Genomic DNA, 55,105 nt, shown 5'->3' on the forward strand with positions numbered 1-55,105 from the left:
GCAGGGCGGCCGCGCACGGGGGTGGCCGCCGGGTGCGGACCGGCTTCGACCGGCTCGCGGCCGACGGGTACGCGGCGCTGGCCGGGCAGCGGGTGGGCGTGGTGACCAACCCGACGGGGGTGACCGCCGAGGCGCGGCACATCGTGGACGTCATGCACGCCGACGACAGGGTGGACCTGGTGGCGGTGTTCGGCCCCGAGCACGGTTTCCGGGGCACCGCCCAGGCGGGCGGTTCGGAGGGGCGGTACGACGATCCGGCGACGGGGCTGCCGGTGTACGACACGTATCTGAAGAGCGGGCAGGCGCTGGCGGACGTCTTCACCGCCTCGGGGGTGGACACGGTCGTCTTCGACATCCAGGACGTGGGGGCGCGGTTCTACACCTACATCTGGACGCTGTACGACTGCATGGTGGCGGCGGCGCTGGCGGGGAAACGTTTCATGGTGCTGGACCGGCCGAACCCGGTGACCGGGCGGGCCGCCCTCGGGCCCGTACTGGACAAGGCGTTCGCGACCTTCGTGGGGCGTGAGCCGATCTCCCAGGCGCACGGGATGACGGTGGTGGAGCTGGCGCGGCTGTTCAACGCCGAGTTCCTGGCGAAGCCGGTGGAACTGGCGACGGTACGGATGTCGGGGTGGCGGCGGGCGGACTTCTTCGACGGGACCGGCCTGCCGTGGGTGCCGCCCAGCCCCAACATGCCGACGCCGGACACCGCCCTGGTGTACGCGGGGACCTGCCTGTTCGAGGGCACGAACCTGTCGGAGGGGCGCGGTACGACCCGGCCGTTCGAGCTGCTGGGCGCGGAGGGTGTCGACCGGCGGTGGGCTGAGGCGGCGAACGCGCTGGAGCTGCCCGGCGTGCGCTTCCGGGAGGCGTACTTCGCCCCGGTGTTCTCCAAGTTCCAGGGGAAGACGGTGGGCGGGGTGCAGGTCCACGTGCACGACCGGGAGGCGTTCGACCCGGTGCGCACCGGGATCGGGCTGCTGGTGACGGCGAAGCGGAGCTGGAGCGGCTTCGCCTGGCGGGCGGACAACTGGATCGACAAGCTGACCGGTTCGACGAAGGTCCGGACGCTGATCGACGCGGGCGCGGGCACGGACGACGTCGTCGACGCCTGGGAGACGGAGCTGGCGGCCTTCCGGGCGGTGCGGCGGCGGTATCTGGTGTACCGCTGAGGCGGCACGGGTACGGGGGCGCCGGTGCGGGGCGAGGGCGCCGACCCACGGGCTCCCCGGCCGACACCCCGGCCCACGGACGCCGGTACCGGACGGACGCCGGTGCCGATGCCGGGCGGGTGCCAGTGCCCGGGCGGATGCCGGTGCCGGGCGGGCGGCGGTACCGGTGCCGGACGGACGGGTGGCCGTTGGCCGAACCCGCACCTGTCCGCCGGGCTGACGGCTCCTCAGCCCCACCGCCCGCACCGGTGGTATCCCGCCGATGCCTGCGATCGCCGCGATACGGTCGGTGAGGGCGCATTTGCCGGCCCCCGACGGACCGGCACCCCCCGTGTGGTGAGGGAGCGTCACTTCGCCCGGATCGCCACAGGGGGCGCCGTGGGGGCATTTCACGTCAGATGTCCCGCTGATGGGCTCCATTCGTTTTTCGATGGAGCCGAACTGGGAACCCGTACGTCCATTCATCGACGCCGAAGTACGAGTGACGGAGGTGGCAGTGCGATGGCCGGTTTCCGGAGCCTTGCGAGACAGGTACGTGATCCGGGATGTGATCTGGCGCTGCGGCGGTACTCGCTGCGCAAGTGCCTTGAGCGGTTCGCCCCTTATGGACACCGGGCGACCTGGGACCATCTGTGCACCAGGCACAGGTTCGGGCCCGAGGACCGGGAGCCCGATCCGGCGCGGCTGGTGGCCGCGCTCGACGAGTTGGAAGAGGCGCGGGCGGTATGGCTCGCGTACGAGGAGCAGTTCGCCGAGCGCCGGAAGCGCGAGAAGCACGACGGTCTGCGGCGGCCCGGCTGGATCGACGACTGGCACCGGCGCACCTGGGGCGGCAACGGGATAGCCCGGTGCGACGACCCGTCGGTGCACCCGAGGGTGCCGCTGGCCGAGGCGCTGCGCCGGCTGATCACCGCTCTGGAGGCGGGACCCGGGGAGCACTGCCCGGTGTGCGCGGGGGACGCGATCGTCTGGCGGCCGGACCTGTCGAACGAGCCGTGGTTCGGGCCGGTGTGCACGAGCTGCGGTGTGGTGGTGCCACAGGCGGTGCTGACGCCTCAGGCGCTGGCGACGGCCAAACGGGGGCGGCGCAAGGAGCTCGTGTCGGTGGCGTGAGCGCGGGGGCGCGCGCCGGCGTCGGCACGCCCCCGTTGCCTGAGGGGCGGGTTGTCAGTGCCGGGTGTCACCATCGAGGCATGATCCAGGTGTGTCTGAACGGGCGCCGCGGTACGGGGGATTCCGCGGCGGTGCCCGTGTCGCCCGGCGCGATGGCCGAGTCGGCCGCCCGGGCGGTCGCGGCCGGGGCCGCCGAGGTGCACGTCCACCCCAGGGCGCCGTGCGGGGACGACACGCTGTCGCCGCGCGTGGTGGCCGCGGTGCTCGGGGCGATGCGCGAGGCGGTGGACGTCCCGGTCGGGGTGACCACGGGCGCGTGGGCCGAGCCGGATCCGCGGCGGCGGGTGGAGCGGGTGCGCTCCTGGACGGTGCTCCCCGACCACGCCTCGGTCAACTGGCACGAGCCGGGTGCCGAGGAGGTCGCCGCCGCGCTGCTGGAGCGTGGCGTGGGCGTGGAGGCGGGCGTCTGGTCGGGGACGGACGGGGCGCGGCGGTTCCTGGCGTCGCCCCTGGCGCCCCGGGTGTCGCGCGTGCTGGCCGAGGTGACGGACGGGGACCCCGTGACGGCCGAGGACACGGCTCACGCCCTGCTGGCGGAGCTGGGCGGTGCGTACGGCGTGCCCGTACTGCTGCACGGCGAGGAGGGTGGCACGTGGCCGGTGCTGCGCCTGGCGATACGGCTGGGGCTGGACACCCGGGTGGGCCTGGAGGACACACTGCTCCTGCCCGACGGGCGGCCCGCGGAGTCGAACGCGGCGCTGGTCGCGGCCGCGTCGGGGGAACGTGACGGTATCAGGAGCGAAATCCGGTGGGCCAACGGATTCCCGCACGGCGACAGTGGTCGGCGATGAGAACCGCACCAGGAGGAGCCCACCCATGTCCACGCTGCGTGTCACCGCCGAGCTGCTGACCGTCCACGAGCATCCGAACGCCGACGCCCTCGAGTTGGCCCAGGTAGGGCTGTACCGCGCGGTCGTCGCCAAGGGTGCCTACCGCACCGGTGACGCCGCCGTGTACATACCCGAGCAGGCGGTGCTGCCGGCCGAGCTCGTCGAGGAGCTGGGGCTGACCGGGCGGCTGTCCGGGAAGGCGTCGAACCGGGTGAAGGCGGTCCGGCTGCGCGGCGAGCTGTCGCAGGGACTGGTGTGCCGGCCCCGCGCGCTGGCGGACGTGGATCTGGCGCGGGCGGCGGCCGAGGGAACCGACTTCGCGGACGTCCTGGGCATCACCAAGTGGGTGCCGCCGGTGCCGACGACGATGGACGGTGACGTGGAGTCGGCGCCGGACCTGCTGCCCTGGGTCGACATCGAGAACGTCCAGCGGTACCCGGACATCTTCACACCGGGCGAGCCGGTGGTCCTGACCGAGAAGCTGCACGGCACGGCCTGCCTGATGACGTACGTCGCCGAGGACGACCGGGCGCTGGTCTCCTCCAAGGGCTTCGGCGCCAAACGCCTGGCCCTGAAGGAGGATCCGCGCAATGTGTACTGGCGGGCGATCCGTGCGTACGACGTGCCGGCGGTCACCGCACGGCTCGCCGCGAAGCTGGGCGCGACCCGGGTCGGCGTGTTCGGCGAGGTGTACGGGGCGGGAGTCCAGGACCTGACGTACGGCGCCAACGGCCGGAGCGAGGAGCTGGGTTACGCGGTCTTCGACGTGTCGGCCGAGATCGACGGCCAGGTCCGCTGGCTGGACCCGGCCGAGCTGCTGGAGGGTGAGCTGCCGCTGGTCCCCCGGCTGTACGCGGGGCCGTACGACATCGCGAAGGTGCTGGAGCTGGCCACCGGCCGGGAGACGGTCTCGGGGCGCGAGCTGCACCTGCGCGAGGGGGTGGTCGTCCGGCCGGCCACCGAGCGGTACAGCCCGGTGACGGGCGGGCGGGCGATCGCCAAGGCCGTGAGCCCGGCCTACCTGACCCGTAAGGGCGGCACCGAGTTCGAGTGAGTTTTCTTGAGTCCGGGCTTGTCAACTTTGGCCGGTGGAGTTATAAGAAATAAGGCAGACGGTCAGCAGCATCCGTGAGTACGCAGAGGAGGGACCGATGATGCTGATGCGGACCGACCCCTTCCGTGAGCTGGACCGGCTCACCGAGCGCCTGCTGGGCACCACCGCCCACCCGGCGGCCATGCCGATGGACGCCTACCGCGAAGGGGACACGTTCGTCGTCCGGCTCGACCTCCCGGGCGTGAGCCCCGAGAGCATCGACCTGGACGTCGAACGCAACGTCCTCACCGTCAAGGCCGAGCGCCGTACGGCTCCGGACGGCGAGGCCGAGATGGTGATCGCCGAGCGGCCGTCCGGCACCTTCAGCCGCCAGCTGTTCCTGGGCGAGACGCTGGACACCGACCGCATCGAGGCGTCCTACGACGTCGGCGTCCTGACCCTGCGGATCCCGGTCGCCGAGCAGGCCAAGCCGCGCAAGATCGAGATCAGCGGCGGCAGCGACCGCAGGCAGATCAGCGGCTGATCCGGCCCGCCGCGCCGCATGATGGGCGGGGACGGGTTCCTCCCGGCCCCGCCCGTGCCCATCGATCAAGGCCGAGGGAGAAAGATGCGCATGCAGTGGGACGCGTTCCTGGCCGCGGTGCAGGAACGCGGTGAATACCCCTCCCGGCGGGAGGCCGACCGGGCCGCCCGCGTCGTCCTGGCCCTGCTGGGCGCACACCTCGTCGGCAACGAGCGGGCCGAGCTGGCAGCCGGTCTGCCGGAGACGTGCGCCCTGGTGCTGCTCAACCCGCTCCCGGCCGCCGAACCCCTCGGGCCCGAGAGGTTCGTACGGGCCACGGCCGCGTGGATCGAGGGCGCCACGGAGGAGACGGCCAAGTGGGACATCGGCGCCGTCCTCAGCGTCGTGGCCGACACGGCCGACGAGAACCTGATGCGCCGTATCCTCCTCCAACTGCCACCCGGCTACGACCTGCTGTTCGGCCGCCCCGGGTTGGCCGAGCCCGGCCTGCCCCCGGGAGCCTGACGCCCCCGACGCGACGGCACCCGCTACGACGGCGTCTCCCGCGACGACGGCCAGCACCGCTCGGGCAGGAGGCGCGAGCCGGCCATGCGCTCGCCGAAGACGTCGTCCGGGTTGGACAGCACGCACGTCTCCAGCGACAGGCAGCCGCACCCGATGCAGTCGGTGAGGTGGTCGCGCAACCGGCCGAGTTGCTTGATCCGCTCGTCGAGCACCGAGCGCCACCTCTCGGACAGCCGCGCCCAGTCCTCCCGGTTGGGCGTGCGCTCCTCGGGGAGCTCCGCCAGGGCCTCCCTGATCGTGGCGAGCGGGATGCCCACGCGCTGGGCGGCACGCACGAACGCGACGCGGCGCAGCGCGTCCCTGCTGTAGCGGCGCTGGTTCCCGCTGGTGCGGCGACTGCTGATCAGGCCCTTGGACTCGTAGAAGTGCAGGGCCGAGACGGCCGCTCCGCTGCGCGCGGAGAGCTGGCCGACGGTGAGCTCATGGATCTTCTCTGGAATCTGCGGCACCCCTCGAACCCTACTGGTCGCCTCCCGGTGGTCCGTTGACAGGAGCGGGCCCACCCCAGCATGCTGAGCAAGCGCTTAGACATCGAGAGTCAGGGAGCCGGGACATGGCAGAGCCGAGGATCTTCACGTCCGCCGACGAGCTGCGCGGCGCGGTCGGCGAGCAGCTGGGGCGAAGCGAGTGGCTGGAGGTCGACCAGAAGCGGATCGACCTGTTCGCCGAGGCCACGGGCGACCACCAGTGGATCCACGTCGACCCGGAGCGGGCCGCGGCGGGGCCGTTCGGGACGACCATCGCGCACGGGTACCTCACCCTGTCGCTGCTCCCCCTCTTCGTGCCGCAGATCATGCGGGTCGAGGGCATGAAGATGGGCGTCAACTACGGGGCCAACAAGGTTCGTTTCCCGGCCCCCGTGCCGGTCGGGTCGCGGCTGCGCGCGACGGCCGTGCTGAAGGACGTCGAGGACGCGGGCGGCGGTGTGCAGGTGACGGCCGTGGTGACGGTGGAGCGGGAGGGCGGCGACAAGCCGGTGTGCGTCGCCGAGTCGGTCTCCCGCTACTACTTCTGAGTCCGCTCCCGCTCTGGGAGCCCCGCGCCGGGAGCCCTGCTCCGGGAGCCCCGCTCCTACTTCTGGGCCCCGGGACCCCCGGCGCCCACCATGCGCAGCACGAGGTCGGCGTAGAGCGCGCCGACCTCGTCGGGCGTCCGGCGTCCGTCCGTGTTGAACCAGCGGGCCACGTCGATGCAGAGCGAGAGCACGGCGAGGGTGGTGCCGGAGACGTCCGGGACGTCGAACTCGCCCGCCGTCACGCCCTCGTTGATGATGCGGCGCACGGCGGCGTCGCTCTTGCGGCGCAGCTCGAAGATCTCTTCGCGGTGCTCGTCACCGAGCGAGTCCAGTTCGTACTGGACCACACGTGCGGTGGTGCGCCGCCCGGCGTGCCAGCGGACGAAGGAGCGTACGGCGTCGGCGAGCCGCTCGGCGGCGGTTCCGGGGCCGTCGGCGGCGGCCTGGAGGATCTCCAGCGCCTTCACATGGCCGATGCGGCTGATCCGGTGGAGCAGCTCTTCCTTCGTCTTGTAGTGGATGTAGAGCGCGGCCGGGCTCATCCCCGCCCGGCCCGCGATGTCGCGGGTGGTGGTCGCGTGGTAGCCGCGCTCGGCGAAGGCCTCGACGGCGGCGACGAGCAGCCGCCTGGCCGCGTCAGGGGTCACCTCGTCCCATGGCGTGTCCTCGCCGCCGGCCGCTTCCTCCGCCGTGCTCATCATTCGCCCCTTCCGGTGGTCACAGGACGAACACCATACCCCGACAGTGAGCAAGCGCTTAGAGCTTCTGGAACGGGTCGTGCTCGGCGAGCAGCTTCTCCAGCCGGGCCTGGTCGACGCGGCTGACGATCTGCCCGGCCTCCTGCCGGTCGCGGACGACCTTGGCGAGGGTGAAGGCGGAGGTGGTGAGGTAGAGCACGGCGATGCCCAGGAAGGCGCGTACCCAGGCGTCGGTCTCCAGGTTGAAGATGCCGAGGGCGACCGCGCCGAGGGCGATCGCGAAGGAGGCGACGGCCTGGCCGTAGTAGGCGGCCGTGTTCTGCTGCTTGACCGGTGTGTCACTCATGGGGGACAGAATGCGGGCGGCGTGACGCGGCACACATCCGCCGTCGTACTCACGAACGTACTCAGAAGGCGGAGACCCCGGTCAGGGCGCGGCCGATGATGAGCTTCTGGATCTGGCTGGTGCCCTCGTAGAGGGTCATCACCCGGGCGTCCCGCAGCAGTTTGCCGACCGGGTACTCGTCGATGTAGCCGTAACCGCCGAAGACCTGGAGGGCGTTGTTGGCGGAGCGGACGGCGGCCTCGGAGGCGAACAGCTTGGCCTTGGACGCGGCCGTGGCGAAGTCCTCGCCCCGGTCGACGAGATCGGCGACCCGCCAGGTCAGCAGCCGCGCCGCGTCCACGTCGACGGAGATGTCGCTGATCAGTTCCTGGACGAGCTGGTACGAGGCGATCGGCTTGCCGAACTGCTCGCGCTCCCCCGCGTACCGCACGGCCGCGTCGAGTGCGGCCTGGGCTATGCCGACGCACCCGGCGGCGACCGACATCCGGCCTTTGGCCAGCGCGGACATGGCGATGGAGAAGCCCTTGCCCTCCGGGCCCATCAGGGCGGAGGCGGGCACCCGGACGTCCTCGAGGACCAGTTCGGCGGTGGCCTGGCCGCGCAGACCGAGCTTGCCGTGAATGGTGCGGCGGGTGAGGCCGGGGGTGTCGGTGGGAACGAGGAAGGCGGATATGCCCCGGTGGCCGGGGCGGTCGCCGGTCCGTGCGAAGAGGAGCACCACGTCGGCCCAGGTGCCGTTGGTGATGAACATCTTGGTGCCGTTGATGACGTAGTCGCCGCCGTCCCGCGCGGCCCGCGTGGTGAGGTTGCCGGCGTCGGAGCCGGTGCCGGGTTCCGTGAGACCGAAGCAGCCGATCGCGTCACCGGCGGTCAGCCGGGGCAGCCAGTGCCGCTTCTGCTCCTCGTCGGCCCAGGCGGCGATGGTCTTGGCGACCAGGCCCAGCGAGACGGACACGATGCCGCGCACGGACGAGTCGCCGCGCCCCAGTTCCTCGGTGACCAGACAGTACGCGAGGTGGTCACCGCCGCTGCCGCCGTACTCCTCGGGAATGGTGAGACCGAGGAAGCCGAGCGCGCCGAGCTTCTTGACGATCGACTTGTCGACGTTCTCGGCGCGGTCCCAGGCGACGGCGTGCGGGGCGATCTCGCGCTGGACGAAGTCCTCGGCGAGCCGCCGGACGTCCGTCTGCTCCTCGCTCAGCTCCAGGTTCATGCGCGGACACTCCACTTTAACTATCACTGCTAGTTTCCTTGGTCGGGCCTACTATGTGCCGCATGGCCCGACCGCGCAAGCCCCTCCTCAGCCGAGACCGCATCGTCGCGACGGCCGGTGCGCTCGTGGACGCGGAGGGACTGGACGCCGTCTCGACCCGGCGCCTCGCCGCCGAACTGGGCGTGAGCGGGCCGTCGCTCTACAACCACTTCCGCACGAAGGACGAGATCCTGGAGGCGGTCGCGGACGCGGTGAGCGCGAAGGTCGACCTGTCGATGTTCGACGAGGACGACGCCCGGGACTGGCGCACGGCCCTGCACGACTGGGCCGTCTCCTACCGCGCGGCCCTCACCGACCACCCCAACATCGTTCCGGTCCTCGCCCGCGGCCCCGGCCGCCGCCCGGCCGGCCTCCGCGTCGCCGACGCCGTGTTCGGCGCCATGGTCCGCGCGGGCTGGCCCCCGGCCCAGGCGACCCACATCGGCGCCCTGATGCGGTACTTCATCACCGGCTCGGCGCTCGGCTCCTTCGCCCGCGGCTTCGTCGACGACGAGACGGCGTACGACCCCGCCGACTACCCCCACCTGGGCCAGGCCCACCTGCTCGCCGAGCACCAGCAGCAGGTCGACGAGGGTGCCTTCACCACGGGCCTGCGGGCCCTGCTGGACGGGCTGGCCGTCCAGTACGAGGGCACGGGCGCCGGCCCCAAGGAGGCCCCGGCCACCACCGAACGGTAGGCGCGGCACTCCCGAGGACGACCCGCCGCCGGACCACGGGGCCTCCGGACCGGGCGTACCGACGGGGCGAACGCGTCGGGGCGAACGCGTCGGGGCGAACGCGTCGGGCGGGCGCCGCGTCGTACGCGGCGCCCGCCCTGGTGGTCCCTGCCCGGCGCGGTGGCGCGCCGGGCCTGACAGGAGCGTGGGTCAGCGGGACGCGGCCCGCGAGGCGAGGATCTTGATGGAGATCAGTGCGATGACGGCGAGGCCCATGATGTAGGCCGAGACGGCCATCGAGGTGCCGGTGGCCTCCAGCAGGAGCACCATCACGAACGGCGCCAGGCCGCCGCCGAACACCGCGGCGATCTGGTAGCCGAGCGAGGCCCCGGTGTACCGCATCTCCGCCGTGAACAGCTCGGCGAACAGCGCCGCCTGCGGCCCGTACATGATGCTGAGGAAGCAGCTCGTGACGAACGTGCCGACGGCCAGCCACAGCAGCGACGCGGTGTCGATGAGCAGGAACATCGGGACCGCCCACACCAGCAGGCCGACCGCGCCGAGGGCGTAGATGCGCAGCCGTCCGATGCGGTCCGACAGGGCCGCGGCGGCCGGTATCAGCACCAGTTGGGTGAGGCTGACGCAGAGTGAGACGGTGAGGACGGCGTCGCGCTTCATGTCGAGTTCCCGGGTCGCGTAGTCCAGGACGCCGGTGATGATGATGTAGAAGGTCGCGGTGTTGACGGCGAACGACCCTCCGGCGAGGAAGACCGTGCCCAGGTGGCTGCGCAGGATGGTCCGCAGCGGTGAGCGGGCGGCGCTCTTCTCCTGCTCCGCCAGGGCGCGTTCGGCTTCCTTGAACGCCGGCGTCTCCTCCACGCGCGCGTGGATGTACCAGGCGAGGGCGAGGACCAGGAAGCCCACGAAGAACGGCACCCGCCATCCCCAGGCGGCGAACGCCGCGTCGCTGGTGAACGCCCCGGCGATGAGGAACACGGTGTTGGCGGTCACCACACCGATGGGGACGCCGAGCTGGACGAGGCTGCCGTACAGCCCCCGCTTGCCCTCCGGGGCGTACTCGGTGGCCATGAGCATCGCGCCGCCCCACTGGGCGCCGACGGCGATGCCCTGCAGGACGCGGAACAGGACGAGCAGCAGGGGTGCGGCGATGCCGATCGTCTCGTACGTGGGGAGGAGCCCGATTCCGGTGGTGGCGAGCCCCATCAGGGTGAGCGCCATGACGAGCATGGGCTTGCGGCCGCGCTTGTCGCCGAGATGACCGGCGATGACGCCGCCGATGGGGCGGGCGAGGAAGCCGACGGCGAAGGTCGCGAAGGCGGCGAGGACTCCGGCGGAGGTACTGCCGGACGGGAAGTAGAGGTCGCCGAGTACGAGGGCGGCGGCGATGCCGAAGACGAAGTAGTCGTACCACTCGACGGCGGAGGCCAGCGCGGCAGCGGTGGCCACCCTGCGCCGGTTCTGGCTGCTGGGGGCGGAGGCGGGCGAAGCGGGAGGGGGTGCCGTGTCCATGCGGAGCACACTCCGGGGGTGCGGGGGACGGGACGGGGGCGCGCCTTGAGTTGTCGGGGACCGTACCGACCGGCTGGTATGGCGGTCAACGGCTTGTACGGTCACAGTTCGGCCAGTGGCCGGAACCCCCTCCCGGACAGCACGAGCACCCCGGCCGCGCGGTGCGGCCAGGGTGCTCTCGGGTGGTGCGGGGAGGGCTAGAAGACGACCAGGGCCCGCCCGCCCTTGCCCGCGATCATGTTGTCGAACGCAGCCGGGATGCCCTCCAGCGCGATCCGTTCGGTGACCAGCGCGCCCAGGTCGAGCCGGCCGGCCCGGATGTGGGCGGCGAGGACGGGCAGGTCCCTGGCGGGGTCGGAGTTGCCGTACACACAGCCGGAGAGGGTGCGGCCCCAGTGGAAGATCTCCAGGGCGTTGAACGTCACCTGCTGGTCCTTGCCGCCGATGCCGACGACCGTGGTACGGCCGCCGCGCCGGGTGGAGTCCCAGGCGGTACGGATGGTGGCGGCGCGGCCGACGCACTCGACGGCCACGTCGGCGCCGTGGCCACCGGTGAGCTTGCGGACCTCCTTGGCGGTGGTGTCGGAGGCGACGAGGTACTCGGTGGCGCCGGCCTGCCGGGCGAGCGCCTCCTTCTCGGGCGACACGTCGACGGCGATGATCGTCCCCGCGCCCGCGATCCGGGCGCCCTGGAGGGTGGCGAGGCCCACCCCGCCGACGCCGAACACGACGACCGACTCGCCCTCGCGCACCTGGGCGGAGTGGTGGATCGCCCCGTACCCGGTGAGGACGGCGCAGCCCAGCAGGGCGGCGTCGGTGAGCGGTACGCCGTCGGGCACGGGCAGTACGCAGTTGGCGGCGACGACGGTCTCCTCGGCGAACGCGGCGACGTTCAGGCCCGGGTGGAGTTCCGTGCCGTCCTCGGTGACGGCGTGGACGCTGCCCGCACCGGTGAGGGCCTCGGCGCACAGCCACACCTCGCCGAGCGTGCAGGGGTGGCAGGAGCCGCAGGAAGGGGCCCAGTTGAGGACCACGCCGTCGCCGGGCGCGACATGGCTGACGCCCTCGCCGACGGCGAGCACGGTTCCCGCGCCCTCGTGGCCGAGGACGGCGGGGACGGGCACCCGCATGGTGCCGTTGGACAGGGACAGGTCGGAGTGGCAGACACCGGCGGCGGCGAGCCGGACCCTCACCTGGCCGGGGCCGGGCGGCGGGAGCTCGATGCCGGTGATCTCCAGAGGAGCACCTATGGCGGGCAGGACGGCGGCGCGGACCACGATCGTTTCTCTCTCTCCCGTTTCGTCGACCGGCTCAGAACTGGAGGGACTTGGTCTGGAGGTACTCGGCGAGACCGTGCTCGCCCAGCTCACGGCCGACGCCCGACTCCTTGTAACCGCCGAACGGGGCGAGCGGGTTGAACCTGCCGCCGTTGATGTCGATCTGCCCCGCCTCCATACGGCGCGCGAAGGCGAGAGCCTCCGCCTCGTCGCCGGCCCACACCGCGCCGGCGAGGCCGTACACCGTGCCATTGGCGATGCGCAGGGCCTCTTCCTCGTCCTCGTACTTCAGGAAGGCGACGACCGGGCCGAAGATCTCCTCCTGGGCGATGGTCATCCCGGGAGTGACGTCGGCGAAGATCGTGGGGCTGACGTAGTAGCCCCGGTCGAGGGGGGCCTTGGTGCCGCCCGTGACGATGCGGGCACCCTCCTCGACGCCCTTGTCGATGTACCCGCGCACGCGCTCGAGCTGCTTGGCGTTGACCATGGGGCCGATCCGGTCGCCCGGGGTGTACTTGGCGACGGCCTCGGCGGCGATCGCCACGGCCTCGTCGTACTGGTCCTTGTGCACCAGCACCCGGGTCAGGGCGCTGCACCGCTGGCCGGAGTTGGACAGCGCGTTGGCGAGGCCCACCTCGACCGCCTTGGCCAGGTCGGCGGAGGGCAGGATGACGTTGGCGGACTTGCCGCCGAGCTCCAGGGCGACGCGCTTGACCGCCCCGCCCGCGAGCGCGCCGATCCGCTTGCCGACGGCGGTGGAGCCGGTGAAGGAGACCAGGTCCACCCCCTCGTGCTCGGCCAGCGCCTGTCCCGCGACCGGGCCGAGGCCCGTGACCAGGTTGAAGACACCGGCGGGCAGCCCGGCCGCGTCCACGGCCTCCGCGAAGAGCTGGGCGGTCAGGGGGGTGTCCTCGGCGGGCTTGAGAACGACGGTGCAGCCGGCGGCCAGGGCGGGCGCCACCTTGGCGACGACCTGGTGCAGCGGGTAGTTCCAGGGGGTGATCGCGGCCACCACGCCGACCGGTTCGAGCAGGACCGTGGAGTTGCCCACCTTCTCCTCGAACGGGTACGACGCGGCCATGTCCGCGTACGTGCCGGTGACCAGGACGGGCAGTCCGGTGTGCACCTGCTGGGCGAGCTGCCGCGGCGCGCCGAGCTCCGCCGTCACCGTCTCGGCGATCTCCTCCTGGCGGGCGGCGAGCGCGTCGCGCAGGGCGGCGAGCCGGGTGGCCCGCTCGGCGGGCGGGGTGGCGGCCCACGCCGGGAAGGCCGCGCGGGCGGCCCGGACCGCCGCGTCGACGTCCTCGGCCGTGCCGGCCGGGACATGGGCGATGACCTGCTCGTCCGCCGGGTTCACCACCGCGATGGTGTCGGTGCCGGCGGCGGGCCGCCAGGCGCCGTCGATGTACATCCCGTCGTGGGCCTTCATCCGCTTCTCCTCCGGGCCTTCGGGTCTGTGTCTCCGTGGTCGTCCGAGCCCAAACTAGCGGTGGTAGTTTTCTGGCGCCAGGGGCTGCGGGGCCGAGCACATCACATCAGAGGTCCGCCGTGGTCCGTTCGTCGAGGCGGGCCACCGACTCCTGGCCGAATGCGCGCTCATAGGCGCCGCGGATCCGCTCGATCCGCGGGTCGCGGGCCTTCGCCTCCGACGCCGGGTACAGGAGGATCAGTTCGTACGAACGCTCCCGCTCGATCCTGCCGCTCGCGTCCCGCCACTGCCCCCGGCCGTCCTGCACCGTCAGCCCCTCCGGGAAGGCGGGTGTGACCTCCCGGTCCACGAACGCCATGAACTGCGCGTCCGTCACGTCCGGGCCCCCGTCGGGCCGCTCGGTACCGAAGAACAGCCGGGTCTCCAGGTACGCCGCGCCCCGGGCGGTCGTGGTCCCGGCCGCGGGCGCCGCCGTGTCCCCGAAGGTCGCGTACGCGGCGGGGGTACCGGCGGCGAGCAGGACGGTCGCCGTGGTGACGGCCGGACGGGAGCGGATGGTGGTCAGGATCGGCATGGCGGGCGGGCCCTTTCCGCGTGGGGGTGTCGAGCGCCGAACACTCTGGCAGTCCGCCGCCGCCCGGACCGGCCGCCACACGGATTCGGCCGGATCCCGGCGGCGGCGCGCCCCCGCCGGTCACGCCCGCTGACGTGCCTCACGGCCCACCGTCCCCGCGGGAACCGCTCCCGGCCCCCGCCCCGGCCGCGCCCCCGTGCCCGCCGCCACGAGCAGCAGGGCACCCAGCATCGCGAACGGGGCGGCCGTACCGGCGAGTCCGGCGAGCAGCCCGGCGGACGCGGGTACCGCGACCTGACCGAGCCGGTTGCCCGTCAGGCGCAGGGCGAGGGCCGTGGAGCGGGCCTCCCGCGGGGCCGCCTGGACCACGGTCGTCATCGACAGCGGCTGGCCGGCCCCGAGGCAGAAGCCGAACACGGCCAGCATCACGGCGAGCGCCCACACCGGGACGGGCAGCGCGATGCCCGCGCACAGCACTCCGGCGAGCAGGCACGTCACGGTCAGCAGCGCCGTACGGCCGAGCACCCGGATCATCGGGGTCATGACCAGCCGGCAGGCGATGGTGGCGGCGGCGCGCAGGCTCAGCAGCAGGCCGATGGTGGCGGGGTCGATGGAGCGGTGCTCGCCGATCACCGGCAGGTACGCGGTCAGGATGTCGGTCGCGGAGAGCACGGCGAGGCTGATGAAGATACCGGCGGGCACTCCGCGCGTGCGGAGGATACGGCGGACGGGCACCTTGTCCCCTGCCACGCGCGTGTGCCCACGGTCCGCGTCGCGGTGCTCGACGCGCCAGAGGGAGGTGAGGGCCACGGCGGCGACGGCGGCCGAGGCGATCAGGGCGAGGGCGCTGGTGCGACCCGTGTCCCCGCCGATGAGGAGCCCCGCCCCGACCGGCCCGACGAGCTGCCCGAGCGAGGCGCCGATGGTGAAGTGGCCGAAGTTGCGGTCCTGTTCGGCCGGGGCGGACTGGCGGGCCACGAGGGACTGGGCGCCGATCACGAAGCAGAGGTGGCCGAACCCCATGACCCCGCTCCACGCCGCCATCCACCCCAGGGAGCCCGCCGCCCCGCTCAGCGCGCACCCGCCCGCGATCAGCAGGACGCCGACGGGCAGCAGGGGCGCGCACCGCCCCCGGTCGGTCCTGCGCCCCAGCGGTACGGCGGCGAACAGCGGCAGCAGCGCGTACACGCCCGCGATGACACCGATCGCGCGCTCGTCCGCGCCCAGCGAGAGGGCGCGGTACGAAACGGCCGGCCGCGCCATCGACACCGCCCCCTGCGCGAAGCCGAAGGCGATGACGAGGCGCAGCAGCCAGTACCGGCGTTCCATCAGACGATGCCGAAGAGTATTCCGGCTCCGAGCACCACCAGTGAGGTGAGCGCCGCCCACTTCACGGTGAACCGGGTGTGGTCGCCGAACTCGACCTTGGCCATGCCGACCAGGACGTACACCGCGGGCACGAGCGGGCTGGACATGTGCAGGGCCTGGCCGACCAGGGAGGCGCGGGCGATCTCCAGCGGCGAGACGCCGTGCGCGGCACCGGCCTCGGCGAGGACGGGCAGGACGCCGAAGTAGAAGCCGTCGTTCGACATGAAGTAGGTGAGCGGCAGGCTCAGCAGGCCGGTGACGAGCGCCATGTGGGGTCCCATGGCGTCGGGGACGGCGCCGACGAGCCAGTCGGCCATGTGCTTGACCATGCCGGTGCCGGTGAGGACGCCGGTGAAGACGGCGGCGGCGAACACCATGCCCGCGACGTTCAGGACGTTGTCCGCGTGGGCGGCGATGCGGGCCTTCTGGTCGGGCATGTGAGGGAAGTTGACCGTGAGGGCGAGGGCCGCGCCGATCAGGAACAGCACCGGGATGGGCAGCAGTTCCATGATCATGGCGGCGAGCAGCGCCACGGTGAGGGCCGCGTTGAACCAGTACAGCCGGGGGCGGAGGGTGGGACGGTTCGGGTCGAGCCCCTGGAAGCCCTGGTCGGCGCCCGGAGCGGCGTCGGCAGCACCCGTTGCCCTGGGCCGGTCCTCGCCACCGCCACCGCCCGCCGCCACCAGGACGGTCTCGGACCGCGGCTCCAGGACCTCGTCCAGGGTCAGGTGACCGAGGCGCTTGCGCTCACGCCGTCCCAGCACGTACGCGAGGGCGAAGACGAACAGCAGACCGACCCCGAGGGCCGGGATCATCGGTACGAAGATGTCGCCGGCGTCCAGCTTCAGGGCGGTGGCCGCGCGGGCGGTGGGGCCGCCCCAGGGGAGGGTGTTCATCACGCCGTTGGCGGTGGCGGCGACACCCGTCATCACGACGAGGCTCATCTTCAGGCGCTTGTAGAGCGGGTACATCGCCGAGACCGTGATCATGAAGGTGGTCGAGCCGTCGCCGTCGAGGGAGACGATCGCGGCGAGCAGCGCCGTGCCGACCACGACCCGCATCGGGTCGGCCTTGCAGAAGCGCAGGATGCCCCGGACGATCGGGTCGAAGAGGCCGACGTCGATCATCACGCCGAAGTAGACGATGGCGAACATCAGCATCGCGGCGGTCGGCGCCAGATTGCCGACGCCTTCGATGACGTAGTCGCCGAGCTGTGCGCCCTGGCCGACGAGGACGCAGAAGAGGGCGGGGATGAGGACGAGCGCCGCGATCGGCGACATCTTCTTCATCATGATCAGGACCAGGAAGGTCGCGATCATGGCGAAGCCGAGGACTGTCAGCATGGAGGACACCTAACGTTCACCCTTGAACTCCACCGGGGGCGGCGGTCCGGTTGACGTTAGGTGCCTCGTTCAGCCGTTAACAAGATGTTGACGCGTGAGCAATACGAGCAAAAGCCCAGGTCATCGCGGTGACGCCAGCTGCGCCGGTGCCACGTGGACGGGGAAGCCGTTGAGCACGGCGGTGCCGGACAGGGGGTCGAGCCGGGTCCCGTCGAGGAGCTGGTTGACGTTCACACCCGGGCGGGCCGAGGCGACCGTCATGCGGGTCCCGGGCCGGTCGTGCCCCCAGCCGTGCGGGAGGCTCACCACTCCCCTGCGCACGGTGTCGGTGACTTCCACCGGGACCTGGAGCTCGCCCCCCTCGGCCTTGACGCGGGCGGGGGCGCCGTCGGCGAGACCGAGGCGGGCCGCGTCGTCGGGGTGGACCTGGAGGGTGCAGGTGTTGGTGCCGCCGTTGAGGCTGGGGACGTTGTGGAGCCAACTGTTGTTGGAGCGGAGGTGACGGCGGCCGACGAGGACGAGGGCGTCGCTCCCGGCGGTGAGAGCGGCGGCGGTGAGCGCGGCGCGCAGCCGGGGCAGGTCGGCGGCGATGGGGTCCGGCAGGAGCTCGACGCGTCCGCTGTGGGTCTTGAGCACCTGGGGAAGACGGGGCTCCAGCGGGCCGAGGTCGACGCCGTGCGGGTTCTCGCGGAGCCGGTCGAGGGTGAGGTCGTACGGGCCGAGGCGCAGCATCAGGTCGAGGCGCCGCTCGGCGCCGGTACGGCCGGTGAGGCCGGCCGCGTACTCCTCGGGGTCCTGGCCGTGGACGGGTGAGTGCGGTTCGGTGACGGCCTTGGCGAGGGTGCGGGCGATGACCATGTCGTCGACGGCCCGGGGCTCTGCGCCGTGCATGCCCGTGACCGCGAGGATCAGCCGGGCGTGGATCTCGCACTCGTCCATGCGGCCCGGCTCCAGGGGCACGGGCGCGGGCGTGTAACGGGCCTGGTTGCGGACCGCGAAGCCGTTGAAGGCGAAGTCGAAGTGGGGGCTCTGGGCGGGCGGCGGCGGGGGCAGGACCACATCGGCGTGGCGCGAGGTCTCGTTGAGGTACGGGTCGACGCTCACCATGAAGTCCAGGTCGCCGAGGGCGCGGTCGAGGCGGTCGCCGTCGGGGGCGGAGAGGACCGGATTGGCGGCGATGGCGATGAGCGCGCGGATCCGGCCCTCGCCAGGGGTCTCGATCTCTTCCGCCAGGGCGGCCATGGGCAGTTCGCCCTTCGCCTCGGGGTGCCCGGACACCCGGCTCGCCCAGCGGCCCAGCGCGAAGCCCTTGCCGGGCCCGGCCGGGCGGGGCGCGGGAGCGGTGGCGGAGAGCGGGAACAGGGCGCCGCCGGGCCGGTCGAGGTTGCCGGTGAGGGCGTTGAGGACGTCGACGAGCCAGTTGGTGAGGGTGCCGTACGCGACGGTGCTGCCGCCGATCCGCCCGTACACGGCCGCCGACGGCGCCGCCGCCAGCTCGCGGGCGAGCGCCCTGATGGTGCCGGCGTCCACGTCGCACGCGTCGGCCACCGCCTCGGGCGTGAACTCGCGTACGGCGTCCGCGACGTCCTCGACCCCTTGGACGTGGGCGGTGAGCGCGCCGAGGTCGGTGAGGCCCTCCTCGTAGAGCACCTGGACCAGGGCGGCGAGCAGGAGCGCGTCGGTGCCGGGGCGGATGGCGACGTGCCGGTCGGCGAGGCGCGCGGTGCGGGTGCGGCGCGGGTCGACGACGGTGAGGGTGCCGCCGCGCTTGCGCAGGGCCTTGAGCCTGCCGGGGAAGTCGGGGGCGGTGCACAGGCTGCCGTTGGACTCCAGCGGGTTGGCGCCGATCACCAGCAGGTGGGCGGTGCGGTCCAGGTCCGGGACGGGGATGGCGAAGGCGTCGCCGAACATCAGCCCGCTGGAGACGTGCTTGGGCATCTGGTCGAGGGTGGAGGCGGTGAACAGGCTGCGGGTGCGCAGGGCGCCCAGGAGGACCGGCGGGTAGAGCGCCCCGGCCATGGTGTGGACGTTCGGGTTGCCGAGGACGACCCCGACGGCGTCGGCGCCGTGCTGCTCGACGAGCGGCGGCAGGCGGCGCGCCACCAGGTCGAACGCCTCCTCCCAGGAGGCCTCGCGGAGGGTGCCGTCCTCGCCTCGTACGAGCGGGGCCCGGAGCCTGTCGGGATCGGCGTCGAGCTCACCGAACGACGCGCCCTTGGGGCATATGAACCCCTGGCTGAAGACGTCGTCCCGGTCGCCGCGCGCGCCGGTGACGCGCGTGCCGTCGATGGTGAGGGTGAGCCCGCAGGTGGCTTCGCAGAGCGGGCAGATGCGCAGGGCGGTGGGCATGGAGGGCCTCCCGGGCGGCGGCGTTGACGATGACGCGCAGACACCGGCGAGCATACCGACCGGTAGGCATGGTGGCGATGGCCCGGCGCGGCTCAGTCCGGGAGGACGGGTGCGAGATAGGCCCGGAGCAGTGCGCGCGTCTCGGCGATCAGGTCGGGGTCCCCCGGCGGACCGGCGCGGAAGGCGAGCTGGAGCAGCGCGTCGGTGGCCTCGACGGCCACGAGCACCTTGCGGCGCAGGGCGTCGTCGGCGGGGCGGCCGAGGTGGGCGGCGAGCACACCGCAGATCCGGTCGGCGACGAGGTGGTTGACGAGCCGGCCGGCGTCGTCGCCCGGCTCCTCCCCCGGGTCCCCGGCCGCCCCCGGCACACCGAAGTCGACGAGGGCGAATCCGGGCACGGTGCGCTTCATGGCGAGGTACTCGTCCAGTACGACGTCGACGACCGGCGCCGGCCCCCCGGCGGCGAGGCGCGCGGTCACGCGCTCGGCGTAACGGTCGAGGTTGCGATGGGCGAGGGCGGCGGCCAGGGCGCGCTTGTTGGAGAAGAACCGGTAGACCGACCCGATCGGGACCCCGGCGCGCACGGCGACGTCACGGGTGCTCAGCTCCTCGTAGCCGGCTTCCTCCAGGAGCTGCGCGCAGGCGTCGAGGATCCGGGCCAGGCGCTCGGCACTGCGCTGCTGCACCGGCGTACGGCGGAGCGGAGGTGGCGGGGGCACGGATCCATGATGCCGCGCGACGCCCACCGGAACCCGTGCCCTCCGGGAATCGTCCAAGACCCACCCCGTTGACGCGGGCCGCGCGGAATCCTACGGTCTTACATAGGATTGCTGGACAGGACAGGTCGAGCGGGCAGGAGCGGGCGATGACGAACGACGGCACCGAACAGCGGCGGGAACAGGCGCTGAAGATCGCCGAGGCGCTGGAGTACTCCTCCGGATTCGGCAACGAGCACAGCTCCGAGGCCGTACCCGGCGCCCTGCCGCTCGGCCGGAACTCCCCCCAGCGCGCGCCGCTGGGTCTGTACGCCGAGCAGCTGAGCGGCAGCGCGTTCACCGAGCCGCGCGCCCACAACCGGCGTTCCTGGCTCTACCGGATCCGCCCGTCGGCCGCGCACCCGTCCTTCGTCCGCACCGGCAACGGCGCCCTGCGCACCGCGCCCTTCACCGAGTCCGTCCCCGACCCCAACCGGCTGCGCTGGAACCCCCTCCCGGACCCCGCGCCCGGCACCGACTGGCTGGCCGGCCTGTGGACCCTCGGCGGGAACGGCGACGTCACCCAGCGCACCGGCATGGCCGTGCACCTCTACCACGCCAACGCGCCCATGGACCGCGTCTTCAGCGACGCCGACGGCGAGCTGCTGATCGTCCCCGAGCGCGGCGGCCTGCTGCTCCGCACGGAGCTGGGCGTCCTCGCCGCCCGCCCCGGCGACGTGGCGCTGATCCCGCGTGGCGTGCGCTTCCGCGTCGAGCTGCTGGACGAGACCGCGCGCGGGTACGTGTGCGAGAACTACGGGCAGCCCTTCCAGCTCCCCGACCTCGGCCCGATCGGCGCCAACGGCCTGGCCAACCCCCGGGACTTCCGGGCGCCGGTCGCCGCGTACGAGGACGTCGAGGGCGAGGTCGAGGTGGTGAACAAGTTCTGCGGGAACCTGTGGACCGCGACGTACGACCACTCCCCCCTCGACGTCGTCGCCTGGCACGGCAACCACGTCCCGTACGTCTACGACCTGCACACCTTCAACGTCATCGGGACCATCTCCTACGACCACCCCGACCCGTCGATCTTCACGGTGCTCACCTCGCCCTCCGACACCCCGGGCCTCGCGGGCGTCGACTTCGTGGTCTTCGCGCCGCGCTGGCTGGTCGGCGAGGACACCTTCCGGCCGCCGTACTTCCACCGCAACGTGATGAGCGAGTACATGGGCCTGATCGAGGGCGCGTACGACGCGAAGGCCGAAGGGTTCGTCCCCGGCGGCGGCTCACTGCACAACATGATGTCGGCGCACGGCCCCGACCGGGAGACGTTCGACAGGGCGAGCGCGGCGGAGCTGAAGCCGCAGAAGATCGACGACGGTCTGGCCTTCATGTTCGAGACCCGCTGGCCGGTCACGGCCACCGCCCAGGCCGCGAACGCCGACCACCTGCAGCGCGGGTACGACAACGTGTGGCAGGGTCTTGAGCGCCACTTTCGGCCGTAGTACGGAGTACCCGTGACCGCTTTCGCCCCCGACTCGCTGGTCCTGAACCGCAAGCTCCCGCTGTGGTACCAGGTCTCGCAGTCCCTGCGCGCGTCCATACTCGGGCGCGCGCCGGACGCCTCCTTGCGCCTGCCCACCGAGGAGCAACTGGCCGCGCACTACGGGGTCAGCGTGCTGACCATGCGCCAGGCGCTCAAGGAGCTGGAGGCGGAAGGCCTGATCAGCCGGCACCGGCGGCGCGGCACGTTCATCGAGCCGGGCGCCCGGCGCAGCGCGCCGCGCCGGCTGCTGGGCTCGATCGACGCGATCGTGGCCCAGCAGTCGGGTGAGCGGACGACGATCCTCGGCCACGGCGAGGACAAGGTCCCCGGTGAGCTCACCGAGCACTTCCCCGACCTGACCGAGGTGGTCACATACCGGCGGCTGCGCCGCGACGGCGAGAGCGGCGAGCCGACGAACTGGGCGGAGAACGCGGTCCGTCCGGAGGTCGCGGCCGCGATCGACCTGGCCGACCTGGAACGGTGGCCGATGACCAAGGTGCTGCGGGACGCGGTCGGGGTGAGGATCAGCCGGATCACCGACACCGTGGAGGCGCGGCTCGCGGACCCCGAGACGGCCGAACTGCTCCAGGTCCCGCTGCTGTCGCCGATCCTGCACTACACGGGTGTGACGTACGACGAGTCCGGCCGGGTGGTCGATGTGGCGCGCATCCGCTACCGGGGCGACCGGTTCTCCTTCACGGTCACGGTGGAGGCGGACTGAGCACGGTCACCGCGGTCAGGGCCTAGCATGCGGGCCGTGACGGATGATGTGCCCCTGTTGGACGACCTGATGCCCTGGTCCGTGGCGCCGCTGCGGCTGGGGCGCGGCTGGGTCGTCGCCCCGGACGTGCGTACGCTCAGGGCCCGCTGGGACGCGCTGGTGCGGGCGGCGGAGGGTGAGCGGGAGGCCCTGTTCCGGCCCACCCGGGCGCGGACACCGGCCACGACGGTCGCCGCGCTGCCGGGGCAGCGGACCGGGACGGTGCGGTTCGCGCGGGAGTCGGGGCCGTGCCCCGAGCCGGTGAGGCTCGCCCACGGACCGTTCGACGAGCAATGGCTGCTGCCCGACCACCGGCTGCTGGACGTGGCCCGCCCCGAGTTGTGGCGGGTGGCGGACGGCGAGCGGCAGTTGTTCGCCGTCGAGCAGGGGTACGTGCCGCGGGCAGCGGGCCCCGCGCTGCTGGTGACGGCCGCGCTGCCGGACGGCCGCTCCCCGGCGGGCCGCCCGGGCCGCATCCGGCCGCTGTACCGGCGGCCCGGCGGGCGGGAGCCGAACATCACGCCCGGGTTGTCCGAGCTGCTCGGCGAGCGGTACGGCACCGGGGTCGCCCCCGAGGACCTGCTGGCCTGGGCGGTGGCGGCCGCCCGCCCCTCCCCTGCCGGGTGCGCCGTCCCGCTGCCCGCCGATCCGGAGGTCTGGGCGTCCGGGGTGGCGCTGGGCCGGCGCATGACGGACGTCCAGCTGCGGGGCGCCCGGGGCGGTGAACGCCCCCGGCTGCCCGGCGGGCGCCGCCCCTATGTCCGCGCCGCGCTCCCGGCGCGTCCGCCGGGGCTGGCGTACGACGCGGAGGACGAGGCCCTGCTGGTCGGCGACGAGGGCCGGATCTCGCCCGTGCCGGCGGAGGCGTGGGACTACCGGGTGGGCGGGGCCCGCGTGCTGGAGCTCTGGTTCGCCCGCCGCACCGCTCCGGCCGAGGCCGGCACCCTGGAGGCGATCCGCCCCGCCGCGTGGCCGCAGGAGTGGACGTCCGAGCTGCTGGAACTGATCACCGTCCTGGCGCTCCAGGCCAAGCTGGAGGCCGAGGCACCGGACCTGTCCGGCACCGAACTGCTCACCCGCACCGACCTCCGTGCGGCCGGTGTGCTCCCCGCCCCCGACACGGCGCGCCGCCCCGCCTCCGTACTGGACCAGGAGGAGGAAGGCCCCGAGGGGCAGCTCGCGCTGCTCTAGGCCGAGGCGGAGAAGGAGTCCAGCAGCCGCCGCAGCGCGCGGTCGAAGAGCTCGTCCGGGTCCTCCGGCACCGGCGCCTCGGCGAGCAGCTCGGCGAGGCGCGGGTACGCCCCGCTCGCCACCTCCCGCCCCAGGTAGGCGGCACGCACGGCCTGTTCCCGCTCCTCGGACCAGGGCAGCGAGCGACTGCGCTCGGCCATGGCCAGCTCGTTCGCCACGGTGATCATGGCCGTGCCGTTGACCATCGCGATCAGTTCCATCTTGGCGCCGCCCGGCGCGTCGAGGGGCGCCAGGACGCCCAGGCAGTGCTCCAGGTACCGCAGGGCGTTGGGGCTGAAGCCGTACACGGTCGACATCACCCGGGTCAGCCACGGGTGCCGGTACATGATGGCCCGGGTCTGCCGGCCCAGCGCCAGCATGTCGGCCTTCCAGTCGCCGCTGGGCGCGTCCGGCAGCTCGTACTCGCCGCTGACCGCGTCGACCATGAGCTCGTACAGATCCGCCTTGCACGTCACGTAGTTGTAGAGCGACATCGTGCCGCAGCCCAGTTCGGCCGCCACCCGCCGCATGGACACCCCGTCGATGCCGTCGGCGTCCGCGATCCCGACCGCGGCCGCCGCGATGTCCGCACGGCTGTACGCCGGTTTCGGGCCGCGGCCCGTGCGCTCGGGGCGCGCCCAGATCACTGCTGGTTCGGCCGCTCGGCCCGCCATCGGTCATCACCTCGCCCCCCATCCTAGTTACGTACAGCGTACGTAGTGAGGTACGGTCGGCCCATGACAACTACGTACGCTGTACTTAGTGAAGGTCTGGAGAAGCGGTACGGGGACGTGCGGGCCTTGCGCGGGCTCGATCTCGCCGTGCCCGCGGGCACGGTCTGCGGGGTGCTCGGGCCGAACGGCGCCGGCAAGACCACCGCGGTACGGGTCCTGACCACACTCACCACCCCCGACGCCGGCAGCGCCCGCGTCGCCGGCCACGACGTGGTGCGCGAACCCGCCGCCGTACGCCGTCGCATCGGCGTCACCGGCCAGTACGCCTCCGTCGACGGCGACCTCACCGGCCGGGAGAACCTGCGCCTGTTCGCCCGGCTGCTGCGCGCCCCGCGCGGCCGCGCCGACGAACTGCTGGACCGGTTCGGACTGGAGGAGGCGGCCGGGCGCCCGGCCGGCACGTACTCCGGTGGCATGCGGCGCCGCCTCGACCTGGCCGCCAGCCTGCTGGTCCCGCCGGCGGTGCTCTTCCTCGACGAGCCGACCACCGGCCTCGACCCGCACAGCAGGAACACCATCTGGGACGCCGTACGGGGGTTGGCGTCCCAGGGCACGACCGTGCTGCTGACCACCCAGTACCTGGAGGAGGCCGACCAGCTCGCCGACGACATCGTCCTGATCGACGAGGGGCGGGCCGCGCACAGCGGCACGCCCGCCCAGCTCAAGGCGACGATCGGCAGTTACGCCGAGGTCGTCGTCGCCGACCCGTCCGGTCTGCCCGCCGCCGCCGCGGTACTCGACCGGCTCACCGGCTCCCGGCCGGCGCTGGACACCGAAGCGCGCACCGCCGGGGCGGTCACCACGGACCGGACACTCACGCTCCCCCGGATCGTCCGCGAACTGGACGCCGCGGGCGTCCTGATCGTCGACGCCTCCCTCCGCCCGCCCACCCTCGACGAGGTTTTCCTCCGCCTCACCGGCCGTAAGGAGCTCGCCGTATGAACGCCGTCGTCCACGACGGGGCCGCCGTCCTCGGCCGTCACCTCCAGCGGATCAGGCACGCGCCGGCGATGCTCGTCATGACGCAGACGATGCCCATCGTCTTCCTGCTCTTCTTCGGGTACGTCTTCGGCAGCGCCCTCGCCATGCCGGGCACCGAGTACCGCGCCTACCTGGTGCCCGGGCTGCTCGTCGCCACGGCCGCCAACGGCATCATGACCGGGATGTTCACCGCCGCCCAGGACTCCCACCGGGGCGTGATGGACCGCTTCCGCACCCTGCCGATGAGCCGGGCCGCCGTGCCGCTGGGCCAGGCGGCCGCCGACCTGGTGACGACGGCCGCCGGACTGGTACCGCTGGTACTGGTGGGGCTGGCGATGGGCTGGCGGATCGAAGGCGGCGCGCTCCCGGCGGTGGGGGCCTTCGGGCTGTTGCTGCTGTTCCGGTTCGCGACCACCTGGGTCGGGATCCTGCTGGGGCTCGCCTCACGGAGCGAGGAGGCGGCGGGCCAGCTCGGCAGCGCCACCTTCATGCTGCCGCTGCTGTCCAACGCGTACATCCCGACCGACAACATGCCCGGCTGGCTGCGGACGGTCGCCGAATGGAACCCCATCTCGGCGGTGACGGCGGCGGTACGGGACCTGTTCGGCAACGCGGGCGTTCCGGACGGTGCCGCCTGGCCGGTCGCCCACCCGGTGGCCGGGGCGGTGGGGTGGTCGCTGGTGCTGCTGGCGGTGTGCGTACCACTGGCGGTGCGCAGGTACACGTCCCCCGAGGGGTGACAAAGGTGGTACGTACACGATAGGTACGGCAGTCATGAGCACTCAGCCGCTCCCTCTCGAGGGAATCACCGTCGTCGCCGTCGAGCAGGCCGTCTCCGCGCCGTTCGCCACCCGCCAGCTCGCCGACCTGGGCGCCCGCGTCATCAAGATCGAGCGCCCGGACGGCGGTGACTTCGCGCGCGGCTACGACACGGCGGCGGCCGGCCTGGCCTCACACTTCGTCTGGTGCAACCGCGGCAAGGAGTCGGTGGCCGTGGACTTGAAGGATCCGCGCGGTCTCGCCCTGGTGCGGCGGCTGGTGGCCGGTGCCGACGTGTTCGTACAGAACCTGGCACAGGGCGCGGCGGCCCGGCTCGGCCTGGACGCCGCCACCCTGTGCGCGGCGGACGAGCGGCTCGTCGCGGTGGACATCTCCGGGTACGGGGCGGGCGGCCCGTACGCGCACAAGCGGGCCTACGACATGCTCGTACAGTGTGAGGCGGGGCTCGTGTCGGTGACCGGCACGCCGGACCAGCCGGTCAAGGCGGGCATCCCGGCGGCCGACATCGCGGCGGCGATGTACGCCTTTTCGGGCGTCCTGGCGGCGCTGCTGCGGCGCGGGACGACGGGGCGGGGCGGGCCCGTGGAGGTCTCCATGCTGGAGTCGCTCGCCGAGTGGATGGGGCACCCGCTGCACCACGGGATGCACGGAGGTGAAGCCCCAGCGCGTACGGGGGTCGCGCACGCCGTCATCGCGCCGTACGACGCCTACCCCACGGCCGACGGGGGCCAGGTGCTGCTGTCGGTGCAGAACGACCGGGAGTGGCGGCGGCTCGCCGAGCAGGTGCTGGGCCGACCGGAGCTGGGCGACGACCCGGCGTTCGCCACCAACACGGCACGGGTGGCACACCGGGAGAAGACCGACGCGGTGCTGGCGGACGCGCTGGCGCTCCTGACCACGGCCGACGCGATCGGACGCCTGGAGGCGGCGGGCATCGCCTGCGCCCGCCTCAACACCGTCGCCGACGTGGCGGCCCACCCGCAGCTCGCCGCCCGGGACCGGTGGCGGGACGTGGACACGGCGGTGGGACCCCTGCGGGCGATGCTTCCGCCGATCACCCTGCCCGGTGGGGTGGAGCCGAGGATGGGGGCCGTACCGGCACTGGGGGAACACACGGAGGCGGTGCTGCGGGAGCTGGGCGTCCCGGAGGGCACGCGTGCGGAGCTGCGACGGGAGGGTGTGGTCGCCTGAGCCTGGGCGGGGGCGCTGCCGTGTGGTGGGGCGGCTGGTGCTTCTGCCGGGGGCGATGCCTTGACGGGGGCGTTGCCTGGCCGGTGCCGGCCGGTGGGGCGGCTGGTGCTTCTGCCGGGCGGTTGCTGGGGGCGTTGCCGTGTGGTGGGGCCGGCTGGTGCTTCTGACGGGGGCGCTGCCGTGTGGTGGGGCGGCTGGTGCTTCTGCCGGGGCGGTTGCTGCGCCGGGGCGTTGCCTTGACGGGGGCGCCCGGTGGGGGCGGCTTCTGTCGAGGGGTTGGGGCGTGGCCCCTCCGGGCTCGTCTCCTCGAGGCCGGCGGCCTCGGGTCTCTTGCCGGGAAGCCCTTTCCCGGCCGCCGACCTCTGCGGGGACGACCCTGCACGGCCCCACCCCCGGCCGTCACCCGGCTGCGGGCCGTGGGGCCCGTGGCCAGGGACGATTCTGCACGGCGCGGGTACGGGCGGGTGGGTGCCGTCAGGCGTGGTTGCCGAAGAGCGAGCGGCGCAGGCGGCGCAGCGGCGCGAAGAGCCTGACGCGGGCGCTCTTGCTCGTGCGGGTGTGGGCGACATCACGCGTCGTCAACTCCCGCATGAGCAGCGTCGCTTCGGCCGTCTCACGCTGCGGGACGGCCGGACCGCCCAGTACCGAGAGATGGCGGTCGAGGCGCGTGCTGGTCGCGCTGCTCCCGCATGTGATCGCAGGCACCCGAGGCCTGCTGCGCACCGTTATCTGTTCCATGTCACTCCCCACCCGTACGAGGGCACCCGGCCGCTGCAGATTAACCCTATCGTCCCCGCATCTCATGCGTGTATCCCGGTGACGGGATTCACCACACATGTACGAGGGTTGACGACTACCCTCCGAATACGAGTGATTCCAGGGCGAGTTGGACACGTTCCCAGAAGGGGCGGGTTGAGCTAACTTGTGGTCCTATGACCGAAGGGCCGGGCGGCACGCGGATGGTGGCGGGACGTTACCGATTGCTGGGCCCGCTGGGCCGGGGCGGTATGGGTGTCGTGTGGCGGGCGCGCGACGAGGTGCTGGGCCGCGAGGTGGCGGTCAAGGAGGTGCGCGCGCCGGACGGTCTGGCCTCCGGCGACGTGCAGCGGCTGTACACACGGCTGGAGCGGGAGGCGTGGGCCGCCGCCCGGGTCTCGCACCGGGGTGTGGTCACCGTGTACGACGTGGCGACCGAGGACGGCCGGCCCTGGATCGTGATGGAGCTGGTCCGGGGGCTGACGCTCGCCGAGACGCTCGACGCGGAGGGACCCATGCCGCCGCGGCGGGCCGCCCACGTCGGGGCGGAGGTGCTGGCGGCGCTGAGCGCCGCGCACGAGGCGGGGGTGCTGCACCGGGACGTGAAGCCGGCGAACGTGCTGCTCGCCAATGACGGCCGGGTGGTGCTGACGGACTTCGGTATCGCCACGGTGGAGGGCACGTCGAACCTCACCATGACGGGTGAGCTGATCGGCTCGCCCGAATTCCTCGCGCCGGAGCGGGCGTTGGGACGGAACCCGGGCCCGGCCTCGGACCTCTGGTCGCTGGGCGTGCTGCTGTACGCGGCGGTGGAGGGCAATACCCCGTTCCGGCTGGACACGCCCCTGAGCACGCTGCGTGCCGTGGTGGACGAGGAGCTGCCGCCGCCGCGCCGGGCGGGCCCGCTCGCACCGGTCATCGAGGGGCTGCTGCGCAAGGATCCGGCCGAGCGGCTCACGGCCGAGGAGGCCGGGCAGCGGTTGCGGGTCGTGGGCGCGGGCGGGAACCCGCGTACGGGTCCGGTCGAGAGCGGGGCGGCCGTGACGGTCGGCGGCGGCACGGCCGTCACCGTCGCGGCGGCCGGCGCGCGGGCTGCGTCGCGACGGGCGGGCGCCGTGCCGGCGGTGGTCGCCGCGTTGGTGCTCGCGGTCGCGGGGCTGACGTACGCCCTGTTGCCCGACGACGAACCGGGCGGTGCGGGTGCCGCGTCGCCGGGTGCGAGTGCCGCGCCCGGGCGCGGCGCCGGGGCGACGACACCGCCGCCGTCCCGTACGGCCTCTTCCGCGGCCCCGCAGTCGGTGCACGTGTACGCGGAGGCGGTACGCGGGAGTTACCGGGGGCCGTGTCCGCCCCCGGAGGCCGAGGCCCCGGCCTTCCGGGCGACGATCACGGTGGCCCGCACGCCCGCCTCCGTCGGCTACCGCTGGGTGACGGAGAGCGGTGAGAGCTCCGGACCGGGCTGGCGGACGGCCGAGTTCGGGCCCGGCGGGGACACCGTGCGGCGGGTCGAGCACACGGAGCTGACGTACGAGCGGGGCGGGACGCACCGCGACCGGGTCCGGCTGGAGATCCGGAGCCCGGCCGAGGCGCGGTCCGCCTGGGTGGGGTTCCGGGTCGGGTGCGTGGTGCCCGGCCCGACGGGTGGGACGCCGACCGGCGGGACGCCTTCCGGCACCCCGACGGACGGCACCCCGACCCCGACGGGCGGCACCCCGACCCCGACGGGCGGGACTCCGACCTCTTCGCACGGGCTTCCGTCGGCCGACGCGGCTCCTTACAGCGCGGCCTTGAAGGTGGGCAGGTAGCCACCGGACTGTCCGGCCGCGGTGGGGTGGTAGGACTCGCCGATGTTGAGCCAGTTGACGCTGTGCAGCCAGGACGCGCCCGAGCAGATCTCGTGGCCCGTGAAGGCGGGGGTGACGTCGGCGAAGGTGTAGCCGTGGTCGGCGGCGCGTTTGGCGGTCGCCGCGTTGAGGTGGTCGGCGCCACTGTTGATGGCGCGGCGCTCGTTCTCGGTCAGGCCGGCGAGGCAGCTTCCGCCGAGCTTGTAGAAGCGGGGGTAGCCGAGCACGACGACCCTCGCCGACGGGGCCCTGGTTCTGATCGCCGAGTACACCGAGTCGAGGCGGCCGGGAAGGGTCGTGTCGACGTAGGCCTTCGCCTCGTTGACGCGGGCGATGCAGGTGGCTTCGGACTGGAGCACACAGGTGGTCATGACGTCGGCGAAGCCCGCGTCATTTCCGCCGACGGTGAGGGAGACGAGGTCGGTGGCGGAGGACAGCGGTCCGAGCTGGCCCGCCGTCACATCGTTGGTGCGGGCACCGGAGCATGCGGTGAACGCGAAGGAGGAGGGGGAATTGGCGGCGGCCCAGAGCTTGGGGAAGGCCCGGGTGCTGCGCTTGCAGTTGCCGCTCGCGCTGTCGTAGCTGCCGGCACCCACTCCGGAGGAGTAGGAGTCGCCGAGGGCCACGTAGTCGAGGGCTGCGGCCGACGAGTCGGCCTGCGCCGCCCCCGCCCCGGTGAGGGTCAGGACGGCGCCGAGGAGGAGTGAGGTGGAGAATGCCGCGGCTCGGGACAGTTTCATGGAACCTCCCTTTAGCAGGATTTCTGCCTAAAAAGTTCGTAGCAGGCTGCAGTGTCCATGCCAATAGCCGGGCGTGGCGTGTAGGTGACGTCGAGTCAAAGTGTGCTCACTCTTGAGGCCCCATGTCCGGAGATTCGGGGGCAAGTCACCCATGCGGAGCCCGATGTGCCGACGTGACGCCCCACCACTGCTGGCCGGGGCGGCGGTGGCCGTGGCGGCAGTCGGAGCCCTCCTGGCGGCACTGGACCACGACGCGCCGATGCGTGCGCCGTTCGGGCTCTTCTTCCTGTTCGCCGCGCCCGCTCTCGGACTCGCCACGGCGCTCCGACGGCTGGAGCCCGGCCCGCGCGCCGTCCTCGCGGCGGCGGGTGCGATCGCGGTCGATCTCCTGGTGGCACAGGGGCTTCTGACACTCCATATGTGGTCGGTCCGCGGCGCGGTCGTGACCGTGGCCGCGCTCTCCGCCCTGCCTCCGCTGCTTTCCTCGGTACGGCGGAATCCGCTTTCCTGACGGGGCAAATTCCTTTCCCACGGGCAACTCCCGTATCGATTCCCCCTCGCGCACGGAAGGATCTCCTTCCGTTTCATTTGCGGGAACTGATCGGACCCGCACCGCGTCTTTGTCGCAGTCCGTCAAAGTACGGCCAAAGAAGCAAAAAGGTGAGCCGCTGTCCAGGTCTTGCCATACAGTCCCGATTATCAATACCGTCGTACATCCACCCGCACGGTCCATCACGCAACGGCGGCTCAAGGGGAGGGCTCAGATGCCGCGATGGGTACCGAGCGGGGCGCGGTAGGGGGGTGCCGTGCCCGGTGACGTCAGCAGTGCCGAGGCGCGTACCGCGCGCGGCCGGAATTACCAGCTCACCCGTCCCGTCCGGAGATCCGTTCCGCCGTGGGACGAGTGAGCACAACCCCCCTTTCGAACCGGATACACATCCGGGCCGCCCGGGGGTGGGCGGCCCACCGGACGAGAGGGAAACAACTGATGAGCTCTGTCCTGCGCCCGGCCGTCGGCGATGTCGTCGAATCCGAAGCCGGCCGAATAGCCGCCCAGTACCGGGCGATCACGTCCCACCTGGCCATCGCGCCGCCGGTGAGCGTGGTGATTCCCGCGATGAACGAGGCGGAGAACCTTCCGTACGTCTTCAAGACCCTGCCCGACTGGATTCACGAAGTGGTCCTCGTCGACGGCAATTCCACCGACGACACCGTCGACGTCGCCCGCGGACTCCGGCCCGACGTCAAAGTCGTCAAGCAGGTCGGCAAAGGCAAGGGCGACGCCCTCATCAGCGGCTTCGCCGCCTGCACCGGCGACATCATCGTGATGGTCGACGCCGACGGCTCGGCCGACGGCCAGGAGATCGTGTCGTACGTCTCCGCCCTGGTCGGCGGCGCCGACTTCGCCAAGGGCTCCCGTTTCGCCAACGGCGGCGGCACGGACGACATGACCTTCGTCCGCCGACTGGGCAACCGCGCCCTGTGCGGCATCGTCAACGCCAAGTTCGGCGCCCGCTACACCGACCTCTGCTACGGCTACAACGCCTTCTGGCGCCACTGCCTCGAAGAGATCACCCTCGACTGCACGGGCTTCGAGATAGAGACCCTGATCAACATCCGGGTCGTCAAGGCGGGCCTCAAGGTCCAGGAAGTGCCCAGCCACGAATACCTGCGCATCCACGGCGTCAGCAACCTCAACGCCGTACGCGACGGCATCCGCGTCCTGAAGGTGATCCTCAAGGAGAAGGGCGTCCGGCGCGCCGAGCGCCGTCGCACGGCCACCTTCTCGGCCGGCGTGCCCCGGGGTGAGGTTTCTTGAGCGAGCGCCGATTCTCCGTCGTCATCTGCGTCTACACCGAGGACCGTTGGGAGGACATCCTCGCGGCGGTCGACTCGGTGCGCCACCAGTCGCTGGCCGCCCTGGAGACGCTGCTCGTGGTCGACCACAACGAGACGCTGCTGGAGCGGCTCCGCAAGGAGTACGCCGACGCCGGTGAGGAGGTGCGGGTGCTCGCGAACGCGGGCCCCCGTGGCCTGTCGGCGGGCCGCAACACCGGTATCGCCGCCGCCCGGGGTGACATCGTCGCCTTCCTCGACGACGACGCCGTCGCCGAACGGGACTGGCTGCGGTGGTTCGACGACGCGTACGACGACCGGCGGGTGATGGCCGTCGGCGGGCGGACCGTGCCGGCGTGGGTGTCGGGGCGGCGCCCGGTCTGGTTCCCGGCCGAGTTCGACTGGATCGTCGGCTGTACCTACCGGGGACTGCCCGCCGGGCGGGTGCGGGTACGCAACGTGCTGGGCGGGAACGCCTCCTTCCGGCGCGTCGCCTTCGACGCGGCGGGCGGGTTCGCCACCGGCATCGGGCGGGACGGCGACCGGCGACCGCTGGGCTGCGAGGAGACGGAGCTGTGCATCCGGCTCGGCAACGCCCTGCCCGACGCCGTCCTGCTGATCGACGACCGGGCGGTGATCCACCACAAGGTCCCGCCCGCCCGCGCGTCCTACCGCTACTTCCGCGCCCGTGCCTACGCCGAAGGACTGTCCAAGGCGCTCGTCGCCCGGAGCGTCGGCGCGGACAAGGGCCTGGAGACGGAGCGGCGGTACACCACGCGGGTCCTGCCCGCCGGAGTGGCGCGGGGCCTTCGGGACTTCGTGCTCGCCCGGCCGGGCGGGGCGGGGCGGGCGGGCGCCATCGTCACCGGCGTGGCGGTGGCGGCGGCCGGTTACGCGCGCGGCGCGCTGGCGTCCCGGAAGGGCGCGTTCTCCCACGGACCGATCGGGGACCCGTCATGAACGCCCCCGTACCGATCCTGATGTACCACGCCGTCGGGCACCGCCCCGCGAAGGCGGCGTACGGGCTGTCCGTCTCGCCGGAGGCGTTCGCCGCGCAGATGGAGGTGCTCGGCGAGCGCGGGTTCACCCCGGTCACGGTGGCCCGGCTCGGGCACGCCTGGCGGACCGGGGCACCGCTGCCGGTCCGCCCCGTGCTGGTCACCTTCGACGACGGGTACGCGGGGGTGCACCGGCACGCCCTGCCGGTCCTCGCCGAGCACGGCTTCACCTCGACGCTGTTCGTGTCGACGGGGTGGCTGCGTGGCCCGTACCACGAGGGCGGTGCGCTCGACACCATGCTCGACTGGGACCAGGTGCGGGAACTGGCCGCCGCCGGCACCGAGATCGGCGGCCACACCCACACCCACCCGCAGCTGGACCAGCTCGACGACGAGCGGCTCCGGTTCGAGACCGTGCGGTGCCGGGAGATCATCACGGAGGAGCTGGGCACGGCGCCCGTCTCGTTCGCCTATCCGTACGGCTACTCCAGCCGTCGCGTGCGGCGCACGGTCCGGGAGGCCGGGTTCGCCCAGTCGCTGGCCGTGGGCAATGGCCTGGCGCGCCGCGTTCAGGGGCCGTTCGCGCTCCGGCGGGTGACCGTGCGGCGGAACACGGACATCGAGGAGTTCGCGCGGCTGGTCGAAGGCCGGGCGATCGGGCGGACGTTCGCGAAGGACCGGGCGCTCACGAAGGGGTACGCGGTCGTCCGGCGCGCGCGCCGGGCTGCCACCGTGCTGGTCGGCACCGGTACGTAAACACCGTGCGGGGAGAGCGAGTGTGCCGGATCATGGACCGCATGTCTGCCAACCCTCATGAGGCCCTGCCGATCCGGCTCACCGTCGACGACAGCGATTCCCCTGCCGATGTCGTCGACGCGCTGTTCCTCGGGCGCTTCGCGACGGGCGAGCAGCCGTACGCGCACAGTACGTCCCTCGACCGCGTCAAGTCCGGTGCGACGCTGCTCCCGCCCGGCGCGGTGGTACTGCGGACCGCCCGTGACGACGACCGCAGCGCCACGCTCGCCGAGGGCGACGGCTGGACGGTCCTGGTCTCCCGCTGGAGCAGGGGCGCCGACGTGACCGTCACGGCGGTCGACGCGGAGCTGGCCGGGCGGGTGCTGAAGCAGGCGACGGACGGCGCCAAGGACGACCCGGAGCCGCAGCCGGACAACGTGGCCATGGGCTTCTGGTACGTCTCGCCGCGCCGCGGCCCGCACCGCACGACGCGCCGGATCGCCGCCGGGTCCTGGGAGGAGGTGCGGCCGAACTACACCGCCCCCGTGGCGGAGGCGATGGACCACCTGATGAAGGTCACGCCGGACGACATCGCCGGCCGCCTGCTCCTCCTGCACGGCCCGCCGGGCACCGGCAAGACGTCGGCGCTGCGCACGCTGGCCCGGTCGTGGCGCGACTGGTGCCAGGTGGACTGTGTGCTGGACCCGGAGCGGCTGTTCAACGACGTGGGCTATCTGATGGACATCGCGATCGGCGAGGACGAGGGCACGGCGAACGGCCGGTGGCGGCTGCTGCTCCTGGAGGACTGCGACGAGCTGATCCGCGGCGAGGCCAAGCACACGGCGGGCCAGGCCCTGTCCCGGCTGCTGAACCTGACGGACGGGCTGCTGGGGCAGGGCCGCAACGTGCTGGTCGGGGTCACCACCAACGAGGACCTGGAGCGCCTGCACCCGGCCGTGGTCCGCCCCGGCCGCTGCCTGGCCCGGATCGAGGTCGGCCCGCTGACCCGGCCGGAGGCGGTGGCGTGGCTCGGTTCCGAGGAGGGCGTGGGGCGGGACGGGGCGACGCTGGCGGAGCTGTACGCGCTGCGGCGCGGCACGGGCCCGGCGGCGATCCCGGACCAGGCACGCGGCGCGGACGCGGGGCTGTACCTCTGAGGCGGGCCGTACGCGGCGCGGACGCCGTACCTCCGAGGCGGGCCGTACGCGGCGCGGACGCCGCACCTCTAGGACGGGCCGTACGCGGCGCGCAGCGCGTCCGACACGGCCGCTTCGGCGTCGGCACGGCTGAGGCCCAGGCGGTGGGCCTCGGCCGCGTACGCCGCGGCCGCCGTGGCCGCCTGGCGGGCGGCGGCGTCCCCGGCCGGGGCGACGAACGTCCCGGCACGGCCCCGGGTCTCGATCACCCCGTCGGTCTCCAGCACCCGGTACGCCTTGGCGACGGTGTTGGCGGCGAGGCCCAGTTCCTCCGCGAGGCCCCGGACGGTCGGCAGTTTGTAGCCGACCGGGAGGCGGCCCGAACGGGCCTGGGCGGAGATCTGGGCGCGCAGCTGTTCGTACGGGGCCGTCGGGGAGCCCGCGTCGATGGAGATCTTCAAGGTCACGGGCACGATTGTCCCCGACGGTGGGGAAATTGGGAGGCGGTCGGGCCGGGGCGCGCGTACCGTGCGGCTTCATGACTGTGATCGTGCGGGAGTTCCGTCCCGAGGACGCCGAGGCCGTGAGCAGGTCACGGCAGGCCTGCATACCGTTCCAGGTGGCGACGCCCCGTTCGGTGCTCTTCGACGTCGAGACCGCCAACCCGGCCGCGAAGTTCCGCCTGCTGGTCGCCGAGAGGGACGGTGAGATCATCGGGACGGCCTATGCCGGCATCGCGTACGACAGCAGCGAGCCCGGCCAGGCCTACGCCACCCCGCAGGTCCACCCGGACCACCGGGGTCACGGCGCGGGCGGCCTCCTGCTGCGTACCGCCGAGGAGCACTTGGCGGCCGAGGGCGCGACGTCCCTGTACGCCTGGGTGATGGACGACCCCGCGAACCTGGCGTTCGCCGGGAAGCGCGACTACCGGCCCACCCGCTCCGCGCACTTCCAGCGCCTCGACCTGGCGCGCACCGACCTGCCCGAGCTGCCCGGGACGCTCCCGCCCGGCGTCGAGCTGGGTACCGCCGCCGACTACGAGGCCGATCCGCGCCCGATGTTCGTCGCCGACGCCGAGGCGACGGCCGACGAACCGAGCGACATCGCCACGGACTTCGACGACTACGAGGACTGGGTGCGCCACACCTGGGACAACCCGCTGCTCGACCGCGGCCTCTCCACGGTCGTGACCGTGGGCGGCGAGGTGGCGGCCTTCACCGCCGCGTTCACCGACGGCGGGACCCGCTATGTGTCGGGCATGACCGGCACCCTGCGCGCGTACCGGGGCCGGGGGCTGGCGAAGCTCGCCAAGACGGACTCGCTGCGGCGGGCCCGCGCGGCGGGCTGCACCGACGCGTACACCAGCAACGACGGGGCGAACGGCCCGATGCTGGCGATCAACAAGTGGTTCGGGTACGAGGTCTGCGCGACGGAGGTCCGGCATGTCCGCGCGCTCGGTTGAGGTACGTCTCGTCAAGGCCGGACGTACGAAGATCTCCTACCCGGCCGAGGTGGTGGCCGACGACGGCACCCGTCTGACGGTCCGTGCCCCGTGGGCGGCGGACGGGGTGCGGGACTTCGGATTCGTGCGCTTCGAGCCGGGCGACGTCTTCACGGAGCACTACTGGCGGGACCGGTGGTACGCGGTGAAGGAGGTCAGGACCGGGGACGGTGCCCTGAAGGGCTGGTACTGCGACATCACCCGGCCCGCGTCCGTGGGCGGCCGTGAGGTGGTCGTGGAGGACCTCGACCTGGACCTGTGGGTGTCGGCGGACGGCGGGCAGGTGCTGCGGCTGGACGAGGACGAGTTCGAGGCGAGCGGTCTGGCGGAGCGGGACCCCGCCGCCGCCGCGGCCGCCCGCGAGGCCCTGGACGCTCTGGAGGCTCTGGCCCGTGCGGGCGGCCTGCCGGGGGCGGGTCAGGAGAGCGGCTTGCGGTAGTGGACGCGCTCGGGGTCGGCGGCCGTGCGCGGCTCGTCGGTCTCGTAGCCGTACCGCTCGTACATCGCCCGGTTCTCCCGCATCAGCCGGTGGGTGAGGAGCCGGACCTCGGGCAGGCCGCGTTCCCGGGCGTGCTCCTCCACGAAGGCGAGCAGTCGCCGGCCGAGGCCGGAGCCCTGCGCGTCGGGGTGGACGGCGATGTTGTCGAGGTACAGGTGGTCGGCCTCGGCCCTGAGGACCACGAGGCCGACCACCGGGTCGCCGGCGACGTACACCCTGCCCGCGGTCACGTCCGCCGCGTGGTCGGCCTCCATCGGAGCCGGTACGCGACCGATGCGGGCGATGTAGTGGTGGTAGGCGGCGTCGGTGACCTCCTTCACCCGGGGGACGTCGTCGGTGGTCGCACGGCGAATCGTCATACCGTCAGATTACGGCGGCGCGTGATCACCTTCTTCAGCAGCGGCCAGGTCAGCAGGACGACGACGACGGCGTAGACGGTCACCGAGAACGGCGTGTCGACCAGTCCGGTGACACTGCCGTCGCTGATCTGGAGCGCCCGGCGCAGCTGCTGTTCGGCGGCCGGGCCGAGGATGACCCCGATGACGGCGGGCAGCACCGGCAGGCCGTAGCGGCGCATCCCGAAGCCGATGAGGCCGATGAGCAGCAGGACGACCAGGTCGAGAGCCTCGCCGCCGACCGCGTAGGCGCCGGTCGCGGCGAAGAACAGGATCCCGGCGTAGAGGTACGGGCGCGGGATGCGCAGCAGCTTGGCCCACAGGGGCGCGAGCGGCAGGTTCAGCGCGAGGAGCAGCACCATGCCGACGAAGAGGGAGGCGATCAGGCCCCACACCAGCTCGGGTTCCCGTTCGAAGAGCAGCGGTCCGGGCTGGATGCCGTACTGCTGGAAGGCGGCGAGCATCACGGCGGCGACGGCGGTGGTCGGCAGGCCCAGCGTCAGCATCGACACGAGGGTGCCGGCGGCCGAGGCGGAGGCGGCGGACTCGGGCCCGGCGACGCCTTCGATGGCGCCGCGCCCGAACTCGTCCTTGTGCCGGGACAGCCGCTTCTCGGTGACGTACGACAGGAAGGTCGGGATCTCGGCGCCGCCGGCCGGGATGGCGCCGAACGGGAAGCCTATGAGGGGGCCGCGCAGCCATGGCTTCCACGTCCGCCTGACGTCGTCCCTGCCGAGCCAGGGCCGGCCGACGGGGATCGCGTCGCCACCGCCGCGCCGCAGGTGGGCCGCGACCCACAGCGCCTCGCCGATGGCGAAGAGGCCGACCGCGACGATGACGACGTCGATGCCGTCGGCGAGCTGGAGCGAGCCGAAGGTGAGCCGCTGCTGGCCGGTCATCTGGTCGAGGCCGACGAGGCCGAGGGTGAGGCCGATGAGCAGTGAGGCGAGGCCCCGGATGCGGGACGAGCCGAGGACCGAGGTCACGGCGATGAACGCCAGCACCATGAGCGCGAAGTAGTCGGGCGCGCCGATGTCCACGGCCAGCGCGGCGACGGTCGGGGCGAGGGCGACGAGCAGGATGGTGCCGATCATGCCGCCCGCGAAGTGCCCGCCCGCGGCCGCCGCGAGGGCCTGCGCTCCGCGTCCGGCCTTGGCCATCGGGTTGCCCTCGATGGCGGCGACGACGGCGGCGCTCTCGCCGGGGGTGTTCAGCAGGATGGAGGTGGTGGAGCCGCCGAACATCGCGCCGTAGTAGATACCGGCGAACATGATGAACGCGCCGGTGGGTTCCAGTCCGTACGTGACCGGCAGCAGCAGGGCGACCGCCATGGCCGGGCCGATGCCGGGCAGGACACCGATGGCGGTGCCGAGCAGTACCCCGATCGCCGCCCACAGCAGGTTGACGGGGGTCAGGGCGGTACCGAAGCCGTCGAGGAGGGAGTTCAGCGAGTCCATCAGAGCACTCCCATCAGCGGGCCACCGGGGAGCGGGACGCCGAGCAGATCGGTGAAGACGACGTAAGTGACGAGGGAAAGGACGGCCGCGATGAGCGGGTCGCGGTCGGCGCGGCGGCTGCCGAGCGCGTACGCCGAGCCCCAGAAGATCAGCGCGCCGGCGACGGGGAAACCGGCCGGGCCGATGAGGACGGCGCCGCCGAGGAACACCCCGGCGAGCAGCAGGACGGTACGCCAGTCACTCGGTTCGGACAGGTCGACGTCCTCGCCGCCCTCGGCCTCGCCCCGGCCGCCGCGCAGGACGTCGACGGCGAGGAGCACGGCGACGACGAGGAGCCCCGCGCCGACGACGACGGGAACGGTCGTGGGCCCGACCGGTCCACGCTGTCCCGTGGCGACGTCCATCGTCAGCGCGTCGGTGAGGACGAGTACGCCGATGACGGCGAGGAACAGGCTGACGCCCAGCTCGGAGTGTTCGCGCAGCCAGGCGCGGCGTGCGGTGCTCGGTGTGCTCACAGCCCCAGCTCCTTGAGGACGGAGTCGACGCGCTCGTTCTGCTCGTCGAGGAAGTCGCCGAACGCCTCACCGGACAGGTAGGCGTCGCTCCAGCCGTTCTTCTCGAGGGAGTCCCGCCACTGCTCGGAGGCGTGCAGTTCGGCGACGAGGCCGATGAGTTTGTCGCGCTCGGCGCCGGAGAGGCCCGGCGGGGCGACGATGCCGCGCCAGTTGGTGAACTCGGTGTCGAGCCCCGCCTCACGGAGGGTGGGGGCGTCCAGGCCGGGGACCCGCTCCGGGCCGGTGACGGCGAGCAGCCGCAGTTCGCCGGCCTTGATCTGGTCGAGGTACTCGCCCACGCCGGAGACCCCGAAGGCGACCTTGTTGCCGAGGATCGAGGCGAGCAGTTCACCGCCGCCGTCGAAGGGGATGTAGTTCACCGATTTCGGGGCGATTCCGGCGGCCTGCGCCATCAGCATCGGCGCGAGGTGGTCGGGCCCGCCCGGTGACGAGCCGCCGCCGACGGGGAGCTCGGCGGGGTTCTTCCGCCAGGCGGCCAGGAGCTCCTGGATGGTCTTGTACGGGGAGTCCTTGGCGACGACCACGATGTCCTGCTCCTCGGTGAGCCGGGCGATCGGGGTGGTGTCGGCGAGGGTGGCCGGGGTCTTGTTGGTGTGTACGGCTCCGACGACGCCGAGGCCCATGGACATGGCGAGCCTGCCGTTGCCGCGCTCCCCGACGAGCCGGGTCAGGCCGACGGTGCCGCCTGCGCCGGGCAGGTTGAAGACCTCGATGTCCTGGGTGAGGCCGGCGTCCTGGGCGTTCCTGGCCGCGGTACGGGCCGTGATGTCGTACCCGCCGCCAGGCGTGTTCGGGACCATGAAGCGCAGGCCGGGGATCTGGGTGCCGGTGGCGGAGCCGCTGCCCGTGGAGAGCAGCGGCGGCCCCACGAGCACCAGCAGCGCCGCCCCGAGCAGGGCGAGAGGGGTGCGCAATCGCACGAGAGCCTCCTGTCTTGTGAAGTGGCCCACATGTTGCCCACGCGTTAAGAAGCTGTCTCCCTTCCGCAATCAACGGACGTTGTGGTCGTTGTGGTCGGGACCTAGCGTGTCGCCGGTGACGAAGGTGCTGGTGGTGGACGACGACTTCATGGTCGCCAAGCTGCACAGTCGCTATGTGTCCGCGATGGACGGCTTCACGGTCGTGGGGGTGGCGCACAGCGGCGCCGAAGCGCTGCGCGCGGCCGAGGCGCTGCGCCCCGACGTCGTCCTGCTGGACATCTACCTGCCCGACATGGACGGCATCGGGGTGCTGCGCGCGCTGCGGGCGGCGGGGCACGGTGCCGACGCGCTGTTCATCACGGCGGCCCGGGACGCGGGCACGATCCGCTCGGCGCTGCGGGCCGGGGCCCTGCACTACCTGATCAAGCCGTTCAGCCAGGTGGCGCTGCGTGAGCAGTTGCTGCACGTCGCGTCCCTCCGGACGCGCCTGGACGAGCTGGACGAGGCGCGGCAGGAGGACGTCGACCAGATCTTCGGCACCCGTCCGCCGGGCTCCCGGGAGCTCCCCAAGGGCCTGGCCGCCCACACCGCCGAGCTGGTGGACCGCATCCTCCGCGACCACCCCGCGGGCCTGTCGGCCGCGGAGTGTGCGGAGGCCGGCTCCCTGTCCCGGGTGAGCGCCCGCCGCTACCTGGAGTACTTCGCCGGGACGGGCCGCGCCGAGGTCACGCTCCGCTACGGCGGCACGGGCCGCCCGGAACGGCGCTACCGGCGGGTGGGCCGACCCCTACCGTAGAGGGAGGACGAGGGCACAAGGGGGGCACCGTGGGCGCCAGTTGGGCGGGGCTGTTGATCGCGATCGTGGGTGTGGCGGGAACTCTGGGGGCCGCGCTGCTGACGCAGAACCGCGCGGACCGCACCAAGCGGATGGAGCTGCGGGCCGCGGCCGAGCAGCGCCGTGAGGAGCGCGATCACGCGGTCGAGCTGCTCCGGGCGGAGCAGGCGGAGGCGCGGCTGCGCGACGGCCTCGAAAGGCGACGCGCCTGCTACATCACGCTGAACACCGCCGCACGCCAGTACCTGACGGCGATGACCAACCACGTCCACGCGGTACGGCGCGGCGAGGACGTCGGCGGGTCCCTGGAAAAGCTGGAGGCGAGCAGGCTGGCCTTCCGGGACAGCTACGCCGAGGTCCAGATGGTCGCCCCGGACACGGTGCTGCGCTCGTGCAGCACGGCCAAGAAGCAGTTGAACACCGCGTACGGGTCGCTCAGGGGGTTCTGCGCGGACCCTTCCACGCACGCGGGGGAACTGGCCTCCCTGGAGGGCGGGTTCCGCCGGGACGTCTGGCCCCACCTGGGAGCGATGAAGCGCACGATGCGCACCGACCTGGGCATCGACGACTAGGGCGTGTCCGGCGGCAGGCGGGCCTACGTATTCCACGGCGCCGTCACGCTCGTCGCGATCCAACTCCGGTTCCGGGTCCGGCTCCGCTCGTGACGCGAGACGCGGGACGCGCGGCAGCCGGTCCGGAACCGGCCGCGCCGTCATTCCGGGGAGGGCACCTCGTCAGGTGTCGGCGGGTAAAGGTCCAGGACGAGGTCGATCCCGAGCATGCCGAGCTGCTTCAGCATGGGCGCGGGCAGCGTGTCACCGCCTTGGCCGCTTTCGCTGCCGAAGCCGAGGAGCAGTTCGACCTCGCAGTCGGTGGCCAGGCCGGCGAGCGCCGCCTGCTTGCCGGCAAGCCGCTCGACCAGCGCCCGGGCGTGTTCGGCCGGCGGATGGTCGCTGCTCAACCCACTGTTCAGGATCCACACCGACATGTTCCGTCGGGCGCCGGCCGGGTTGCGTGGGCTGCTGGGGCTTCCTCGCTCGAAATGGGCGTCGGGAGTGATCGCCAGTGCGGCCGTCACCTCCCGGGCGGCCATTGTTGTGCTCGTGATCCGCAACGATCCCGAAGACCACGGGGAGTCCGTTGACGGTGACGAGGGCATCCGCTGTCTGTCCGGCACGGCACCACGATGTCACACCGCCCCATCCAGTCGGTGGACAGATGCCCGACTGGACCGACCGCGAGGCGGTTGCGGACTTCGCCGCCGCCGGCGCGGAGATCCTCGGCAACGACCCCGTCGCCGCCCGCGCACTCGCCGCCCGCATCTGGGACCGCACACCCGGCACCGCACCACCGGTCCACATGGCCAACCAGCTGGGCACGGTGTTCGCCAGGCTGGACTGCGCACCCCGCTGGCGCGAGCGCCTGCCCGGGATCGAGGTCCCCACGCTCGTCGTCCACGGCCGCCGCGACCCGTTCTTCCCCGTCGGCAACGGCGAGGCGATCGCGCGCGAGATCCCCGGGGCCCGGCTGCTCGTCCTCACGGAGGCCGCCACCGCGATCCCCGACGCGGCGATCGGCGAAGTCAGCGAGGCGATGCTCACGCTCGGATAGAGGACGGCGAGTGCCACGCGGGTCCGGCCTCCACGCAGCAGCGGACGTCGGAGTTCTGGCTCCCCATGGGGCCGTACAGGGAGCCGCCCACCACGGCTTCGGGCGGACTCCACGAGAACCACGGCGGACGGCGAACGCCCGCCCACAAGGGCGGACGGCCGCACCAGGAGCGCCTACCTGAGCGTCCTCTTAGCGTCGCCTTAAGCGGAGCATAAGGATCCTCATCAGCCGCTTCCCGCAGGCGATTTCGGCGTTCCGAGGGGCTAGCTTGCTGATCACCGGGACTGGTCCGGACCGTCGGTGCCGAAGCCGGGGGGCTGCGCCGCCCGTCCGGATCCCGTTCCCGTAACCCCCCACATCTGTTCGTCCCCGCTGAAGGAGAACGCCACCATGACCTCTCGCCGCCGCAAGCCGGCAGCCGCCGCCGTCGCCCTCGGTATCGCGCCGCTGGCGCTCGCCGGTCTGGCCGCGTCGCCCGCGGCCGCGCACGGCACGATGACCGACCCGGTCAGCCGGGTGTCCGCCTGTTACGCGGAGGGGCCGGAGAGCCCGGATTCGGCGGCGTGCAAGGCGGCGGTGGCGGCGAGCGGGCCGCAGGCGTTCTACGACTGGAACGAGGTCAACATCGCCAACGCCGCCGGCAACCACAAGCGGCTGATCCCGGACGGCAAGCTGTGCAGCGCGAACCGCGACAAGTACAAGGGGCTGGACCTGCCCCGCGGTGACTGGCCGTCGTCGGAGCTGGCCGCCGGCAAGCACACCTTCCGCTACAAGGCGACCGCCCCGCACAAGGGTTCCTTCGAGCTGTACATCACCAAGGACGGCTATGACCCGTCCAAGCCGCTGAAGTGGTCGGACCTGGAGGCGCGGCCGTTCGCCAAGGTCACCAACCCCCGGCTGGAGAACGGCGCGTACGTCTTCGACGGCACCGTCCCGGCCAAGTCCGGCCGTCACCTGGTCTACTCGATCTGGCAGCGCTCCGACTCGCCCGAGGCGTTCTACACCTGCTCCGACGTGGTGTTCGGCAAGGACAACGGCCAGGCGGGCGGCGCCCCGGCCCCGGTGGCGTCGGCGCCCTCCGACCAGCAGATCGAGCAGGGTGCGGACAAGTCGACGGTCGACCACGGCGGGCACGGTGGCGACGACCACGGCGCCCAGTCCCCGAAGCCCGCGGAGCCCGCCGCCGAGGAGCCGAAGCAGCCCGAGGCGGCGGAGGCGGGCGCGGAGGCGACCGAGCAGGCCGGCACGCTCCAGGCCAACGGTGCCGGCACCCCGTCGCCCGTCGCCGCGGCGGCCGACGAGAACCTGGCCGAGACCGGCGGCAGCGGTAGCACCCCGTACCTCGCCGGTGGTGGCGCGGCGGTGCTGGCGGTCGGCGCCGCGGTCATGTTCGCCACGGCGCGTCGCAGGGCCACGCGCTGACGACCGGTGCACCAGGGGCCCGTCCGCGATCCGGACGGGCCCCTTCGTGTCGTCCCGTCAGCCGACGACCGACGCGCACGTGGTGGGTGTCGCGCGCGCCGGGTCGAGCGCGTTCACGACCTCGTGGTAGGCGATCCGGTCGAGCAGCCCTATCGCCACGTGCTCGGAGAAGTCCAGGGGGCACAGGTCCTGGAGGAGCACGTTGCGGACGCCCGGTCCGTCGAGGAACTGGGAGCGGTACGGGGTGACGACCTCGTCGTACTTGGTGGCGATGACGGTGTAGCGGACACCGGGAACGGTGTCGCCGCCCTCGTTGAGCTTGGTGAGGAACGGGGAACCGGCGACCTGGTCGGCGAGGCCGGGGGTCTTCTCGTTCAGCAGGTCGGCCGCGCCGGGGAAGTACGGCAGCAGCTTGGTGAGGCCGAGGAGCGTGGTGCCGTGGTTGTCGGGGGCGAGACCGACGAGGGCGTTCACCTTGTCGGCGCCGCCGAGGAACTTGAGGTAGTGGCGGGGCATCATGCCGCCCTGCGAGTGGCCGACGAGGTCGGCCTCGGTGGCGCCGGTGGCGGCGAGGACCTTGTCGACGTAGGCGTCGAGCTGTTCGGCGGACTTCTCGATGGGGCCGAGGCCGTGGAAGAAGGGCACGCCGGGCAGTTGGCCGTAGTCGAGGGAGAAGACGCAGTAGCCGCGCTTGACCAGGTAGGGGGCGAGGGCGAGCCAGTTGTCGACGGAGTTGCCGAAGGTGCCGTGGACGAGGACGACCGGGCGGGGGTGGGCGGACGACGGCTTGCACGTGTAGTCGTTCCAGCCGCTGCTGGGGCCCTGGGCCTGGGCGGTGGAGGCGGGCGCGAGGGTGGCGGCGACGGCCAGCAGCAGGACGGCCGTGGCTCTGAGGGCACGCCGTACGCGTGGGGGCAGCATCGAGTGGTCTCCTTGCGGCTCAAGGAATGGGGATGGGGCGATGGCGGTACGCCCTGTGGCCCGGACCACTGGTGGGGACGCACGACAGGAATGCCGTGCTCATGCCAAGCTACGCACGGGTAGCCGGAACTTGGAAGTTACGCGTCGGTAAAAACTGGGCGCCTACCAGCCGGATCCGGCTCACGGGCCCCGTCGCCCCGAGGTCCGCCGGCAGCGGGTCGAAGTCCAGGCCGTCACTGAAGTCGAAGGGGCAGGCGACGGCGTCCGGCCATGTGGGCGGATGTTGGCCGCCCCGCGCCGACACCGATCGGTTCAGGGGCATGTTCCGCATATGCCGCATCCTGCGGCAGGTGGCTGTCCGTGCACTCCAGAGCCGTGACCGACGGCAGAAAGCGGTGAGAGATGCCCGCCGACCCCCAGCGCACCGACCCGTACCGAGGAGCAAAGGTGCACGGCGCCGTGGACGTCCTGGTCGTCGGCGCCGGCCCGACCGGGCTCGCCCTCGCTTGTGACCTCGCCCGCCGTGGCGTACGCAGTCACGTCGTCGAGGCGGGCGAGCGGCTCTTCGGCGGCTCGCGCGGCAAGAGCCTTCAGCCACGCACCCAGGAGGCCCTCGACGACCTCGGCGTCATGGAGGAGCTCCGGGCCGCCGGTGGACCGTTCCCGCCCATGCAGACCTGGCGGGAGGGCCGGAGGGACGGCACCTGGCGGCTGCTGGAGCAGGACCCGCAGGCCCCGGCGTCGCGGTACGCGGAGCCGTGGCTGGTCCCCCAGTGGCGTACGCAGGAGATCCTGCGCGACCGGCTCCTGGCCCTGGGCGGGACCGTGGAGTACGGCACCCGGCTCACGTCCCTGCACCAGACGGACCGGCACGTACTGGCCGAGCTGACGGACGCGGGCGGCGCCCGCCGGACACTGACCGTGCCGTACCTGGTCGGGTGCGACGGCGGGCACAGCACGGTGCGCGACTCGCTGAGGATCGCCATGAAGGGCGGGGACGGCGATCTGCACCCGGCCGTGGTGGCGGACGTACGCGTCCGGGACCTGGACCGCGACCACTGGCACATCTGGCTGGACGACCCGGACGCCCGGGGCGTGGGCAGCCTGCAGCTTTGCCCCCTGCCGGGCACCGACCAGTTCCAGCTCAACGCCCGGGCCGACGACGAGGAGCGCGACCTCACGCCGGACGCGGTGCGGCAGTTGATCGCCACCCGCACCCACCTGCCCGCCGACGCCGTCACGGACGTGCTGTGGCACTCGTCCTACCAGCCCCGTACGGCGCTGGCCGAGCGGTTCCGCGACGGCCGGGTCTTCCTCGCCGGCGATGCCGCGCACCCCCACCCGCCCGGCGGCGGGCAGGGTCTGAACCTCAGCGTCCAGGACGCCTACAACCTGGGCTGGAAACTGGGCCAGGTGCTGCGCCACCACGCTCCTGACGCACTGCTGGACAGCTACGAGGACGAGCGCCGCCCCGCCGCCGCCCACGTCCTGGAGCTGAGCTCCCGGCTCTACGAGGTGGGCCGCAGCCCGGAGGGGGGCGGCGAGAAGGCACGTCAACGCGGCCGGCTCACCCACCTGTTGTCGGTCCACTACCGCGACAGCGTCCTGAGCACCGAGGCCCGGGAGCGGCTCGCCCCCACGGCCGTGCAGGCCGGTGACCGCGTCCCCGACCTGCCGTGCGGCACGGAGGAGAACGGCTCACGGCGGCTCCACGAGCTGCTGCGGGGCCCGCACTTCACGCTGCTCGCGGTGGACCGCACCCCGCCCCGGGTCCCGTCGGACGTCGTCACGATCCGGGTACCCGACGGCGAGCCGGCGGAGGAACTCGGCGCGGGACTGTTCCTGGTCCGCCCCGACGGCCACATCGGCCTGGCGACCCAGGACCCCGCCCACCTCGACCGCTACCTGGCGAAGGTCGGGCTCGCCCACGGTTAGGCCGCCAGCGACCCCGGCACGATCGCGCCCGGCCCGAACCTCGCGCGCGCCTTGTCCGCCGCCGCCTCGATCCGCCGCGCCTTGTCGTCGGCCGGGTCGAGGGAGAGCTGGTGCGCGGCCCTGTCGGCGGGCATCAGGCCCTCGGCGCGCAGCCCGACGGCCCGCACCCGGGCGCGCTGGAGCCCGAGCGCCTCGTGCATGGAGTACGCCGTGTCGGCCAGCGCGGCCGTGTGGGCGGTCGGCTCGCGCAGGGTACGGGTGCGGATGGTGGCGGTCCGGTCGGCGTACCGCACGGTCAGCGTCAGCGAGCGGCACACCTGTTTCTCGCCGCGCATCCGCGCGCCCAGCTCTCCGGCGAGCGACAGCAGGGCGCGGCGGTGCCGGTCCCGGTCCAGCTCGTCGCGGTCGAAGGCCCGTTCGGCGGCGACCGACCGGGACGCGGCGTTGGGAACGACCGCCGTACGGTCGATGCCCTGCGCCCGCTCCCACAGCTCGCGGCCCGCCCGCGCGCCCAGGATCCGCTGGAGCACGGCCAGCGGGGCGGCGGCGACGCGCCCGATGGAGTCGAGCCCGTAGGAGCAGAGCGTCCGGGCGGTGGCCGGGCCGACGCCGTACAGGGCGGCGACGGGTTTGTCGCGGAGGAATCCTTCGGCGTCCTCCACCACCAGCGTCGTCCCGGGCACCGCGTCACGCGCCGCCATACGGGCGAGCATCGGGTTGGGGCCGGCCCCGATGGCGCAGTCCACGCCGTACAGGGCGAGTGCCCGGACCCGGATCACGGCGGCCAGTTCGGCGGGGCCGCGCCCGAAGTACCGTACGGCGCCGCGTACGTCGGCGAGCGCGGCGTCGGGCGGGGCCGCCTCGACGACGGGCGTGAACTGGCCGAGCATCCCGACCAGTTGCGGAAGCAGAGCCTCATACATCGGCTCCAGCCGGAATCGTACGTAGAGGATCATCCCGCGCTCCCCTGACTCTGGTGCCACAGCTTCTTCGGTACGGCCGTCCCTTCGCCCGCCGGGCGCAGGTCGGCCCAGGGGTTCATCTCGTAGCCGGTGGGCATCGTGATCCGCCGCCCGCTGTCGGACGGCGAACCCGTCATCGGCTCGGCCAGCCTCGCCGCCACCGCGTCCAGGCCGCCCTCGCGCCGCAGTTCCACCAGTTCGGCGAGGTTCCAGGCGGCCGAGCCGACGACACTGAGGCTGCGCGGGCCGCGCCGCTGCACCACGCCCCGTACGAGCAGCAGCCAGGAGTGGAAGACGGTGTGCGCGCACCGCTCGTGGCTGTCGTCGAAGAAGGCCAGGTCGACCAGGCCCGTCCCGTCGTCGAGGGTGGTGAAGATGACGCGCTTGCCGGAGCGGATCGGCGGGGTCTGGGTGGCCGCCTTGGCGCCCGCGACCAGGACGGTCCGCCCGTGCGGTGCCGCCCGCAGCGCTTGCGCGGAGACCACGCCGAGCTCGGCGAGGAAGGCGTGGTGATCGGTCATCAGGTTGCGTGAGGCGTCCATGGACAGGACGCCCAGCTCGGCGCTGAGCCGTTCGGCGTCGTCGAGGTCCGGCAGGCCGATGGGCGCGGACTTCCGGCCGCCCGCGAGTGGGAGCTGGTCGCCGTACGAGCCGGATCCCCGCTGGATGCGGTGGAGTTCGGCGAGGTGCAGCAGCAGGTCGCGCCGGTTGCCGCCGAACGCGTCGAGCGCGCCGACCTGGGCGAGCCGCTCGGCGACGGGGCGGCTGGGCCGGGCCCGCTCCCAGAAGTCCAGCAGCGAGGCGTACGGCTGTCCGGCCTCGATGCGCGCGGCCTCCGCCTCGCTCATGCCGTGCACATCGGAAAGCGCCAACCGCAGGCCCCACTTCCCCAGGGAACCGGACACCAGTTCGATCCTGTGTGCGACCGCCGACCGGTTCACATCCACCGGAAGCACCGGCACCCCACGCCGCCGTGCGTCCGCCAGCAGCAACCGCTTGGGGTACATACCGGGATCGTGTGTGAGCAAACCGGCATAGAAGGCGGCCGGGTAATGCGCCTTCAGCCACGCCGACTGGTACGTCGGTACGGCGAAGGCCACCGCGTGCGCCTTGCAGAAGCCGTACGACCCGAAGGCCTCGACGATCTCCCACGTCCGGACGACCACGTCGTCCGCGTACCCCTTGGCCTTCGCGTGCCGGGCGAACCAGACCTTGATGCGCCCCTGCGACTCCGGGTCGGACAGACCGCGCCGCACCGCGTCGGCCTCCTCCCTCCCGCAGCCGGTCATGATGTCGATGATCTTGATGATCTGCTCGTGGAAGACGACCACCCCGTACGTCTCCCGCAGCGCGTCCTCCAGGTCGGGGTGCGGGTAGCGCACCGGCGCGCGGCCGTGCCGGGCCTCGATGAACGGCCGCACCATGTCGGCGGCGACCGGGCCGGGCCGGAACAGGGAGATGTCCACGACCAGGTCGTGGAAGGTGGCCGGCTGGAGCCGCCCGACCAGGTCGCGCTGGCCCGGCGACTCGATCTGGAAGCAGCCGAGCGTCTCGGCGGAGCGGATGAGGCCGTACGTGGCCGGGTCGCCCGGCCGCACCCGCTCCGGGTCGTCGATGTCGACGACCTCGCCGCTTGCCCGCTCGATCTCGGCGACCGCGTGCGCCATCGCCGACTGCATGCGCACGCCGAGGACGTCGAGCTTGAGCAGCCCGAGTTCCTCCACGTCGTCCTTGTCGAACTGGGACATCGGGAAGCTCTCGCCGCTGGTCGGCACCACCGGCGTACGGTGCGGCAGCGAGGCGTCCGAGAGCAGCACCCCGCACGGGTGCATGGCGACGCCACGCGGCAGCGCGTCCAGCGCCTCGACCAGTTCCCAGAGCTTGCCGTACTTCTCCCGCTCACCGGCCAGTTCGCGCAGCTCGGGCAGCTCGTCCAGCGCGGCGCGGGCGTCCCGGGCGCGGATGTGCGGGAAGGACTTGGCGATCCGGTCGATGTCGGCCGGGTCCATGGACAGGGCGGCGCCCACGTCCCGTACGGCGTGGCGCACCCGGTACGTCTCGGGCATGGCGACGGCGGCGACCCGCTCGGGGCCGAAGCGGTCGAGGATGGCGCGGTAGACCTCCAGGCGGCGGGCGGACTCCACGTCGATGTCGATGTCGGGCAGCACCGGCCGCCGCACCGACAGGAAGCGCTCCATCAGCAGGCCTTGTTCGACCGGGTCGGCGTGGGCGATGCCGAGGAGGTGGTTGACCAGGGACCCGGCGCCGGAGCCGCGCGCGGCGACCCGGATGCCCATGTCGCGGGTGTCGTCGACGACCTGGGCGACGGTGAGGAAGTACGAGGCGAAGCCGAGCCGTTCGATGGTGCGCAGCTCGTCCTCCAGGCGCGTCCAGTACGCCCGCTTCCGGTCGTGGCCGCGCAGCACCATCCCGGCGGCGCAGCGGGAGCGCAGCACCCGCTCGGCGGTGCGCCGTCCGGCGCCGACCAGGTGCGCCTCGGGGAAGTGGACGGTGCCGATGCCCAGGTCGTCCTCGGGGTCGACCAGGCACGCGGCGGCGGCCTCCTCGGTCATGGCGAGGAGGCGGTGCGCGGTGTCGCGGCGGAACCCGGCGGCCTCGGCGACGCGCTCGGCGGCGGCCGCCATCGCGGCCGGGTCCTTGAGCCAGCGTTCACCGCTGTCCAGGCCCTTGCGGGGGTCGATGGGCACCAGGCGGCGGGCCGCGTCGAGGACGTCGGCGACCGGGCCCTGGCCAGGGTCGGCGTACCGCACGGCGTTGGTGAGCACGGCGCGCACGCCCTGCTCGGCGGCGAAGCCGAGGGTGCGGGCGGCGTGCCGCAGCGAGCCGGGCCCGGTGCCGGTGCGGCCGTGGTGGACGACCTCCAGGCGCAGGGCGTCGCCGTGGGCGTCGCGCCAGGGGGCGAGGAGCCGGGCGGCACGGTCGGGGCGCCCGGCGGTGAGGGCGCGGCCGACGTCGGAGTCGGGCCCGAGGAGCACGGTCACGCCGTCGCCGTGGTTCTCCGGCCAGGGCAGCAGGGGGGAGCCCTCCGCCGCGTGCGCGGCGGTGATCAGCCGGCACAGGGTGGCCCAGCCCTGGCGGGAGCGGGCCAGGAAGACCGCTCGGGGCGCGGACTCGTCGACGAAGGCGCCCCCGCGCACGGGGGTGCGGCGCCGCTCGGTGCGCGAGTCCTCCTCCCGTACCGGCGTGTCGGTCGCGAGGTCGACACCGAAGAGCGGCCGGACGCCCTCCTTGGCGCAGGCCGTGGCGAACCGGACCGCGCCCGCGACGGTGTCGCGGTCGGTCAGGGCGACGGCGCCCATGCCGCGCTCGGCGGCGCGCGCCGCCAGCCGCTCCGGGTGCGAGGCCCCATAGCGCAGGGAGAAGCCCGAAACGGTGTGCAGATGCGTGAACCCTGGCACCCGCACCTCCTGGATCAATCCGGTCTCACCTCCCCCGCTTCCACCATAGACCAGTTTCGAACATTCGTACGACACGAATCGAGTCCGCCATTCGGCCCGCCCCACCTGCGCGAATGAGGCGTCCCCCGGAGCGTGGGGACATGACGCTCGCCGCCGAAGTCAAGAACGCCGTCACGCCCCGGGCCGCGCTGCTGGTCATCGGTGTGCTCGCCCTGCAGCTGCTGTTCATCACCTCCTACGTGGGCGCGCTGCACGACCCGAAGCCCACGGACGTGCCCTTCGGCGTGGTGGCGCCGGGGGCGGCGTCCGCCCAGGCCGCCGACCGGCTGGCGACGCTGCCCGGCGACCCGCTCGACCCACGGGTGCTCGCCGACCCGGAGGAGGCCCGGCGGCAGATCATGGACCGGGAGATCGACGGCGCCCTGATCATCGACCCGAGGGGCACGACCGACACCCTCCTGGTCGCCTCCGGCGGCGGCACCGTCCTCGCCAACACCCTGAACGCGATCATCACGGAGGCCGAGAAACCGCAGCGCCGCACGGTACGGACGGTGGATGTGGCCCCCGCCTCCCCGAAGGACTTCGACGGGCTGTCCGCGTTCTACCTGGCGGTGGGGTGGTGCGTGGGCGGTTACCTGCTCGCCTCGATCCTGGCGATCAGCGCGGGATCCCGGCCGGCCAACCCGCAGCGCGCCATCATCCGGCTCGCCGTCCTGGCGCTCTCCGCGGTCCTCGGCGGACTCGGCGGCGCGGTGATCGTCGGCCCGGTCCTCGGCGCCCTGCCCGGCAGCGTCGCCGCCCTGTGGGGGCTGGGCACCCTGGTGGTGTTCTCGGTCGGCGCGGTCACCCTCGCGCTTCAGGCGCTCTTCGGGATCGTCGGCATCGGCCTGGCGGTCCTGCTGATCGTGATCGCGGGCAATCCGAGCGCGGGCGGCGCCTTCCCCGCCCCGATGCTGCCCGACTTCTGGCGGGCCATCGGCCCCGCCCTGCCACCGGGCGCGGGCACCTGGGCGGCCCGCTCGATCGCCTACTTCAAGGGCAACGCCCTCTCCGGCGCGATGCAGGTCCTCGCCATCTGGGCGATCGTCGGCACCGTGCTCACCCTGGTGCTGTCCGCGGTCCGGAAGCGGACCGACCGGGACGACGACCGGGCGGTCGGCGCGGACGCCGCATGAGCCGGGCCCCGGCCCGCCGGTCGTCCCGGCGGGCCGGGGCCCGTACTCGTGTGTCCGTACGTCAGCCGATCTGCGCTCCGAAGGTGCTGAGTGCCTCCGTGACCGGCTGGAAGAACGTCTCACCGCCCGAGGAGCAGTCACCGCTGCCGCCCGAGGTCAGGCCCACCGCGGCGTCGCCCGAGAAGAGCGAGCCGCCGCTGTCGCCGGGCTCGGCGCAGACGTTGGTCTGGATGAGCCCTTCGACGACCTGCCCGCTGCCGTAGTTCACGGTGGCGTTCAGGCCGGTGACCTCGCCCTCGTGGACCTGGGTGGTCGAGCCGCTGCGGGTCACCTTCATGCCGACGGTCGCGTCGGCCGCCTTGGTGATCGCCTGCGTACCGCCGTTGTAGAGGTTCACCTCGCTCGGGTGCGCGGTGTCACCGGCGTACTTGACCAGCGCGAAGTCGTTGCCGGGGAACTGCGAGTCGACCATGGTGCCGAGCGCCGCCCCGCCCTGGGAGTCCGACCACTCGCTGCCCGACTCGCCGCAGTGACCGGCCGTGATGAAGTGCGGCGCGCCGTCCTTGACCACGTTGAACCCGAGCGAGCAGCGCCCGCCGCCGGAGTGGATGGCGTCACCGCCCGCGAGGAAGGGCCTGAACTCCCCGGCGGTGCGCTTCAGTTCGGCCTTGGAACCGAGCCCCTTCACGACCTGGTTGAGCTTCTCCCAGGAGGCGCCCTTGACCGTGCGGTCGGCCGTGACGACGACCTTGTTGCTCACCGGGTCGACGGCCCAGGACGTGCCGGGTATGGTCGCCCGGCTCTTCAGCGTCTGCCGGGCGCCCGTCAGCTCGGCCAGCGTGTGTTCGACCAGTCTCGCCCTGCCGCCGGCCTCGCGCACGGACTCGGCCGCCGCCTCGTCCACCACGTTGACCACCAGGGCCCTGGACTTGGCGTCGTAGTACGAGCCTGCCGCGTCGCCGCCGAGTGCCGTGTCGAGCGTCGCGGCGAGGGTTCCCGCCGCGGGCGCCGACAGGGTCTTCACGGTGAACCGGGGCGCTTCCTCGCTGGCGTTCGCAGTCTGGAAGGTGACTCCCGCTCCGAGCAGAGCGACAACGGCTCCACCGGCGATCGCCGCACGCCTTTTGGGTATGCGTCGGTGCTTCACAACGTCGACCTCTCCTGTGGGGGGCCGCGTCCGGGCACGTGGGGGCGCCCTGACACGGAGGATGGTCAGCCCACTATCGCGATACCAACCGGTAGCACACAAGGCCGACTTCAGGACGCGCACGCGACCTTCACTCCGCGCCCCCGCCGCTCCCACTACTCCCGTCACGGCCGGCCGGTTCCGTTTGCGAATACCCGCCATGTCCCGACAGGCGACAAAGGCACCCCGCACAGGCACCCTGATGGGTAATCATCGACGGACACGGTGAAGGAGGCGGGGGGCTTGCGACGTCGGGTGCGCGCGGCGGACGGCCGGCATCTGATGGTGGAACGTCTGGGGGACCCGCAGGGCCGTCCGGTCTTCCTGCTGCACGGCACGCCCGGCAGCAGACTGGGACCGGCCCCGCGGGGCATGGTGCTCTACCAGCGCGGCATGCAACTCATCGCGTACGACCGCCCCGGCTACGGCGGTTCGGACCGTCTGGCGGGGCGCAGCGTAGCCGACGTGGCCTCGGACGTGGCGGACATCGCGGACGCGCTCGCGCTGGAGCGGTTCGCGGTGGTGGGCCGCTCCGGCGGCGCCCCGCACGCGCTGGCCTGCGCGGCCCTGCTGCCGCACCGGGTGACCCGGACCGCCGCGCTGGTGACGCTGGCGCCCAGGGACGCGGACGGGCTGGACTGGTTCGAGGGCATGGCCGCCTCGAACGTCACGGAGTACACCCACGCGACCCTCGACCCCGAGGGCGTCGCCGCCCGCCTCACCCCCCGTGCCGACGCGATCCGCAAGGACCCGGTCCGGCTCCTGGACGACCTGCGCCGGGAGCTGACCGCCTCGGACCGGATGGTCGTCTCGGACGCGGGTGTGCGGTCCATGCTGCTGCGCAACTACCAGGAGGCGCTGCGTACCTCCGCGTACGGCTGGATCGACGACGCGCTGGCCTTCTGCAGCCCCTGGGGCTTCGACCCGGCCGACATCCCGGGCGAGGTGCTGTTGTGGCACGGCGAGCAGGACGTCTTCTCACCGGTCGGCCACTCGCGCTGGCTCGCCGAGCGCATCCCGGGCGCGACGGCCGTCCTGGAACCGGCCGCCGCGCACTTCGACGCCCTGCACGCCCTGCCCCGCGTCCTGACCTGGCTGCTGGACACCGCGTGACACCCGCCGGTGCCGTCACACCGCGAGCGGCTCCAGGTCC

General features: G+C 72.8%; 55 protein-coding genes (2 of these 55 only partly in view). 29 read left to right on the forward strand and 26 right to left on the reverse strand.

Going from position 1 to position 55,105, the window contains the following annotated elements:
* From ACZ6C1_RS24890 to ACZ6C1_RS24915, 6 genes are all read left to right on the forward strand, one after another.
* Positions 1-1,175: the 3' portion of an exo-beta-N-acetylmuramidase NamZ family protein gene (locus tag ACZ6C1_RS24890; protein ID WP_469243332.1), read on the forward strand. It extends 67 nt beyond the left edge of the window; only the last 1,175 of its 1,242 coding nucleotides appear in the window; its start codon lies off the left edge, out of view; it ends in the stop codon at positions 1,173-1,175.
* 501 nt (positions 1,176-1,676) lie between these two features.
* Positions 1,677-2,288 carry a hypothetical protein gene (locus ACZ6C1_RS24895; RefSeq protein WP_469243333.1) on the forward strand — a complete coding sequence of 204 codons (612 nt, stop codon included), beginning with the start codon at positions 1,677-1,679 and terminating at the stop codon, positions 2,286-2,288.
* 80 nt (positions 2,289-2,368) lie between these two features.
* Positions 2,369-3,139, forward strand: coding sequence for a 3-keto-5-aminohexanoate cleavage protein (locus tag ACZ6C1_RS24900; protein ID WP_469243334.1), 771 nt, complete (start codon positions 2,369-2,371; stop codon positions 3,137-3,139).
* A gap of 25 nt (positions 3,140-3,164) precedes the next feature.
* The gene (locus tag ACZ6C1_RS24905; protein ID WP_469243335.1) at positions 3,165-4,232 is read left to right on the forward strand and encodes an RNA ligase (ATP); all 1,068 of its coding nucleotides are present in this window, start codon (positions 3,165-3,167) and stop codon (positions 4,230-4,232) included.
* 97 nt (positions 4,233-4,329) lie between these two features.
* The gene (locus ACZ6C1_RS24910) at positions 4,330-4,755 is read left to right on the forward strand and encodes an Hsp20/alpha crystallin family protein (protein ID WP_469243336.1); all 426 of its coding nucleotides are present in this window, start codon (positions 4,330-4,332) and stop codon (positions 4,753-4,755) included.
* A gap of 84 nt (positions 4,756-4,839) precedes the next feature.
* Entirely contained in the window at positions 4,840-5,259 is a 420-nt protein-coding gene (locus ACZ6C1_RS24915) for a DUF2267 domain-containing protein (RefSeq protein WP_469243337.1), read from the forward strand.
* A gap of 23 nt (positions 5,260-5,282) precedes the next feature.
* Here ACZ6C1_RS24915 and soxR read toward each other — a convergent pair whose 3' ends face one another.
* The gene (gene soxR, locus ACZ6C1_RS24920; protein ID WP_469243338.1) at positions 5,283-5,768 is read right to left on the reverse strand and encodes a redox-sensitive transcriptional activator SoxR; all 486 of its coding nucleotides are present in this window, start codon (positions 5,766-5,768) and stop codon (positions 5,283-5,285) included.
* A 104-nt stretch (positions 5,769-5,872) separates the two neighbouring features.
* Between soxR and ACZ6C1_RS24925 the strand changes: the two genes are divergently transcribed.
* Positions 5,873-6,334 (forward strand): MaoC family dehydratase, encoded by a 462-nt coding sequence (locus tag ACZ6C1_RS24925; RefSeq protein ID WP_469243339.1) that lies wholly within the window; start codon positions 5,873-5,875, stop codon positions 6,332-6,334.
* A 56-nt stretch (positions 6,335-6,390) separates the two neighbouring features.
* Here ACZ6C1_RS24925 and ACZ6C1_RS24930 read toward each other — a convergent pair whose 3' ends face one another.
* The 3 genes from ACZ6C1_RS24930 to ACZ6C1_RS24940 form a co-directional block, all read right to left on the reverse strand.
* Positions 6,391-7,032 (reverse strand): TetR/AcrR family transcriptional regulator, encoded by a 642-nt coding sequence (locus ACZ6C1_RS24930; protein WP_469243340.1) that lies wholly within the window; start codon positions 7,030-7,032, stop codon positions 6,391-6,393.
* 58 nt (positions 7,033-7,090) lie between these two features.
* Positions 7,091-7,378, reverse strand: a complete 288-nt coding sequence (locus ACZ6C1_RS24935; protein ID WP_031075520.1) for a YiaA/YiaB family inner membrane protein — start codon at positions 7,376-7,378, stop codon at positions 7,091-7,093.
* 61 nt (positions 7,379-7,439) lie between these two features.
* Entirely contained in the window at positions 7,440-8,591 is a 1,152-nt protein-coding gene (locus ACZ6C1_RS24940; protein ID WP_469243341.1) for an acyl-CoA dehydrogenase family protein, read from the reverse strand.
* Between the two features lie 62 nt (positions 8,592-8,653).
* Here ACZ6C1_RS24940 and ACZ6C1_RS24945 point away from each other — a divergent pair, with 62 nt between their 5' ends.
* A complete protein-coding gene (locus tag ACZ6C1_RS24945; RefSeq protein WP_469243342.1) occupies positions 8,654-9,328 on the forward strand; it encodes a TetR/AcrR family transcriptional regulator in 675 nt (224 codons plus the stop codon).
* 189 nt (positions 9,329-9,517) lie between these two features.
* Here the strand turns inward: ACZ6C1_RS24945 and ACZ6C1_RS24950 are convergent, their stop codons facing one another.
* From ACZ6C1_RS24950 to ACZ6C1_RS24985, 8 genes are all read right to left on the reverse strand, one after another.
* The gene (locus ACZ6C1_RS24950; protein WP_469243343.1) at positions 9,518-10,837 is read right to left on the reverse strand and encodes an MFS transporter; all 1,320 of its coding nucleotides are present in this window, start codon (positions 10,835-10,837) and stop codon (positions 9,518-9,520) included.
* 197 nt (positions 10,838-11,034) lie between these two features.
* Positions 11,035-12,114 carry a zinc-binding dehydrogenase gene (locus ACZ6C1_RS24955; protein WP_469243344.1) on the reverse strand — a complete coding sequence of 360 codons (1,080 nt, stop codon included), beginning with the start codon at positions 12,112-12,114 and terminating at the stop codon, positions 11,035-11,037.
* Between the two features lie 34 nt (positions 12,115-12,148).
* Entirely contained in the window at positions 12,149-13,543 is a 1,395-nt protein-coding gene (locus tag ACZ6C1_RS24960; protein ID WP_469243345.1) for an aldehyde dehydrogenase family protein, read from the reverse strand.
* 106 nt (positions 13,544-13,649) lie between these two features.
* Positions 13,650-14,117, reverse strand: a complete 468-nt coding sequence (locus ACZ6C1_RS24965; RefSeq protein ID WP_469243346.1) for a DUF3574 domain-containing protein — start codon at positions 14,115-14,117, stop codon at positions 13,650-13,652.
* A 120-nt stretch (positions 14,118-14,237) separates the two neighbouring features.
* Positions 14,238-15,446 (reverse strand): MFS transporter, encoded by a 1,209-nt coding sequence (locus ACZ6C1_RS24970; protein WP_469243347.1) that lies wholly within the window; start codon positions 15,444-15,446, stop codon positions 14,238-14,240.
* On the reverse strand, positions 15,446-16,828 hold the full coding sequence (locus ACZ6C1_RS24975) for a CitMHS family transporter (protein ID WP_469243348.1): 1,383 nt from the start codon (positions 16,826-16,828) through the stop codon (positions 15,446-15,448). Before ACZ6C1_RS24975 ends, ACZ6C1_RS24970 begins: the two co-directional genes overlap by 1 nt.
* A gap of 120 nt (positions 16,829-16,948) precedes the next feature.
* Complete coding sequence (locus tag ACZ6C1_RS24980; RefSeq protein ID WP_469243349.1) at positions 16,949-19,177, reverse strand: molybdopterin oxidoreductase family protein; 2,229 nt, start codon at positions 19,175-19,177, stop codon at positions 16,949-16,951.
* 92 nt (positions 19,178-19,269) lie between these two features.
* A complete protein-coding gene (locus ACZ6C1_RS24985; protein WP_469243350.1) occupies positions 19,270-19,896 on the reverse strand; it encodes a TetR/AcrR family transcriptional regulator in 627 nt (208 codons plus the stop codon).
* A gap of 146 nt (positions 19,897-20,042) precedes the next feature.
* Here ACZ6C1_RS24985 and hmgA point away from each other — a divergent pair, with 146 nt between their 5' ends.
* From hmgA to ACZ6C1_RS25000, 3 genes are read left to right on the forward strand one after another with little or no spacing between them, the layout of a single operon-like run.
* Positions 20,043-21,377: a homogentisate 1,2-dioxygenase gene (gene hmgA / locus ACZ6C1_RS24990; protein ID WP_469243351.1), complete on the forward strand. Its 1,335-nt coding sequence runs from the start codon at positions 20,043-20,045 to the stop codon at positions 21,375-21,377.
* A gap of 12 nt (positions 21,378-21,389) precedes the next feature.
* Positions 21,390-22,139 carry a GntR family transcriptional regulator gene (locus tag ACZ6C1_RS24995; protein ID WP_469243352.1) on the forward strand — a complete coding sequence of 250 codons (750 nt, stop codon included), beginning with the start codon at positions 21,390-21,392 and terminating at the stop codon, positions 22,137-22,139.
* A gap of 27 nt (positions 22,140-22,166) precedes the next feature.
* Positions 22,167-23,369, forward strand: coding sequence for a type ISP restriction/modification enzyme (locus ACZ6C1_RS25000; RefSeq protein WP_469243353.1), 1,203 nt, complete (start codon positions 22,167-22,169; stop codon positions 23,367-23,369).
* On the opposite strand, the gene ACZ6C1_RS25005 is transcribed toward ACZ6C1_RS25000, so the two are convergent.
* Positions 23,366-24,082 (reverse strand): TetR/AcrR family transcriptional regulator C-terminal domain-containing protein, encoded by a 717-nt coding sequence (locus ACZ6C1_RS25005; protein WP_469243354.1) that lies wholly within the window; start codon positions 24,080-24,082, stop codon positions 23,366-23,368. The genes ACZ6C1_RS25000 and ACZ6C1_RS25005 overlap by 4 nt on opposite strands.
* 63 nt (positions 24,083-24,145) lie before the next feature.
* Between ACZ6C1_RS25005 and ACZ6C1_RS25010 the strand changes: the two genes are divergently transcribed.
* From ACZ6C1_RS25010 to ACZ6C1_RS25020, 3 genes are read left to right on the forward strand one after another with little or no spacing between them, the layout of a single operon-like run.
* A complete protein-coding gene (locus tag ACZ6C1_RS25010) occupies positions 24,146-25,084 on the forward strand; it encodes an ATP-binding cassette domain-containing protein (RefSeq protein ID WP_469243355.1) in 939 nt (312 codons plus the stop codon).
* Positions 25,081-25,863, forward strand: coding sequence for an ABC transporter permease (locus ACZ6C1_RS25015; RefSeq protein ID WP_469243356.1), 783 nt, complete (start codon positions 25,081-25,083; stop codon positions 25,861-25,863). The genes ACZ6C1_RS25010 and ACZ6C1_RS25015 overlap by 4 nt, the downstream gene beginning before the upstream one ends.
* Positions 25,864-25,897: 34 nt before the next feature.
* Positions 25,898-27,094 carry a CaiB/BaiF CoA transferase family protein gene (locus ACZ6C1_RS25020; protein ID WP_469243357.1) on the forward strand — a complete coding sequence of 399 codons (1,197 nt, stop codon included), beginning with the start codon at positions 25,898-25,900 and terminating at the stop codon, positions 27,092-27,094.
* Positions 27,095-27,568: 474 nt separating this feature from the next.
* Here the strand turns inward: ACZ6C1_RS25020 and ACZ6C1_RS25025 are convergent, their stop codons facing one another.
* Positions 27,569-27,832 carry a hypothetical protein gene (locus tag ACZ6C1_RS25025; protein WP_351825453.1) on the reverse strand — a complete coding sequence of 88 codons (264 nt, stop codon included), beginning with the start codon at positions 27,830-27,832 and terminating at the stop codon, positions 27,569-27,571.
* A gap of 194 nt (positions 27,833-28,026) precedes the next feature.
* On the opposite strand from ACZ6C1_RS25025, the gene ACZ6C1_RS25030 reads away from it, so the two are divergent.
* Entirely contained in the window at positions 28,027-29,655 is a 1,629-nt protein-coding gene (locus tag ACZ6C1_RS25030) for a serine/threonine-protein kinase (protein ID WP_469243358.1), read from the forward strand.
* Here the strand turns inward: ACZ6C1_RS25030 and ACZ6C1_RS25035 are convergent.
* Positions 29,625-30,434, reverse strand: a complete 810-nt coding sequence (locus tag ACZ6C1_RS25035) for an SGNH/GDSL hydrolase family protein (RefSeq protein WP_469243359.1) — start codon at positions 30,432-30,434, stop codon at positions 29,625-29,627. The two genes, ACZ6C1_RS25030 and ACZ6C1_RS25035, sit on opposite strands and share 31 nt — an antisense overlap.
* 163 nt (positions 30,435-30,597) lie before the next feature.
* Between ACZ6C1_RS25035 and ACZ6C1_RS25040 the strand changes: the two genes are divergently transcribed.
* The 5 genes from ACZ6C1_RS25040 (at position 30,598) to ACZ6C1_RS25060 (ending at position 35,160) form a co-directional block, all read left to right on the forward strand.
* The gene (locus ACZ6C1_RS25040; protein ID WP_469243360.1) at positions 30,598-30,945 is read left to right on the forward strand and encodes a hypothetical protein; all 348 of its coding nucleotides are present in this window, start codon (positions 30,598-30,600) and stop codon (positions 30,943-30,945) included.
* Between the two features lie 477 nt (positions 30,946-31,422).
* Complete coding sequence (locus ACZ6C1_RS25045; protein ID WP_469243361.1) at positions 31,423-32,253, forward strand: glycosyltransferase family 2 protein; 831 nt, start codon at positions 31,423-31,425, stop codon at positions 32,251-32,253.
* Positions 32,250-33,230 (forward strand): glycosyltransferase family 2 protein, encoded by a 981-nt coding sequence (locus ACZ6C1_RS25050; protein ID WP_469243362.1) that lies wholly within the window; start codon positions 32,250-32,252, stop codon positions 33,228-33,230. Before ACZ6C1_RS25045 ends, ACZ6C1_RS25050 begins: the two co-directional genes overlap by 4 nt.
* Positions 33,227-34,024: a polysaccharide deacetylase family protein gene (locus ACZ6C1_RS25055; RefSeq protein WP_469243363.1), complete on the forward strand. Its 798-nt coding sequence runs from the start codon at positions 33,227-33,229 to the stop codon at positions 34,022-34,024. The genes ACZ6C1_RS25050 and ACZ6C1_RS25055 overlap by 4 nt, the downstream gene beginning before the upstream one ends.
* A 41-nt stretch (positions 34,025-34,065) precedes the next feature.
* Positions 34,066-35,160, forward strand: coding sequence for a DUF5925 domain-containing protein (locus ACZ6C1_RS25060; RefSeq protein WP_469243364.1), 1,095 nt, complete (start codon positions 34,066-34,068; stop codon positions 35,158-35,160).
* Positions 35,161-35,228: 68 nt separating this feature from the next.
* On the opposite strand, the gene ACZ6C1_RS25065 is transcribed toward ACZ6C1_RS25060, so the two are convergent.
* Positions 35,229-35,606 carry a GntR family transcriptional regulator gene (locus tag ACZ6C1_RS25065; RefSeq protein ID WP_469243365.1) on the reverse strand — a complete coding sequence of 126 codons (378 nt, stop codon included), beginning with the start codon at positions 35,604-35,606 and terminating at the stop codon, positions 35,229-35,231.
* A 71-nt stretch (positions 35,607-35,677) separates the two neighbouring features.
* On the opposite strand from ACZ6C1_RS25065, the gene ACZ6C1_RS25070 reads away from it, so the two are divergent.
* Positions 35,678-36,601: a GNAT family N-acetyltransferase gene (locus ACZ6C1_RS25070; RefSeq protein WP_469243366.1), complete on the forward strand. Its 924-nt coding sequence runs from the start codon at positions 35,678-35,680 to the stop codon at positions 36,599-36,601.
* Positions 36,582-37,079, forward strand: a complete 498-nt coding sequence (locus ACZ6C1_RS25075; protein ID WP_469243367.1) for a ribonuclease FAU-1 family protein — start codon at positions 36,582-36,584, stop codon at positions 37,077-37,079. Before ACZ6C1_RS25070 ends, ACZ6C1_RS25075 begins: the two co-directional genes overlap by 20 nt.
* On the opposite strand, the gene ACZ6C1_RS25080 is transcribed toward ACZ6C1_RS25075, so the two are convergent.
* Genes ACZ6C1_RS25080 through ACZ6C1_RS25095 form a run of 4 tightly spaced genes read right to left on the reverse strand, consistent with a single transcriptional unit; the run spans position 37,058 to position 40,486 of the window.
* Positions 37,058-37,498, reverse strand: coding sequence for a GNAT family N-acetyltransferase (locus ACZ6C1_RS25080; RefSeq protein WP_469243368.1), 441 nt, complete (start codon positions 37,496-37,498; stop codon positions 37,058-37,060). The two genes, ACZ6C1_RS25075 and ACZ6C1_RS25080, sit on opposite strands and share 22 nt — an antisense overlap.
* Positions 37,495-38,991 (reverse strand): tripartite tricarboxylate transporter permease, encoded by a 1,497-nt coding sequence (locus ACZ6C1_RS25085; protein ID WP_469243370.1) that lies wholly within the window; start codon positions 38,989-38,991, stop codon positions 37,495-37,497. Before ACZ6C1_RS25085 ends, ACZ6C1_RS25080 begins: the two co-directional genes overlap by 4 nt.
* Positions 38,991-39,506, reverse strand: a complete 516-nt coding sequence (locus ACZ6C1_RS25090) for a tripartite tricarboxylate transporter TctB family protein (RefSeq protein WP_469243372.1) — start codon at positions 39,504-39,506, stop codon at positions 38,991-38,993. Before ACZ6C1_RS25090 ends, ACZ6C1_RS25085 begins: the two co-directional genes overlap by 1 nt.
* Complete coding sequence (locus ACZ6C1_RS25095) at positions 39,503-40,486, reverse strand: Bug family tripartite tricarboxylate transporter substrate binding protein (RefSeq protein ID WP_469243374.1); 984 nt, start codon at positions 40,484-40,486, stop codon at positions 39,503-39,505. The genes ACZ6C1_RS25090 and ACZ6C1_RS25095 overlap by 4 nt, the downstream gene beginning before the upstream one ends.
* A gap of 115 nt (positions 40,487-40,601) precedes the next feature.
* On the opposite strand from ACZ6C1_RS25095, the gene ACZ6C1_RS25100 reads away from it, so the two are divergent.
* Together ACZ6C1_RS25100 and ACZ6C1_RS25105 are read left to right on the forward strand one after the other, a co-directional pair.
* Positions 40,602-41,282, forward strand: coding sequence for a response regulator (locus ACZ6C1_RS25100; protein ID WP_469243376.1), 681 nt, complete (start codon positions 40,602-40,604; stop codon positions 41,280-41,282).
* Between the two features lie 29 nt (positions 41,283-41,311).
* Positions 41,312-41,893 (forward strand): hypothetical protein, encoded by a 582-nt coding sequence (locus ACZ6C1_RS25105; RefSeq protein WP_469243378.1) that lies wholly within the window; start codon positions 41,312-41,314, stop codon positions 41,891-41,893.
* 140 nt (positions 41,894-42,033) lie between these two features.
* Here ACZ6C1_RS25105 and ACZ6C1_RS25110 read toward each other — a convergent pair whose 3' ends face one another.
* Entirely contained in the window at positions 42,034-42,414 is a 381-nt protein-coding gene (locus ACZ6C1_RS25110) for a DUF4279 domain-containing protein (protein ID WP_469243380.1), read from the reverse strand.
* 125 nt (positions 42,415-42,539) lie between these two features.
* Here ACZ6C1_RS25110 and ACZ6C1_RS25115 point away from each other — a divergent pair, with 125 nt between their 5' ends.
* Both ACZ6C1_RS25115 and ACZ6C1_RS25120 read left to right on the forward strand, forming a co-directional pair.
* On the forward strand, positions 42,540-42,932 hold the full coding sequence (locus ACZ6C1_RS25115) for an alpha/beta fold hydrolase (protein WP_469243382.1): 393 nt from the start codon (positions 42,540-42,542) through the stop codon (positions 42,930-42,932).
* A 390-nt stretch (positions 42,933-43,322) separates the two neighbouring features.
* Positions 43,323-44,354 (forward strand): lytic polysaccharide monooxygenase auxiliary activity family 9 protein, encoded by a 1,032-nt coding sequence (locus ACZ6C1_RS25120; protein ID WP_469243384.1) that lies wholly within the window; start codon positions 43,323-43,325, stop codon positions 44,352-44,354.
* A 57-nt stretch (positions 44,355-44,411) separates the two neighbouring features.
* Here the strand turns inward: ACZ6C1_RS25120 and ACZ6C1_RS25125 are convergent, their stop codons facing one another.
* Positions 44,412-45,275 (reverse strand): esterase/lipase family protein, encoded by an 864-nt coding sequence (locus tag ACZ6C1_RS25125; protein WP_469243386.1) that lies wholly within the window; start codon positions 45,273-45,275, stop codon positions 44,412-44,414.
* A 402-nt stretch (positions 45,276-45,677) separates the two neighbouring features.
* Here ACZ6C1_RS25125 and ACZ6C1_RS25130 point away from each other — a divergent pair, with 402 nt between their 5' ends.
* Positions 45,678-47,210, forward strand: a complete 1,533-nt coding sequence (locus ACZ6C1_RS25130) for an FAD-dependent monooxygenase (protein ID WP_469243387.1) — start codon at positions 45,678-45,680, stop codon at positions 47,208-47,210.
* On the opposite strand, the gene ACZ6C1_RS25135 is transcribed toward ACZ6C1_RS25130, so the two are convergent.
* Entirely contained in the window at positions 47,207-48,166 is a 960-nt protein-coding gene (locus tag ACZ6C1_RS25135; RefSeq protein ID WP_469243389.1) for a DNA polymerase Y family protein, read from the reverse strand. The two genes, ACZ6C1_RS25130 and ACZ6C1_RS25135, sit on opposite strands and share 4 nt — an antisense overlap.
* A complete protein-coding gene (locus ACZ6C1_RS25140) occupies positions 48,163-51,591 on the reverse strand; it encodes a DNA polymerase III subunit alpha (protein WP_469243391.1) in 3,429 nt (1,142 codons plus the stop codon). Before ACZ6C1_RS25140 ends, ACZ6C1_RS25135 begins: the two co-directional genes overlap by 4 nt.
* A gap of 140 nt (positions 51,592-51,731) precedes the next feature.
* On the opposite strand from ACZ6C1_RS25140, the gene ACZ6C1_RS25145 reads away from it, so the two are divergent.
* A complete protein-coding gene (locus ACZ6C1_RS25145) occupies positions 51,732-52,766 on the forward strand; it encodes a DUF3533 domain-containing protein (RefSeq protein WP_469243392.1) in 1,035 nt (344 codons plus the stop codon).
* A 61-nt stretch (positions 52,767-52,827) separates the two neighbouring features.
* Here ACZ6C1_RS25145 and ACZ6C1_RS25150 read toward each other — a convergent pair whose 3' ends face one another.
* The gene (locus ACZ6C1_RS25150; RefSeq protein WP_469243394.1) at positions 52,828-53,913 is read right to left on the reverse strand and encodes a S1 family peptidase; all 1,086 of its coding nucleotides are present in this window, start codon (positions 53,911-53,913) and stop codon (positions 52,828-52,830) included.
* Positions 53,914-54,195: 282 nt separating this feature from the next.
* Here ACZ6C1_RS25150 and ACZ6C1_RS25155 point away from each other — a divergent pair, with 282 nt between their 5' ends.
* Positions 54,196-55,065, forward strand: coding sequence for an alpha/beta fold hydrolase (locus ACZ6C1_RS25155; protein ID WP_469243395.1), 870 nt, complete (start codon positions 54,196-54,198; stop codon positions 55,063-55,065).
* A 15-nt stretch (positions 55,066-55,080) separates the two neighbouring features.
* On the opposite strand, the gene fxsT is transcribed toward ACZ6C1_RS25155, so the two are convergent.
* Positions 55,081-55,105 carry the final stretch of an FxSxx-COOH system tetratricopeptide repeat protein gene (gene fxsT, locus ACZ6C1_RS25160; RefSeq protein WP_469243397.1) on the reverse strand. The gene runs 3,908 nt beyond the window's last position, so 25 of the gene's 3,933 nt are visible here — the last part of the coding sequence; its start codon lies beyond the right edge, outside the window — the gene reads right to left on this strand; it ends in the stop codon at positions 55,081-55,083.

Source organism: Streptomyces sp. NPDC041796 (assembly GCF_055590785.1).

Coding starts and splice junctions, on each gene's coding strand:
- ACZ6C1_RS24895 (WP_469243333.1), top strand. CDS start 1,677: ATGGCCGGTTTCCGGAGCCTTGCGAGACAGGTACGTGATCCGGGATGT.
- ACZ6C1_RS24900 (WP_469243334.1), top strand. CDS start 2,369: ATGATCCAGGTGTGTCTGAACGGGCGCCGCGGTACGGGGGATTCCGCG.
- ACZ6C1_RS24905 (WP_469243335.1), top strand. CDS start 3,165: ATGTCCACGCTGCGTGTCACCGCCGAGCTGCTGACCGTCCACGAGCAT.
- ACZ6C1_RS24910 (WP_469243336.1), top strand. CDS start 4,330: ATGATGCTGATGCGGACCGACCCCTTCCGTGAGCTGGACCGGCTCACC.
- ACZ6C1_RS24915 (WP_469243337.1), top strand. CDS start 4,840: ATGCGCATGCAGTGGGACGCGTTCCTGGCCGCGGTGCAGGAACGCGGT.
- ACZ6C1_RS24925 (WP_469243339.1), top strand. CDS start 5,873: ATGGCAGAGCCGAGGATCTTCACGTCCGCCGACGAGCTGCGCGGCGCG.
- ACZ6C1_RS24930 (WP_469243340.1), bottom strand. CDS start 7,032: ATGAGCACGGCGGAGGAAGCGGCCGGCGGCGAGGACACGCCATGGGAC.
- ACZ6C1_RS24935 (WP_031075520.1), bottom strand. CDS start 7,378: ATGAGTGACACACCGGTCAAGCAGCAGAACACGGCCGCCTACTACGGC.
- ACZ6C1_RS24940 (WP_469243341.1), bottom strand. CDS start 8,591: ATGAACCTGGAGCTGAGCGAGGAGCAGACGGACGTCCGGCGGCTCGCC.
- ACZ6C1_RS24945 (WP_469243342.1), top strand. CDS start 8,654: ATGGCCCGACCGCGCAAGCCCCTCCTCAGCCGAGACCGCATCGTCGCG.
- ACZ6C1_RS24950 (WP_469243343.1), bottom strand. CDS start 10,837: ATGGACACGGCACCCCCTCCCGCTTCGCCCGCCTCCGCCCCCAGCAGC.
- ACZ6C1_RS24960 (WP_469243345.1), bottom strand. CDS start 13,543: ATGAAGGCCCACGACGGGATGTACATCGACGGCGCCTGGCGGCCCGCC.
- ACZ6C1_RS24965 (WP_469243346.1), bottom strand. CDS start 14,117: ATGCCGATCCTGACCACCATCCGCTCCCGTCCGGCCGTCACCACGGCG.
- ACZ6C1_RS24970 (WP_469243347.1), bottom strand. CDS start 15,446: ATGGAACGCCGGTACTGGCTGCTGCGCCTCGTCATCGCCTTCGGCTTC.
- ACZ6C1_RS24975 (WP_469243348.1), bottom strand. CDS start 16,828: ATGCTGACAGTCCTCGGCTTCGCCATGATCGCGACCTTCCTGGTCCTG.
- ACZ6C1_RS24980 (WP_469243349.1), bottom strand. CDS start 19,177: ATGCCCACCGCCCTGCGCATCTGCCCGCTCTGCGAAGCCACCTGCGGG.
- hmgA (WP_469243351.1), top strand. CDS start 20,043: ATGACGAACGACGGCACCGAACAGCGGCGGGAACAGGCGCTGAAGATC.
- ACZ6C1_RS25000 (WP_469243353.1), top strand. CDS start 22,167: ATGCGGGCCGTGACGGATGATGTGCCCCTGTTGGACGACCTGATGCCC.
- ACZ6C1_RS25005 (WP_469243354.1), bottom strand. CDS start 24,082: ATGGCGGGCCGAGCGGCCGAACCAGCAGTGATCTGGGCGCGCCCCGAG.
- ACZ6C1_RS25010 (WP_469243355.1), top strand. CDS start 24,146: ATGACAACTACGTACGCTGTACTTAGTGAAGGTCTGGAGAAGCGGTAC.
- ACZ6C1_RS25015 (WP_469243356.1), top strand. CDS start 25,081: ATGAACGCCGTCGTCCACGACGGGGCCGCCGTCCTCGGCCGTCACCTC.
- ACZ6C1_RS25020 (WP_469243357.1), top strand. CDS start 25,898: ATGAGCACTCAGCCGCTCCCTCTCGAGGGAATCACCGTCGTCGCCGTC.
- ACZ6C1_RS25025 (WP_351825453.1), bottom strand. CDS start 27,832: ATGGAACAGATAACGGTGCGCAGCAGGCCTCGGGTGCCTGCGATCACA.
- ACZ6C1_RS25030 (WP_469243358.1), top strand. CDS start 28,027: ATGACCGAAGGGCCGGGCGGCACGCGGATGGTGGCGGGACGTTACCGA.
- ACZ6C1_RS25035 (WP_469243359.1), bottom strand. CDS start 30,434: ATGAAACTGTCCCGAGCCGCGGCATTCTCCACCTCACTCCTCCTCGGC.
- ACZ6C1_RS25040 (WP_469243360.1), top strand. CDS start 30,598: ATGTGCCGACGTGACGCCCCACCACTGCTGGCCGGGGCGGCGGTGGCC.
- ACZ6C1_RS25045 (WP_469243361.1), top strand. CDS start 31,423: ATGAGCTCTGTCCTGCGCCCGGCCGTCGGCGATGTCGTCGAATCCGAA.
- ACZ6C1_RS25055 (WP_469243363.1), top strand. CDS start 33,227: ATGAACGCCCCCGTACCGATCCTGATGTACCACGCCGTCGGGCACCGC.
- ACZ6C1_RS25060 (WP_469243364.1), top strand. CDS start 34,066: ATGTCTGCCAACCCTCATGAGGCCCTGCCGATCCGGCTCACCGTCGAC.
- ACZ6C1_RS25070 (WP_469243366.1), top strand. CDS start 35,678: ATGACTGTGATCGTGCGGGAGTTCCGTCCCGAGGACGCCGAGGCCGTG.
- ACZ6C1_RS25075 (WP_469243367.1), top strand. CDS start 36,582: ATGTCCGCGCGCTCGGTTGAGGTACGTCTCGTCAAGGCCGGACGTACG.
- ACZ6C1_RS25080 (WP_469243368.1), bottom strand. CDS start 37,498: ATGACGATTCGCCGTGCGACCACCGACGACGTCCCCCGGGTGAAGGAG.
- ACZ6C1_RS25085 (WP_469243370.1), bottom strand. CDS start 38,991: ATGGACTCGCTGAACTCCCTCCTCGACGGCTTCGGTACCGCCCTGACC.
- ACZ6C1_RS25110 (WP_469243380.1), bottom strand. CDS start 42,414: ATGGCCGCCCGGGAGGTGACGGCCGCACTGGCGATCACTCCCGACGCC.
- ACZ6C1_RS25115 (WP_469243382.1), top strand. CDS start 42,540: ATGCCCGACTGGACCGACCGCGAGGCGGTTGCGGACTTCGCCGCCGCC.
- ACZ6C1_RS25120 (WP_469243384.1), top strand. CDS start 43,323: ATGACCTCTCGCCGCCGCAAGCCGGCAGCCGCCGCCGTCGCCCTCGGT.
- ACZ6C1_RS25125 (WP_469243386.1), bottom strand. CDS start 45,275: ATGCTGCCCCCACGCGTACGGCGTGCCCTCAGAGCCACGGCCGTCCTG.
- ACZ6C1_RS25130 (WP_469243387.1), top strand. CDS start 45,678: ATGCCCGCCGACCCCCAGCGCACCGACCCGTACCGAGGAGCAAAGGTG.
- ACZ6C1_RS25135 (WP_469243389.1), bottom strand. CDS start 48,166: ATGATCCTCTACGTACGATTCCGGCTGGAGCCGATGTATGAGGCTCTG.
- ACZ6C1_RS25145 (WP_469243392.1), top strand. CDS start 51,732: ATGACGCTCGCCGCCGAAGTCAAGAACGCCGTCACGCCCCGGGCCGCG.